Source organism: Streptomyces eurythermus (assembly GCF_014649115.1).
Taxonomy (GTDB): Bacteria; Actinomycetota; Actinomycetes; order Streptomycetales; family Streptomycetaceae; genus Streptomyces; species Streptomyces eurythermus.
Map to the genome: position 1 here is coordinate 56,407 of NZ_BMSK01000024.1, position 57,671 is coordinate 114,077.

General features: G+C 72.9%; 46 protein-coding genes and 2 pseudogenes (2 of these 48 only partly in view). 19 read left to right on the forward strand and 29 right to left on the reverse strand.

Features of this window, described 5'->3' with window-relative positions:
• Positions 1 to 937, forward strand: the 3' portion of a protein-coding gene (locus tag IE251_RS34550; RefSeq protein WP_189756895.1) for a DMT family protein. 71 nt of this gene lie to the left of the window's left edge; 937 of the gene's 1,008 nt are visible here — the last part of the coding sequence; its start codon lies off the left edge, out of view; the stop codon is at positions 935 to 937.
• A gap of 77 nt (positions 938 to 1,014) precedes the next feature.
• On the opposite strand, the gene IE251_RS34555 is transcribed toward IE251_RS34550, so the two are convergent.
• Both IE251_RS34555 and IE251_RS34560 read right to left on the reverse strand, forming a co-directional pair.
• Positions 1,015 to 1,869: an LURP-one-related family protein gene (locus IE251_RS34555; protein WP_189756896.1), complete on the reverse strand. Its 855-nt coding sequence runs from the start codon at positions 1,867 to 1,869 to the stop codon at positions 1,015 to 1,017.
• A 66-nt stretch (positions 1,870 to 1,935) separates the two neighbouring features.
• Positions 1,936 to 3,984 (reverse strand): phosphocholine-specific phospholipase C, encoded by a 2,049-nt coding sequence (locus tag IE251_RS34560; protein WP_189756897.1) that lies wholly within the window; start codon positions 3,982 to 3,984, stop codon positions 1,936 to 1,938.
• A 169-nt stretch (positions 3,985 to 4,153) separates the two neighbouring features.
• Here IE251_RS34560 and IE251_RS34565 point away from each other — a divergent pair, with 169 nt between their 5' ends.
• Positions 4,154 to 5,440: an MFS transporter gene (locus tag IE251_RS34565; RefSeq protein WP_189756898.1), complete on the forward strand. Its 1,287-nt coding sequence runs from the start codon at positions 4,154 to 4,156 to the stop codon at positions 5,438 to 5,440.
• A 42-nt stretch (positions 5,441 to 5,482) separates the two neighbouring features.
• On the opposite strand, the gene IE251_RS34570 is transcribed toward IE251_RS34565, so the two are convergent.
• From IE251_RS34570 to IE251_RS34600, 7 genes are all read right to left on the reverse strand, one after another.
• On the reverse strand, positions 5,483 to 7,657 hold the full coding sequence (locus IE251_RS34570; protein WP_189756899.1) for a discoidin domain-containing protein: 2,175 nt from the start codon (positions 7,655 to 7,657) through the stop codon (positions 5,483 to 5,485).
• A gap of 55 nt (positions 7,658 to 7,712) precedes the next feature.
• Entirely contained in the window at positions 7,713 to 9,317 is a 1,605-nt protein-coding gene (locus IE251_RS34575; protein WP_189756900.1) for a glycoside hydrolase family 13 protein, read from the reverse strand.
• A gap of 34 nt (positions 9,318 to 9,351) precedes the next feature.
• Positions 9,352 to 10,233, reverse strand: coding sequence for a carbohydrate ABC transporter permease (locus IE251_RS34580; RefSeq protein ID WP_189756901.1), 882 nt, complete (start codon positions 10,231 to 10,233; stop codon positions 9,352 to 9,354).
• Positions 10,230 to 11,180: a carbohydrate ABC transporter permease gene (locus IE251_RS34585; protein WP_189756902.1), complete on the reverse strand. Its 951-nt coding sequence runs from the start codon at positions 11,178 to 11,180 to the stop codon at positions 10,230 to 10,232. Before IE251_RS34585 ends, IE251_RS34580 begins: the two co-directional genes overlap by 4 nt.
• Positions 11,181 to 11,185: 5 nt before the next feature.
• Positions 11,186 to 12,538, reverse strand: coding sequence for an ABC transporter substrate-binding protein (locus tag IE251_RS34590; protein WP_189756903.1), 1,353 nt, complete (start codon positions 12,536 to 12,538; stop codon positions 11,186 to 11,188).
• A gap of 129 nt (positions 12,539 to 12,667) precedes the next feature.
• A complete protein-coding gene (locus IE251_RS34595) occupies positions 12,668 to 13,666 on the reverse strand; it encodes a LacI family DNA-binding transcriptional regulator (RefSeq protein ID WP_189756904.1) in 999 nt (332 codons plus the stop codon).
• Positions 13,667 to 13,729: 63 nt separating this feature from the next.
• Positions 13,730 to 14,401 carry an MmyB family transcriptional regulator gene (locus IE251_RS34600; RefSeq protein ID WP_189756905.1) on the reverse strand — a complete coding sequence of 224 codons (672 nt, stop codon included), beginning with the start codon at positions 14,399 to 14,401 and terminating at the stop codon, positions 13,730 to 13,732.
• Positions 14,402 to 14,644: 243 nt separating this feature from the next.
• Here IE251_RS34600 and IE251_RS34605 point away from each other — a divergent pair, with 243 nt between their 5' ends.
• Positions 14,645 to 15,301 (forward strand): helix-turn-helix domain-containing protein, encoded by a 657-nt coding sequence (locus IE251_RS34605; RefSeq protein WP_181798509.1) that lies wholly within the window; start codon positions 14,645 to 14,647, stop codon positions 15,299 to 15,301.
• A 216-nt stretch (positions 15,302 to 15,517) separates the two neighbouring features.
• Positions 15,518 to 15,745: a hypothetical protein gene (locus IE251_RS34610; RefSeq protein WP_189756906.1), complete on the forward strand. Its 228-nt coding sequence runs from the start codon at positions 15,518 to 15,520 to the stop codon at positions 15,743 to 15,745.
• A 105-nt stretch (positions 15,746 to 15,850) separates the two neighbouring features.
• Here the strand turns inward: IE251_RS34610 and IE251_RS34615 are convergent, their stop codons facing one another.
• The 5 genes and pseudogenes from IE251_RS34615 to IE251_RS34630 form a co-directional block, all read right to left on the reverse strand.
• Positions 15,851 to 16,549 carry a 4'-phosphopantetheinyl transferase family protein gene (locus tag IE251_RS34615; protein ID WP_189756907.1) on the reverse strand — a complete coding sequence of 233 codons (699 nt, stop codon included), beginning with the start codon at positions 16,547 to 16,549 and terminating at the stop codon, positions 15,851 to 15,853.
• Positions 16,497 to 17,402, reverse strand: coding sequence for a metallophosphoesterase family protein (locus tag IE251_RS34620; protein ID WP_189756908.1), 906 nt, complete (start codon positions 17,400 to 17,402; stop codon positions 16,497 to 16,499). Before IE251_RS34620 ends, IE251_RS34615 begins: the two co-directional genes overlap by 53 nt.
• Positions 17,403 to 17,943: 541 nt before the next feature.
• Positions 17,944 to 18,147 (reverse strand): annotated as a pseudogene (locus tag IE251_RS41380) (hypothetical protein); the annotation flags it as partial.
• Between the two features lie 628 nt (positions 18,148 to 18,775).
• Entirely contained in the window at positions 18,776 to 21,034 is a 2,259-nt protein-coding gene (locus IE251_RS34625) for an NACHT domain-containing protein (RefSeq protein WP_189756909.1), read from the reverse strand.
• Positions 21,035 to 21,082: 48 nt separating this feature from the next.
• Positions 21,083 to 21,418, reverse strand: coding sequence for a hypothetical protein (locus IE251_RS34630; protein WP_189756910.1), 336 nt, complete (start codon positions 21,416 to 21,418; stop codon positions 21,083 to 21,085).
• A 175-nt stretch (positions 21,419 to 21,593) separates the two neighbouring features.
• On the opposite strand from IE251_RS34630, the gene IE251_RS34635 reads away from it, so the two are divergent.
• Together IE251_RS34635 and IE251_RS34640 are read left to right on the forward strand one after the other, a co-directional pair.
• Positions 21,594 to 23,111, forward strand: a complete 1,518-nt coding sequence (locus IE251_RS34635; RefSeq protein WP_189756911.1) for an MFS transporter — start codon at positions 21,594 to 21,596, stop codon at positions 23,109 to 23,111.
• A gap of 176 nt (positions 23,112 to 23,287) precedes the next feature.
• A complete protein-coding gene (locus IE251_RS34640) occupies positions 23,288 to 24,409 on the forward strand; it encodes an ATP-grasp domain-containing protein (protein ID WP_189756912.1) in 1,122 nt (373 codons plus the stop codon).
• A gap of 265 nt (positions 24,410 to 24,674) precedes the next feature.
• On the opposite strand, the gene IE251_RS34645 is transcribed toward IE251_RS34640, so the two are convergent.
• From IE251_RS34645 to IE251_RS34665, 5 genes are all read right to left on the reverse strand, one after another.
• Positions 24,675 to 25,880, reverse strand: a complete 1,206-nt coding sequence (locus IE251_RS34645) for an HTTM domain-containing protein (protein WP_189756913.1) — start codon at positions 25,878 to 25,880, stop codon at positions 24,675 to 24,677.
• Positions 25,877 to 26,584 (reverse strand): DUF5819 family protein, encoded by a 708-nt coding sequence (locus IE251_RS34650; protein ID WP_229897055.1) that lies wholly within the window; start codon positions 26,582 to 26,584, stop codon positions 25,877 to 25,879. The genes IE251_RS34645 and IE251_RS34650 overlap by 4 nt, the downstream gene beginning before the upstream one ends.
• 94 nt (positions 26,585 to 26,678) lie before the next feature.
• Positions 26,679 to 27,290: a LuxR C-terminal-related transcriptional regulator gene (locus IE251_RS34655; RefSeq protein WP_189756914.1), complete on the reverse strand. Its 612-nt coding sequence runs from the start codon at positions 27,288 to 27,290 to the stop codon at positions 26,679 to 26,681.
• A gap of 220 nt (positions 27,291 to 27,510) precedes the next feature.
• Positions 27,511 to 28,302, reverse strand: a complete 792-nt coding sequence (locus IE251_RS34660; protein WP_189756915.1) for a hypothetical protein — start codon at positions 28,300 to 28,302, stop codon at positions 27,511 to 27,513.
• Positions 28,303 to 28,392: 90 nt separating this feature from the next.
• Entirely contained in the window at positions 28,393 to 29,730 is a 1,338-nt protein-coding gene (locus tag IE251_RS34665) for a 6-phospho-beta-glucosidase (RefSeq protein ID WP_189756916.1), read from the reverse strand.
• A 191-nt stretch (positions 29,731 to 29,921) separates the two neighbouring features.
• Here IE251_RS34665 and IE251_RS34670 point away from each other — a divergent pair, with 191 nt between their 5' ends.
• Positions 29,922 to 30,998 (forward strand): TerC family protein, encoded by a 1,077-nt coding sequence (locus tag IE251_RS34670; protein ID WP_189756917.1) that lies wholly within the window; start codon positions 29,922 to 29,924, stop codon positions 30,996 to 30,998.
• A 52-nt stretch (positions 30,999 to 31,050) separates the two neighbouring features.
• Here IE251_RS34670 and IE251_RS34675 read toward each other — a convergent pair whose 3' ends face one another.
• From IE251_RS34675 to IE251_RS34690, 5 genes and pseudogenes are all read right to left on the reverse strand, one after another.
• Positions 31,051 to 32,295, reverse strand: a complete 1,245-nt coding sequence (locus IE251_RS34675) for an MFS transporter (RefSeq protein WP_189756918.1) — start codon at positions 32,293 to 32,295, stop codon at positions 31,051 to 31,053.
• Between the two features lie 167 nt (positions 32,296 to 32,462).
• A pseudogene (locus tag IE251_RS34680) lies at positions 32,463 to 32,996 on the reverse strand (glycine-rich domain-containing protein); the annotation flags it as partial.
• Positions 32,997 to 33,051: 55 nt separating this feature from the next.
• Entirely contained in the window at positions 33,052 to 34,269 is a 1,218-nt protein-coding gene (locus tag IE251_RS34685) for a phenylacetate--CoA ligase family protein (protein ID WP_234470403.1), read from the reverse strand.
• A gap of 105 nt (positions 34,270 to 34,374) precedes the next feature.
• Positions 34,375 to 34,503, reverse strand: coding sequence for a hypothetical protein (locus IE251_RS41800; protein WP_267925291.1), 129 nt, complete (start codon positions 34,501 to 34,503; stop codon positions 34,375 to 34,377).
• A 191-nt stretch (positions 34,504 to 34,694) separates the two neighbouring features.
• Positions 34,695 to 35,639, reverse strand: a complete 945-nt coding sequence (locus IE251_RS34690; protein ID WP_229897056.1) for a helix-turn-helix domain-containing protein — start codon at positions 35,637 to 35,639, stop codon at positions 34,695 to 34,697.
• 146 nt (positions 35,640 to 35,785) lie between these two features.
• Between IE251_RS34690 and tkt the strand changes: the two genes are divergently transcribed.
• From tkt to IE251_RS34730, 8 genes are all read left to right on the forward strand, one after another.
• The gene (gene tkt / locus IE251_RS34695) at positions 35,786 to 37,861 is read left to right on the forward strand and encodes a transketolase (protein ID WP_189756920.1); all 2,076 of its coding nucleotides are present in this window, start codon (positions 35,786 to 35,788) and stop codon (positions 37,859 to 37,861) included.
• Positions 37,862 to 37,920: 59 nt separating this feature from the next.
• Positions 37,921 to 39,066 (forward strand): transaldolase, encoded by a 1,146-nt coding sequence (gene tal / locus IE251_RS34700; protein ID WP_189756921.1) that lies wholly within the window; start codon positions 37,921 to 37,923, stop codon positions 39,064 to 39,066.
• Positions 39,063 to 40,649: a glucose-6-phosphate dehydrogenase gene (gene zwf / locus IE251_RS34705; RefSeq protein WP_167513056.1), complete on the forward strand. Its 1,587-nt coding sequence runs from the start codon at positions 39,063 to 39,065 to the stop codon at positions 40,647 to 40,649. Before tal ends, zwf begins: the two co-directional genes overlap by 4 nt.
• Complete coding sequence (gene opcA, locus IE251_RS34710; protein ID WP_030788895.1) at positions 40,646 to 41,572, forward strand: glucose-6-phosphate dehydrogenase assembly protein OpcA; 927 nt, start codon at positions 40,646 to 40,648, stop codon at positions 41,570 to 41,572. The genes zwf and opcA overlap by 4 nt, the downstream gene beginning before the upstream one ends.
• Before the next feature lies 1 nt (position 41,573).
• On the forward strand, positions 41,574 to 43,226 hold the full coding sequence (gene pgi, locus IE251_RS34715; RefSeq protein ID WP_189756922.1) for a glucose-6-phosphate isomerase: 1,653 nt from the start codon (positions 41,574 to 41,576) through the stop codon (positions 43,224 to 43,226).
• Positions 43,227 to 43,228: 2 nt separating this feature from the next.
• Positions 43,229 to 44,107, forward strand: a complete 879-nt coding sequence (gene gnd / locus IE251_RS34720; RefSeq protein WP_189756923.1) for a phosphogluconate dehydrogenase (NAD(+)-dependent, decarboxylating) — start codon at positions 43,229 to 43,231, stop codon at positions 44,105 to 44,107.
• Between the two features lie 6 nt (positions 44,108 to 44,113).
• Positions 44,114 to 44,701: a histidine phosphatase family protein gene (locus IE251_RS34725; protein ID WP_189756924.1), complete on the forward strand. Its 588-nt coding sequence runs from the start codon at positions 44,114 to 44,116 to the stop codon at positions 44,699 to 44,701.
• A 64-nt stretch (positions 44,702 to 44,765) separates the two neighbouring features.
• The gene (locus IE251_RS34730; protein WP_189756925.1) at positions 44,766 to 46,229 is read left to right on the forward strand and encodes a membrane-associated oxidoreductase; all 1,464 of its coding nucleotides are present in this window, start codon (positions 44,766 to 44,768) and stop codon (positions 46,227 to 46,229) included.
• A gap of 15 nt (positions 46,230 to 46,244) precedes the next feature.
• Here the strand turns inward: IE251_RS34730 and IE251_RS34735 are convergent, their stop codons facing one another.
• The 4 genes from IE251_RS34735 to wecB are packed head-to-tail and all read right to left on the reverse strand — an operon-like array spanning position 46,245 to position 51,994.
• Positions 46,245 to 48,452, reverse strand: coding sequence for a glycosyltransferase (locus IE251_RS34735; RefSeq protein WP_189756926.1), 2,208 nt, complete (start codon positions 48,450 to 48,452; stop codon positions 46,245 to 46,247).
• A complete protein-coding gene (locus tag IE251_RS34740) occupies positions 48,449 to 50,266 on the reverse strand; it encodes a hypothetical protein (RefSeq protein WP_189756927.1) in 1,818 nt (605 codons plus the stop codon). Before IE251_RS34740 ends, IE251_RS34735 begins: the two co-directional genes overlap by 4 nt.
• Entirely contained in the window at positions 50,266 to 50,913 is a 648-nt protein-coding gene (locus tag IE251_RS34745; protein ID WP_189756928.1) for a class I SAM-dependent methyltransferase, read from the reverse strand. Before IE251_RS34745 ends, IE251_RS34740 begins: the two co-directional genes overlap by 1 nt.
• Positions 50,906 to 51,994: a non-hydrolyzing UDP-N-acetylglucosamine 2-epimerase gene (gene wecB / locus IE251_RS34750; protein WP_189756929.1), complete on the reverse strand. Its 1,089-nt coding sequence runs from the start codon at positions 51,992 to 51,994 to the stop codon at positions 50,906 to 50,908. The genes IE251_RS34745 and wecB overlap by 8 nt, the downstream gene beginning before the upstream one ends.
• A 143-nt stretch (positions 51,995 to 52,137) precedes the next feature.
• Between wecB and IE251_RS34755 the strand changes: the two genes are divergently transcribed.
• The 3 genes from IE251_RS34755 to IE251_RS34765 all read left to right on the forward strand — a co-directional run bounded on the left by IE251_RS34755 (position 52,138) and on the right by IE251_RS34765 (position 56,137).
• Positions 52,138 to 53,592 (forward strand): glycosyltransferase family 4 protein, encoded by a 1,455-nt coding sequence (locus IE251_RS34755; protein WP_189756930.1) that lies wholly within the window; start codon positions 52,138 to 52,140, stop codon positions 53,590 to 53,592.
• Positions 53,593 to 53,679: 87 nt separating this feature from the next.
• Positions 53,680 to 54,960, forward strand: a complete 1,281-nt coding sequence (locus IE251_RS34760) for a nucleotide sugar dehydrogenase (protein WP_189756945.1) — start codon at positions 53,680 to 53,682, stop codon at positions 54,958 to 54,960.
• Positions 54,961 to 55,009: 49 nt separating this feature from the next.
• Entirely contained in the window at positions 55,010 to 56,137 is a 1,128-nt protein-coding gene (locus IE251_RS34765) for a glycosyltransferase (protein ID WP_189756931.1), read from the forward strand.
• 788 nt (positions 56,138 to 56,925) lie between these two features.
• Here IE251_RS34765 and IE251_RS34770 read toward each other — a convergent pair.
• On the reverse strand, positions 56,926 to 57,513 hold the full coding sequence (locus IE251_RS34770; protein WP_189756932.1) for a TetR/AcrR family transcriptional regulator: 588 nt from the start codon (positions 57,511 to 57,513) through the stop codon (positions 56,926 to 56,928).
• 119 nt (positions 57,514 to 57,632) lie between these two features.
• Between IE251_RS34770 and IE251_RS34775 the strand changes: the two genes are divergently transcribed.
• On the forward strand, positions 57,633 to 57,671 hold the beginning of the coding sequence (locus tag IE251_RS34775; RefSeq protein ID WP_189756933.1) for an NAD(P)-dependent oxidoreductase. It continues 840 nt past the right edge of the window; only the first 39 of its 879 coding nucleotides appear in the window; the start codon lies at positions 57,633 to 57,635; its stop codon lies off the right edge, out of view.

Below are 57,671 nucleotides of genomic sequence, written 5' to 3' on the forward strand. Positions count from 1 at the left end.
CGCCCAGGAGCGCCTGGCCGCGCGTGGCACCGGCACCGGGCTGCTGCGGCTGCTGGGCACCGGCGCCTGGTGGTCGGCGGTCGGGCTGAACGCCGCCGCCGCGCTGCTGCACGTCGTCGCCCTGAAGTACGGCCCGCTGACTGTCGTACAGCCACTCGGCGCGCTCACCCTGGTCGCGGCCGTGCCGCTGGGCGCGCGGGCGGCCGGGCGGCGGGTCAGCGCGGTGGAGTGGCGCGGTACGGCGCTCACCCTGCTGGGGCTGGCCGCGCTGCTGGTCGCCGCGTCCGGTCCGGCGCCCTCGCGGGTGCTGTCGCTGCCGGCGGCGCTGGTGGTCGCGGGGGCGACGGCCGCCGCGATCGGACTGCTCTCCTGGCCCGGCGCGCGGCCGGGCCTGAGGCACGCGACCGCGTCCGGTTTCGCCTCCGGGGTGGCCTCCGCGCTCACCCAGACGGTGACCGTGGCGGCCACGGACCGCACGGGTCCGGTGCTGAGCACCGAGGTGATCGTGGGTGCGGTACTCGTCGCCGCGTTCGCCGTGGGCGGGCTGCTGCTGTCCCAGACCGCCTACCGCGGCGGGCTGGGCGCGCCGCTGGCCGTGGTCACCCTCGCCAATCCGGTCGCCGCCGCGGTGATCGGCCTCAGTCTGCTGGGGCAGGGGCTGCGCGGCGGGGCCGGCGGGGTGCTGCTGGCGGTGGCCGGCGCGGGGCTGGCCGGCTGGGGTGTGCTGCTGCTCACCCGGGCGGCCCCCGCCCCGGATCCCGGCGGGGCGACGGCGGACGAGGAACATCCGGTGGCGGCCGTACTGGCCCTGGAGCCGGGCACGGCCACCGCCGAACCGGCCCTCGTCCCGCGCCGGCCCGGGCCGGGCACGGGTGCCGAAGGGCCGACGCGCATGCCACGGCAGCCGGAGCAGCCGGGGCATCTCACGGCCCTGTGAGGCGTCATACGGCGGCGGCCGGTGCGCGGGGAGTCCCCCGGGCACCGGCCGCCGCCGTTTCGCGCGTCCGCCTCGGCTCAGCCCCAGCCGCGGGCGTCCTGCTTGAGCGCGGTGTCCACGGTCAGCGCGGTGGCCACCACCAGGCTCAGCAGGGGTTCGGGCAGCTGGTAGTGGATCTGCAGGACGTAGTTGTCCGCGGTCGTGAAGAGCGTCTTGGCCAGGCCCTCCCACGTCTTGGTGATGCGGGCGACCTCGTTGTCCGCGTGGTCGACGATCGCGAAGTTCCAGGCCCGCCAGTTCTCCGCCTTGATCGCGCCGACCTGCTGGCCGTTCGCCATCATCGCGAAGTTGATCTTGCCGATCATGTTCTTCTGGACGATCTCGCCCACCGGGGAGCCGTCCGGGCGGGTCACGATCACCCGGGACTTGAAGATCTTCGCGGGCCGGGTCAGCAGCAGCTGCGGCCGGCCGTGGGCGTCACGGATCTCCAGCTTGTGGGTCAGGAACTGGTCCAGGCTGGAGACGAAGCGCAGGATCTTGCGCAGGACGCCCTGTCCGACCTGGGTGACCGAGCCGAGCTCCCGGCCGCTCTGGTCCATGACCTTGTACTCGTTGGTCAGCTCGATGAGCTTGGCCTTCTGGTTCACGACCAGGACGGGCTCGGTGAACAGGGTGCCGCCGCCGGCGCCGCCGGCCGAGACACCGGCCTGCTTCTGCACCTGGCGCTGGACCTTGGGGTCGGCGGCGGCGGCCTGCTGCTGCGGGAAGGCGGCCTGCTGGGCCGGGGCCTGCTGCGGCGGAACCTGCCCGGCGGCCTGCTGGGCCGGGTTGGTGTGGTCGGTCCACTGCGTGCCGTCCCAGTAACGCAGCGTGTTCTGCGCTCCGTGCGGGTCCGGGTACCAGCCGGCAGGGGTGTTCGATTGCGTGGTCACCGGGGCACACTACCCTGATATGACCGGTACCTGACCAGTCCGCACGGAGCGGTGTTCATCGGTCGTTCACCCCGTGGCGATCGCCGGATCGCTGACGCCGGGCTGCCCGTTCTCCACATGGCCGGCGAAGCCGCGCAGGAAGGCCGGGTCGGCGTCCGAGGTCACGGTCAGGTCGTACCAGCGCTTGCTCGCCGCGAGGCTCACCGTCTGCCGCACGGTGGCGCCGGGCCGCACCGTCACCGTGAGCGGGCTGCCGCCGTAACCGTCGGTGACCTTCAGCCGCGCCGTGCCGGAGCCCTTGTTGGTGAAGGCCAGCTCGATGTCGTCGCCCGTGTGCCGGGCGGTGACCTCGGGGCCGGCCACCTTGTTACGGCCCTTGAAGACGCGCAGGAAGCCGTTGGGACCGTGCACCGTGAGGTCGTAGTCGCCGCCGGAGTACACCGAGTTCCAGGTGTCCGACAGCGTCTTGCCCGCCTCGGTGGTGTAGGTCCAGGGGCCGTCGGTGCGGCTGTCGGACGTCACCAGGAAGGCCGCGCCGGCGCCCGCCCCGGAGGCGAACGTGAGCGTGTACTTGCCGGCCGCCGTGTCCGCCGAGCCGTCCACCACCGGGGCGTACTTCAGCGGGCGGGTGGGCCGGCTGCCGGGTTCCTGCCGGGGCAGCGAGCCCTGGGCGGGGGGCTTCGGCACGTAGTCCGGGTGCCGGTCGCGGTCCGGCGGCCGGTAGCCGGCCGTGGAGGGCAGCGCCACCGGCGCGGTGTCCTGGCGGGAGAAGTCGAAGGCGCTCGTCAGGTCGCCGCATATGGCGCGGCGCCAGGGCGAGATGTTGGGCTCCTGGACGCCGAAGCGGCGCTCGATGAACCGGATGATCGAGGTGTGGTCGAAGGTCTCGGAGCAGACGTAACCGCCCTTGCTCCACGGGGAGACGACCAGCATCGGCACCCGCTGGCCGAGCCCGTAGGGGCCGGCGACATGGCCGCTGTCGCCCTTGAACACGTCGGGCGCGGGGTCGGCCGTGGACTTGCCCTGGGCGGTGGAGGCCGGCGGGTAGGGCGGGATGACGTGGTCGAAGAAGCCGTCGTTCTCGTCGTAGGTGAGGAACAGCGCGGTCCGGCCCCACACGTCGGGGTCGGCGGTGAGCGCGTCCAGCACCTGGGAGACGTACCAGGCGCCGTAGTTCGCGGGCCAGTTGGGGTGTTCGGTGAACGCCTCGGGAGCGACGATCCAGGAGACCTGGGGCAGCGTGCCCGCCTTGACGTCCGCCTTCAGCCGGTCGAAGAGGCCCTCCCCCTTGCGGGCGTCGGTGCCGGTGCGGGCCTTGTCGTAGAGCGGGCTGCCGGGCTGGGCGGTGCGGTACTGGTTGAAGTAGAGCAGCGAGTTGTCGCCGTAGTTGCCGCGGTAGGCGTCGTTGATCCAGCCCCATGAGCCGCTCGCGTCCAGGCCGTCGCCGACGTCCTGGTAGATCTTCCAGGAGACGCCGGCCCGCTCCAGGCGCTCGGGGTACGTCGTCCAGCCGTAGCCCTTCTCCTCGTTGCCGAGGACCGGGCCGCCGCCCTTGCCGTCGTTGCCGGTGTAACCCGTCCACATGTAGTAGCGGTTGGGGTCGGTGGAGCCGATGAACGAGCAGTGGTAGGCATCGCAGACGGTGAAGGCGTCCGCGAGCGCGTAGTGGAAGGGGATGTCGTCGCGCGTCAGGTACGCCATGGTCGTCGCGGACTTGGCGGGCACCCACTTGTCGTACTTGCCGCCGTTGAACGCGGTGTGGCCGTCGTTCCAGCCGTGCGGGAGGTCCTGGATGAAGGCCAGGCCCAGGTCGTCGGCGTCGGGATGGAAGGGCAGGACGTCCTTGGTGCCGTCGGACTGCTGCCAGACGGACCGGCCCTTCCGGGTGACCGCGCGGGGGTCGCCGAAGCCGCGTACTCCGCGCAGGGAGCCGAAGTAGTGATCGAAGGAACGGTTCTCCTGCATCAGGACGACGATGTGCTCCACGTCGTCCAGCGATCCGGTGCGGTAGCGGGCGGGCAGGGCCGCCGCGCGCTGGATGCTGCCGGCCAGCGCCGTGAACGCCGTGGAGGCGCCCGCGAGCTGGAGGAAGCGCCGCCGGTTGACTTCGGGCATGAGTGAGGGTCCTCTCATCCTGACGTACACGATTGCCGCCGGCTGACGGAATGTGCGCGGAGCGAGTGTTCCAAGAGCGTCAAACGTCAGGGAAGGGTGCGGTGGCACGGATGTGAACTCATCGCTACATGAGGTGTGCGGGACCCGCCCGCCGGGGAGAGACGCGATCATGACAGGCAAGCAGACGACGGCACCGGAGCGGACGACACGGTCCGCGCGACAGCTCGTTGCCGCTTCCGTGGGCAACGCCGTGGAGTGGTACGACTGGTACGCCTACACGTTCCTCGCCACCTATATCGCCGCCGCGGTCTTCCCCAAGGGCACCGGCAACTCCCTGGTCCCCCTGCTGTCGACGTTCGCCGTGTTCGCGGTCGGCTTCTTCATGCGGCCCGTGGGCGGGCTGCTGATGGGGGCGGTCGCGGACCGGCGCGGCCGGCGGGCCGCCCTCACCGTCACCATCCTGCTGATGGGCGGCAGCAGCCTGCTGGTGGGGCTGACCCCGACCTACGCCTCGGCGGGCGTCGCGGCCCCGGTGGTGCTGGTCGCCGCCCGGCTGCTCCAAGGGCTGTCGGTGGGCGGGGAGTTCGCTGCCTCCACCACCTTCCTCGTGGAGTCGGCCGGGCCGGGCCGGCGCGGGCTGTTCTCCAGCTTCCAGTACGTCTCGACGACCGCCGGCCAGCTGGTCGCGTCCGGCATCGCCACCCTGCTCGTGGACACGCTCGCCGAACCCTCGATGGACGGCTGGGGCTGGCGCGTGCCGTTCTGGCTCGGCGGGGCGTTCAGCCTGGTCGGCTTCTGGATCCGGCGCGGCGCCGCGGAGACCCGCAGCGCCGCGCAGCGACAGGCGCCGCGGCCCGGCCTGTTCGAGGCGCTGCGCCGCCATCCGCGCCAGTCCCTGCTCATCGCCGGCATCACCGCGGGCGGCACCATCGCCTACTACACCTGGACGTCGTACCTGCCGACGTACGCCGAACTCAACGCGGGCGTCGCGAAGTCGGACGCGCTGCTCGTGAGCACCATCTCGCTGGCCTTCTTCGCCCTGCTCCAGCCGCTCGGCGGGCTGCTGTCCGACCGGGTGGGGCGCCGGCCGCTGCTGCTGGGCTTCGGGGTGGGCTTCGCCGTGCTGTGCGTGCCGCTGCTGCACGCGCTGCGCGACTCCTTCGCCGTGCTGCTGCTGGTGAGCTGCGCGGGCATGGTGCTGCTGACCGGGTTCACGTCCGTCAGCGCGGCCGTCAACGCCGAGGTGTTCCCGCCCCGGGTGCGCGCGTCCGGGATCGGCTTCCCGTACTCCCTCACCGTGGCGCTGTTCGGCGGCACGGCCCCGTACGTCGGCACGCTGTTCAAGGACCTCGGCCACTCGGGGCTCTTCCCCTGGTACGTCGCCGTGCTCTGCCTGCTGTCCTCCCTGGTGTACCTGCGGCTGCCGGAGACGGCCCACCGGGAGCTGGAGCGCTGAGGAGGGAGCCGCGCCCGGGCGCGGCTCCCTCGGTGTCCGGGGTCAGGACGAATAGACCTCCACCTCACTGAACTGACCCGCCGGCCAGCCGGTGTTGGCGGTGACGGTCAGACGCAGCTGGCGCAGGTTCGTTCCCGCGGGCAGGGACACGGTCGCGGTGTTGCCGGTGGCGGGGTCGAAGCGGTAGCCCTGGGCGCCGGCCACCGTCGTCCAGGTCGTGCCGTCGGTGCTGCCGAGCACCGCGAGGGTCTGGGTGCGGGCGCCCCAGGCCGCCGACGGCGGCAGCTTCAGCACCAGGCGGCGCACGCCGTAGGACGCGCCGAGGTCGACCGTCCAGGACTGCGGGAAGGCGTTGTTGACCGACTCCCAGTACGAGTTCGCGTCGCCGTCGACCGCCTTGCCGGGCGTGTAGACGTCCTGGGAGCCGGTCGCGGTGGCCGGGCGGCCCTTGGCGAGGTTGCGGTTCGGGTCGGGTTCGGGGTTGCCCTGTCCGGGGCGCGGCCAGGTGGAGCAGTCCGACCAGGTGCTCGACCAGCCGGAGTTGCCGCCGCCGTCGGTGAGCGTGAAGGAGCCGGAGTTCGCCGGGAAGGGGCAGTTGTACACGCCGGCCGCGCCGACCTGGGTGGCGGTGACGTTCCTGAAGACGGCGGCGCCCTGCGCCTCGGCCTGGACGACGACCGTCCCGGTGTTCCGCACGGTCGCCCCGGTGACGTTGACGTTGCGCACCGGGTAGCCCTGCCCGCCGCCGGATACGAACTCGAAGGCGCTGTAGGGGCTGTCGGTGATCGTGGTGTCGGTGATGTTCACCGTGGCGTTGACGGCGCTGTCGTAGGAGTCGACGCGCAGCGCGCCCATCGGGTGGTTCCAGTTGGGGTTCATGGCGCCGGCGCGCACCAGCGTGTTGCCGTCGACCGTGATGGTGCCGACCAGCGGGTGGAAGGGGTCGAGGAACTTCTGGTTGGAGATCGCGATGCCGCTGCCGAGGGCGTTGGTGTCGGAGACCAGGTTGTCGCGTACGGCGATGTCGGTGCCGCCGTAGACGGCGATGCCGTTGGCGAGGTTGGGCTGCGAGACGGTGTTGTGCTCGAAGGACGAGTCGGTGTCCGGGGCGTACAGGGACCACATGGCCAGGGCGTCGTCGCCCTGGTTGCGCAGGAAGTTGTTCCGCACCCGGACGCCCTTGGCGTTGCCGTTGAGGTTGAGGCCGTCGGCGGTGGTGTCGAGGATGCGGTTGTTCTCCACCACCAGGTTGTCGTTGTTGCCGGTGAGCCACAGACCGACCTTCAGGTGCTGGAGCCACATGCCGGACACCGAACTCCCGGGTCCCAGCGAGCCGTTGACGAAGTTGTCCGGGCTGGAGTCGACGCGCTCGGTGACCTCGCCGATGACCGCGAAGTCCTTGACGCGCACGTTGCCGGCGGAGCTCTGCTGGTCGATGAAGCGGGAGGTGTGCACGACCGAGTACCAGTGGCCGGCGCCCTGGAGGGTGACGTTCTGTACGCCGTTCAGGGAGGAGGTGAGCCGGTAGTCGCCCGGCGGGATCCAGACCGTGCCGCCCTGGGCGGCGGAGATGGCGTCCCGGAACGCCTGGGTGGAGTCGCCGTTGCCGGTGGGGTCGGCGCCCTTGGCGACGACGGACACCGACCCGGCGGGCTGGGCGGCGGCCGCGCCCGCCTGCTCGAAGTCGGCAACGTCGACGGTCACTTGCACATTGGTCGCCTCGACGGCGACCTTGTCGCCGGCCTGGACGGTCCGGCCCAGCAGCATCCGGGTGTTGTCGAAGAAGTGGTGGGTCCTGGAGCCGGTGATCCAGCCGGTGTCGACGTAGGAGTACTTGGCGGTCACCGGCAGGGTCTTCGCGAGCCGGCTGCCGTTGACGTACACGGCGAGCGCGCCGGACTGGCCGTCGGGGACGCTGTAGGCGACGTTGAGCGCGTCGGCCGTGCGCGGCACGGTGAACTCCACGCGCTGCCCGGGCGCCAGTCGGACGGCCTGCCGGCCGGACGCCTCCGAGGCGAGCGTGCCCTGCGTGTGGTCGGGGCCGATCCGTGTGCCGTTGCCGCTCGCCGACTCGGCCTCCACGGAGGTGAAGGGGAGCGTGGCACCCGCCGCCGCGTGGGCGGCCGGGGCGAGGGTGACGAGCATGCCGGCGGCGAGGGCGACGACCGCCCCGATGGCCGGCATGCGCCGGAGGTGTCCGGCGGTGCTGCTGTGCATGTGCCGATCCCTTCGTTGTGGGGTGCGTGGGACAGCGCGGTGGTACGTGAGGGGCTCAGGCCCGCAGCCAGGCGGCCGTGTCCTTCGGCAGCCGGCCCGTGGGGTCCAGGGGGCCGCTGGTGAGCAGGAGCCGGGAGTGCGCGGGGAGCGGGGCGGGCGTGGCCGAGAGGTTGACCACGCACAGCGCGTCCGCGCGGGCGAAGGCGAGCACGCCGTCGGGGGCGGGCAGCCAGGTCAGGCGGCCGTCGCCGAACACGCGGCGCAGGGCGATGGCCGTGCGGTAGAGGGAGAGCATGGAGTGCGGATCCCGCCGCTGGCGGTCGACCGCGTACGACGGCCAGTCGGCCGGCTGCGGCAGCCACGGCTCGTCGCGGGAGCCGAATCCGGCGTACGGCAGGCCGGCGGCCCAGGGCAGCGGCACCCGGCAGCCGTCACGGCCGGGGTCGGTACCGCCCGAGCGGAAGTGCATCGGGTCCTGGATGCTCTCGAGCGGGATGTCGGCCTCCGGCAGGCCCAGTTCCTCGCCCTGGTAGAGGTAGACCGCGCCGGGCAGCGCCAGCGACAGCAGGGCGGCGGCCCGGGCGCGCCGGGTGCCGAGCGCGAGGTCCGCCGGGGTGCCGAAGGCCTTGGTGGCGAAGTCGAAGGCGGTGTCCGCACGGCCGTAGCGGGTGACGGTGCGGGTGACGTCGTGGTTGCACAGCACCCAGGTGGCCGGGGCGCCGACGGGGGCGTGCTCGGCGAGGGTGGTGTCGATCGCGGCGCGCAGCCGGCCGGCGTCCCAAGGGCACGTGAGGAAGGAGAAGTTGAAGGCGGTGTGGAGTTCGTCGGGGCGCAGGTAGCGGGCGAAGCGCTCGGGGTCGGGGAGCCAGACCTCGCCGACGAAGACGCCGTCGTACTCGTCGGCCACGCGCCGCCAGGAGCGGTAGATGTCGTGGAGCTCGTCGCGGTCGAGGAAGGGGTGGGGCTCGGGGTGCGCGGCGAGGTCGGGGAGGTCCGGGTCCTTGGCGAGCAGGGCCGCCGAGTCGATGCGGACGCCCGCGACGCCCCGCTCGAACCAGAAGCGCAGGACGTCCTCGTGTTCCTGGCGGACGGCCGGGTGGGCCCAGTTGAGGTCGGGTTGTTCGGGGGTGAACAGGTGCAGGTACCAGTCGCCGTCGGGCAGCCGGGTCCACACCGGTTCGGTGGAGCCGGCGAACTGCGAGGGCCAGTCGTTGGGCGGGAGTGCGCCGTGCGGTCCGCGTCCGGGCCGGAAGTGGAACAGCTCGCGTTCGGGGCTGCCGGGACCGGCGGCGAGCGCGGCCCGGAACCAGGGGTGCTGGTCGGATACGTGGTTGGGCACGATGTCGACGATCGTGCGGATGCCCAGCCCGGCGGCCTCGGCGATGAGCTTCTCCGCCTCGGCGAGGGTGCCGAAGGCCGGGTCGATGGTCCGGTAGTCGGCGACGTCGTAGCCGCCGTCCTTCAGGGGTGACAGGTACCACGGGGTGAACCACAGGGCGTCCACGCCGAGTTCGGCCAGATACGGCAGTCGGGCGCGGACGCCCGCGAGGTCGCCGGTGCCGTCGCCGTCGCCGTCCGCGAAGCTGCGGACGTAGACCTGGTAGATGACGGCGTCACGCCACCAGTCGGGGTCCTTGCGGGCAGGGGTGGGCTGTCCCACGGAGCTTGGCCTTTCTGTGGACGGGGCGGCGGCGTCAGCCCTTGGTGCTGCCCGCGCCGATCCCGGCGATGATGTGCCGCTGGAAGACGAGGAAGAGCGCCACCATCGGGATGCTGGCGATCACCATCGCGGCGATGAGCACGGTGAGCCGGACGTTCTGCGACAGCTGCACCAGGGCCACGCTGATCGGCTGCTTGCCGGTGTCGGAGAAGACCATCAGCGGCCACAGGAAGTCCTGCCAGACGGCGACCAGCGCGAAGATCGACACCACGCCGAGCACCGGCCGGGACATGGGCAGCACGACGGACCACAGGACGCGGAGCTTTCCGGCGCCGTCGATCTCGGCGGCCTCCAGCACCTCGCGCGGCAGCTGGTCGAAGAAGCGTTTGAGCAGGTAGAGGTTGAAGGCGTTGGCGACCGCCGGCAGCCAGATGGCGAGGGGGTCGTTGAGGAGGCTGGTGTGGATCAGCGGCAGGTCGGCGACGGTCAGGTACTTGGGGACGACCAGCGCCTGCGCCGGGACCATGAGGGTGGCGAGGATGCCGCCGAGGACCACCTTGCCGAACGCCGGTCGCAGCTTGGACAGGGAGTAGGCGGCGGCGGTGCAGAACACCAGCTGGCAGGCCCAGGCCCCGGCCGCCTGGACGAGGGTGTTCCCCAGGTGCCGCGGCAGCTCCATCAGCTCCCAGGCGTCGGTGTAGCCGCCGGGGTGCCAGTGCTCGGGCAGCAGGGTGGGCGGGGTGCGGGCCACCTCGTCGGGCGACTTCAGCGCGCCGGTCGCCATCCAGTACACGGGGAAGAGGAAGGCGAGCGCGAAGAGGACGACGACGGAGGTGAACACCGTCCAGTAGAGGGCCTTTCCGCGGGGGCGGGCGAGGGCCGCCGGGGAGATCAGGGTGCGGGTGCCCTGGGTCATGTGTCCCCCTCGGTGCGGGTGAGCCGCAGATACAGGGCGGAGAAGGCGCCGAGCAGGACCAGGAGCATGACGCTGAGGGCGCAGGCACCGCCGAAGTCGTTGTAGAGGAAGGCGTATTTGTAGATGAGGTAGAGCACGGTGACGGTGGAGTTCTCCGGTCCGCCGCCGGTGATGACGAACGGCTCGGTGAACACCTGCATGGTGGCGATGATCTGGAGGAGCATCAGCATCAGGATCACGAACCGGGTCTGCGGGATCGTGACGTGCCGCACGCGCTGGAGGAGGTTCGCGCCGTCCAGTTCGGCCGCCTCGTACAGCTCGCCGGGGATGGACCGGAGCGCGGCGAGGTAGACGAGGACGGTGCCGCCCATGTTGGCCCAGGTCGCGACGAGCACCAGGGAGACCAGCGCGGTGTCGGTGCCGTTCGTCCAGTTCGAGGTGGGCAGGTGCAGCAGGCGCAGTGCCTCGTTGGCGAGGCCGGCTCCCGGGTCGTAGAACCACTTCCACAGCAGGGCGCTGACCACCGGCGGGATCATCACCGGCAGATAGACCACGACGTGGAAGAAGGACTTGGCGTGCCGCAGTTCGTTCAGGACGAGCGCGAGCACGAAGGGGACCGCGAAGCCGATGAGCAGCGCCAGCAGGGTGAAGGTGAGGGTGTTGCGCCAGGCGTCGGCGAACTCGGGGTCGTCGAGGACGCGGGTGAAGTTGGCGGTGCCGGCCCACTCGGGCGGTGAGCCCGGGGTGTACCTCTGGAAGGAGATGACGACCGCGCGGATCGCCGGGTACCAGGAGAACAGGGCGAAGCAGAGCAGTCCGCCGAGGAGGAAGCCGTAGGCGCGGGCCTGGTCGGCCAGGCGGCGCCGGCGGCGCCCGGCCGGGGCGGGTGCCGGGAGCGGCGGGACGGGCGGGTGGGCGACGGGCCGTCGCTCGGCCGTCTTCGTCATGGCGGTCAGCCCCGGGCCAGAATGCTGTCGATCTTGCCGGACGCCTCCTCGAGGAGCTGGTCGATGTCGGCGTCCTCCTTGGTGAGGACGGCGGAGACGATGCCGTCGAGGACGGAGTAGATCTGCTGGGCGTGCGGCGGCTCCGTCTTCAGCCGGAGTTTGCCGTTGCCGTCGAGAAACGCCCGGTAGTTCTCCACCGGGACGTTCGCGTTGGCCTGTTTCACCCGTTGGTCGGTGGCGTCGGCGGCGCCGGTGAACAGGCGCGGTTCGGGCAGGCCGACGGGGGCGTCGTGCTTCCTGGCGCGGGCGTAGTCGCCGAGGAAGCCCTTGCCCGGGGTGAGGAACATGTGGTCGAGCCACTTCAGGCCGGCGCGGATCTGGGCGGGCGTGGCCTTCTCGCGGAACATGTAGCCGTCGCCGCCGATGAGGGTGGCGTGGCCGCCCGGCATGGGGGCCAGGGCGAGGTCCTGGTAGTCGCCGCCCTTCTCCTTGACCAGGATCGGGATGTTGTCGGGGGCGGCGAGGTACATGCCGAGCTTGCCCGAACCCATCATCTGCTGCACGTCGTTGATGACGAGGAGCTGTCTGCTGCCCATCGAGTCGTCGGTCCACCGCATGTCGTGCAGGTTCCGCAGTACGGCGCGGCCCTCGGGGGTGTCGATGGTGGCCTTCTCGCCGTCGGCGCCGACGACGTCGCCGCCTTGCGCGTACAGCTCGGCGGTGAAGTGCCAGCCGCCCTGGTTCTGGGCGCTGTAGTCGGCGTAGCCGACCGTGCCGTCGCCCAGGGCGGCGATCTTCCGGGCGGCGGCGCGGACCTCGTCCCAGGTCGCCGGGGGCCGGTCGGGGTCCAGCCCGGCCTCGCGGAACAGGGCGCGGTTGTAGATCAGCCCCATGGAGTAGCCGGTGCGCGGGATGCCGTAGACCTTCCCGTCGACGGTGTAGATGTCCCGCAGCTGCTTCTGGATGCTGTCGTAGCTCTTCAGTTCCTTCAGGTACGGGGTGAGGTCGGCGGCCTGGCCCAGGTCCACGACGTGCCGGACGTCGGTGAAGTACGTGTAGAAGACGTCCTCCATCTGGCCGCCGGCGAGTTTGGCGTCGAAGGTCTTCGGATCCTGGCAGGGGAAGGCGTCGTGGGCGACGACGTCGATGTCCGGGTGGGCCTGTTCGAAGGCGGCGGTGTCCGCCTCGAAGAAGGCGCGGTCGGCCTTGGCGCTCCTGGGCGGCTCGCAGTTGACGGTGATGCGGGTCTTGCCGCTCGCCGCGCCGTCGGCGCCGGACCCGCAGGCGGTGGCGGCGAAAGCGAGGGAGGAACAGACGCCGATCGCGACGACGGTACGGCGGAACCCGGTGTGTCTCATCGGTGGACCCCTCATGACACTCGTGGCAGGAGCGGTGGGCGCCGCACACTCAAGCACCGCCGCCATCCGTCCGCAAGATGTCGCGCAGGATCTGTAATTATTCGACAGCCAGCCGGATCTTTCGGAGGCTCAGTCGCGCGGTGCTTGCGCGGTGGAGCCCCGCACCACCAGCTCCGGCTCGAACAGCAGCTCCTCCGCGGGTACGGCGGTGCCGCCGATCCGCGCGTTCAGCAGCTCCACGGCCGCGCGCCCCATGGCCTCGATGGGCTGGCGGACGGTGGTCAGCGGGGGTTCGGTGCAGTTCATGAACGCCGAGTCGTCGTAGCCCACGACGGAGACCCGGCCCGGGACGTCGTACCCCTTGCGGCGGGCCGCCCGGACGGCGCCGAGGGCCAGCGGGTCGGAGGCGCAGATGATGCCGGTGACGCCCCGGTCGATCAGCCGGGAGGCGGCGGCGTGCCCGCCCTCGAGGGAGAAGATGGCCCGCGCGACGAACTCCTCCGGCAGGTCGCCGGCGATCGCCCGGGCGGCGGCGAGCTTGCGGGCCGAGGGGACGTGGTCGGCGGGGCCGAGGAGCAGGCCGATGCGCTCGTGACCGAGGGAGGCCAGGTGCCGCCAGGCCTGCTCGACGGCCACGGCGTCGTCGCAGGACACGCCCGGGAAGCCGAGGTGTTCGATGGCCGCGTTGACCAGCACGACCGGGATGTTGCGCGCGGCGAGCAGCCGGTAGTGGTCGTGCGGCGCGTCGGCCTGGGCGTACAGGCCGCCGGCGAACACGACGCCGGAGACCTGCTGCTGGAGCAGCAGTTCGACGTAGTCCGCCTCCGAGACCCCGCCCTTGGTCTGGGTGCACAGCACCGGGGTCAGCCCGAGCTGGGCCAGGGCGCCGCCGATGACCTCGGCGAACGCCGGGAAGATCGGGTTCTGCAGCTCGGGCAGGACCAGGCCGACGAGCCGGGCGCGTTCGCCGCGCAGCTGGGTGGGGCGCTCGTAGCCGAGCACGTCGAGAGCCGTCAGCACGGCCTGCCGGGTGGCCTCGGAGACCCCGGGTTTGCCGTTGAGCACCCGGCTGACGGTGGCCTCGCTGACCCCGACCTTCTTGGCCACTTCCGCAAGTCGTCGCGTCATGAGCGCAAGGCTAGCGCAAGTGTTGCAAGCGGCTTGCGTAAATGCGGCAGGGGGCGGGTGAGGTCACCCCTCGGGTGCCGGGACCGCTGTGAGGTGGGACGTGGCGCCTCGGGGGCGGCGGGGGCGGCGTACGGCCGAGGCGGGGCGGCGGGGCTCGCGCAGCACCATCGTCAGGCGCCGGTAGCCCAGCTCCCGCAGCGGTTGCGGTGCCTCCTCCACGATGCGGCACTCGGTGCGCCCGTGGCGCGGGTCCGGGTGGTGCAGGAGGCGTACGGCGCCGTCGAGCCGGGTCGCGGCCTCGCCGACGGCGCTGATCCAGTGCGGCAGGCCGTGCCGGTAGGCGGCCTCCATGATCGGGTCCTGGGCGATCTCCCGGCGCACGGCCTGGAGTTCGTGGTCGTGGCCGTAGAACTCCAGCGCGGTGCGCAGTTGGGCCAGCATCGGCAGGCACCAGGCCGCTTCGTGCTCGCCGAGGATCCCGCCCGCGTCCGGGTGGAACAGCACGAACCGCAGGAAGTTCACCCCCGGCATGGCCGTCGGATGCGGGCCGACGCCGCGGAACAGCGCCTCGAACGCCCGGTTCGCCATGACCACGTTCCACTGGTGGTCGACGACCATGGACGGGCACGACATGTACTCCAGCAGCGCCCCGTAGTCCTGGAGGTACGCCTGGGTGTCGCAAGTGTCGGGGACGGGCCGCGGTGCCGGCCGCTGCCCTCCTGCCTGATGTGCCATCGGGAGGTCACCCCTCTTGCCTCTGCGGCCTTTCACGCGGCGATGCGATCCTGCTGCCCAGGCAAGAGTCGTGTCAACTATCGTGGCATTTCGTGCCGGTTGACGGCTGAAATTCGCCACAGTTGTGGCGACACCTGGATGTGGGTTCCGGACACGGGCTACTCTCCGGGAAGTTCACGGCGATCGCTCGTGAGAAGCACGGACGCACCTGAAGCCCTCTTTAGAGACGTAGGAGTTCTGTCGGTGACGGATGGCTACGAGGATCCGGGCGCCTCGGCGACCGCCCAGCTGCCGGCCGTCGTCGCCCGCGTCACCGCGCTCGCCGACCGCCTCGGCGTACCGCACGCCGAGGTCTTCGACGTCGGGCGGCTCTCCATCGCCTGCGGGGTGCCCGAGCCGGTGGTCAGGGCCCTGCTCAGCGGACGGCCGGCGGGTGAACCGGACGTCCAGGCCCGGTTCCTGCAGCGCCTGGACCTGCTGCGCCGCACCCGGCTGAAACCGGGCGGACGCCGCTACACCCAGCAGGAGATCGCCGACGGCGCGGGCATGTCCCGGCAGCAGGCCGGCGCCCTCATCAACGGCGACCGGCGGCCCACCATGGAGCACTGCGACGCGTTGCAGCGCTTCTTCCGGGTGCACGCCGGCTTCCTCACCGCGGAGGATCCCGAGGCACTGGCGGGCGCGTTACAGCGCGTCGAGCAGGAGCTGCTGCAGAAGCTCGCGGACCGGGAGCGGGCCGATGTCGAGGCCGCGGAGGATCCGCTGGAGCGGTTGCTGCAGGACCACGGGGTGCGCGGAATCGCCTGGCGGGCCGCTCAGTTGCCCACCGACCAGCACCGGGACAAGGTCGCGGAGTGGCTGGACATGCTCCTGGAGAGCGTGAAGCGGCCCGAGTCCTGAATGCGGGCGGTAGATCCGGGCGCCCGCCGGTGACGGGCCGTACGGCACACCCGGATGCGGCCGTTTCCTCCTCGCGCCTGCGCTGAGCGGGCGAACACGGGCCGAGCCGGACCGGATTGTCAGTGGCGGGCGGCAAGCTGGGGATGTGCGCCGCGGGACGCGGTGCACGGCGCCGCAGGGCGCGTGACCGTGACGCCTACCCGGGGAGAGCCGACGATGCCCACCGCCGTACTGACCGATCGTGAGCGCACCGCCGTCCAGGCGTATCTGCGGCTGCTCCACACGGTGCGCGCCGCCCTCGACGCGCCGCCGGAGGCCGGCCGGCCCGCCGTCGTGCCGCCCGCGGTCCTCGCCGAGGCCGAACAGGCGCTGGCCCACGCCGGACTGACGGGCAACGAGGCGGAGTTCTTCCGCCTGCTGCGCGACTGGTACCCGCCCGCCTGACGGGGCCCGGTGGCGGGGCACGGGGGCGGATGGGGCGGGTGGGCTACGCGGTTCACCGGCCGTCAGGGGCACGGTGGCGGGTGCGGTACGCGGTCTGCCGGTCCGTCAGGCACTCGGTGCCGGGGAGGCGTGCGGTACGACGACGGACGTCGCCGCCACTCCGTCCCTGACGATCCACCGCCCCTCGAAGGCCTGGAGGCGCCGGCCGCCGACCAGCGGCCCGGGCACCAGGAGCTCGGCGCGCAGGGTGCCGTACGACGCGCCGCCGGTGTCCGGGTGCAGGGTGATGTCGGCCTCGGAGAAGTCGAGCCACTTGCGGGTGAGCGGGAACCACGCCTTGTAGACGGACTCCTTGGCGCTGAACAGGAGCCGGTCCCAGTGCACGGTGGGCCGGCGCAGGGCCAGCTCGCCGAGCCGCGCGGACTCGGCGGGCAGGAACACGGCGTCGCCGACGCCCTCCGGGAGCGGCCCGTGCGGCTCGGCGTCGATGCCGAGGGAGGCGAGGTCGGCGGCGCGGACCAGCGCGGCGGCGCAGTAGCCGTCGCAGTGGGTCATGCTGCCGACCAGCCCGTCCGGCCACAGCGGGGCGCCCCGCTCGCCGCTGAGCACGGCCTGCGGCGGCACGCCGAGCTTCTCCATGGCGCGCCGGGCACAGCCGCGCACGGCGGCGAACTCGCGGCGCCGCTTGGCCACCGCGCGCACGACGAGCGCCTCCTCCGCCGGGTAGAGCGGGGTCTCCCACAGCGGGTCGTCAGTGTGCGCCTCCACGGCCACGACCGACTCCGGGAGCAGCTCCTCGATCACCTGCTTCGACCTCCATCGGCAGGATGCGGCGCAGCCTTCCCGGCGGTTCCGAGCGCTTGCGCCATTCGCGGGGGTAACCCACGGAGACCTCCATGAAGCGGACTCCGTCGTGCCAGGTGGTGCGGGGGATGTGCAGATGGCCGTAGACCATGGTGGCGACCCGGAACCGGCGGTGCCAGTCGGCGGTCAGCCCGGTGCCGCACCACATGGCGAACTCGGGGTGCCAGAGGATCTCGGTGGGGTGCCGGTCCAGCGGGTAGTGGTTGGCCAGCACGGTCGGGAGGTCCTCGGGCAGCTCGGCCAGCCGGCGCTCGGTCTCGGCGACCCGGGCCCGGCACCACGCCTCACGGGTCGGGTAGGGGTCGGGGTGCAGCAGGTACTCGTCGTTGCAGACGATGCCCGTGCTCTCCGCGTAGGCCAGGCCCTCCGCCTTGGTGGCGCAGCCGGCCGGCAGGAACGAGTAGTCGTACAGCAGGAACAGCGGGGCGACGACGGCCGGGCCGCCGGCGCCGCGCCAGACGGGGTAGGGGTCCTCCGGGGTGACGACGCCCAGTTCCCGGCAGACCTCGACCAGGTGTTCGTAGCGGGCGACGCCGCGCAGGGTGACCTCGTCCCTGGGATGGGTCCACAGCTCGTGGTTGCCGGGCACCCACAGCACCTTGCGGAAGCGGCTCGCGAGCGTGCCGAGGGCCCAGCGGATGTCGGCCACGGTCTCGGCGACGTCGCCGGCCACGATCAGCCAGTCCTCGTCGCTCTCGGGCCGCATGCCCTCCACGAGGGCGCGGTTGTCCGGATAGCCGATGTGCAGGTCGCTGATGGCGAGCAGCTGTCCGGTGCCGGCCGTCGACTCCACCCCGCACACCCCTTCCGATCATCCGATGGCACCACAAGAACACACCGACCCTGCCCGGGACAAGAGTCTTCTGGCCGGGTGTCAGCTTCACGGGCCGGACGGCGACTTGGCGGATCATGGTCGCTTTCCGGTCACCGTGGAGGAGGTTCCCGGACCGGATCGCGTCCCGGGTCCGGGTCGTGCCGGATCACCGTTCCACGGTATCCCGACCGTCCGGCCGGGCGCGCGTTCAGATCCGGCACCGGGCTCGAGGGTGCCGGGCAGCGGATCTCGTCCGTCGCCGTGCGGGCTCCGGGCGGTTCCTCCGGGCGCGGTCGTGAAGGTGCCCGGGCCGGGGGCGATCGGGATCTTCGGGGATGTCGGTTCGGACGTCGGCGGCCTCGTCGACGTCCTGCTGTTGCCTGAGCGGGCAGAGCGCCGGCCCGGCGAAGGCACGGTCACCGGTTTCGGGGTCTGGTGGGCCGACGGCCGTCGGCAGGTCCGTCTGGAGCCGTCCGGTCCGCGATATCCGCGGGAGACTTCGCGGACCCCGCGGCGCGCGTCAGGCCCGGCCGGCCTTCCGGTGTCGGCCGCCCTGTCGGCGCCTGCGAGCCTGTCGGGCGGACGGACGTGCCCCACTGCTGATCGGCCCGATCACCGCGACGTGTGAGACACGAGTGCGGGCACAGGCCGTTCGGGTGAGGTGGGCGCAGACACGGGCGAGGTTGATCGCGGCGCCCGTGAGCTGGTGCCGCGGGCTCGTCCTGCCAGGCCGCGGGTGCACGGTGCTGAGCCGGGCCGCCTGCTCCAGCACCGCGTACAGCCGCCGGCTACGCCCGCCGCGCCGCCTGCCGGAGGACTTTCGGTCAGCGGTGCGCCGCGGACCCGTGCTCGCCGGCCATCCGCAACCCGGCAGCCGCCCGAACTGCCGGTGGCGTGCGTCGGCTCTCCCGCGCCGCCGGCGGACCTTGCGCGGCGGCACCGGCTCGTGCGCGGCCCCCGCGGGTGCCGGCGCGGATGCGGCGGCACCTCCTGCCGGGCCGTCGGCTGCCGACAGCCGTCGGCCCCGGGCAGCCCGGCTCGGTCGGCGTGGCAGCGTCGCCGGCCGGTGGCGCCGGTCCCTGGGGCACGCCGCGCCCGATGTCCCGCACCGCACCGGTGTGCCCACCGCCGACCGACTCCTTCGGCAGCGGCGCGGCGACATTGCTGACCGCGTCCACGGCGGCACCGAACCCCGAGGGCGCCGGCTTGCGCCATGGCGACTTTCGACCTGAACCTGCCGGCACGCCGAGGCTGCCGGTGGCGCGTGCCGCGAGAACATCCGGCAGATTCGACGCCGGCCGACATCATGGGTCTTTCCGCGAGCCGGCCGGTGATGCCGTGCACCTGCTCGGTCAGGGAAGGTGACCGGGCTGTGGCCGGGCAAGGTGCCGTTGCAGGTCGATGTGCCGGAACTGATACACCGGCCCCACTTGCCGTAGCAAGCCGCGATGCTCATGGGCGTCGTGCAGGAATGCCATCAGGTGCCACGGGACCTTGTACCGCACGGCCAGGTAGATCCGGGCCGTCACGAAGTATGCCCATGCTGTCTGGCGCAGCCCGAGCGCGACCCCGAACCCCAGCCCCGCTCCCGTGACGACCGCAGGCACGATCACCGTCCCGAGCAAGGACCCGAACAGGGACCAGCCGGACGGCACATCCGTGTAGTCGTCCGTGAAAACGAGTCCGACGACGCTCACGTTCACGAGCCAGCCCAAGGGCCAGCCCACAAGGCCGAACACGGCTCCGAAGGTGAGTCCGGCCGTACCTGCGACCGTCCAGAACGTACGGCGGTCACTGATGAGCAACGCGACAGGCCCTGTGAGGGAGGCCGGGTCGGGTTCCTCTCCCCCCAGCCCGCCCACGAGCCAGCCGAGAAGTCCGAACCCGAGCCCGACGGTGAGCCCGGCCACGAGCCCGTCCATGAGCCCGGTGAGGCCGAGCGCGAACCCGAAGGTGATCCCGGTGACGAGCCCGGTCACCAGTCCGGCTGCGAGCCCGCGCCGACTCGACCAGCGGAACCGGGTGCTGGGGGCCGCGGCAGTCGATTGGCGCCCGGCCTTGCGCCCAGCCGTCAACCCGGCCGCGAGCCCCGTCACGGGCCCCGCCACGAGCCCCGTCACGGGCCCGGCCGCAACCCCGACGGTGAACCCGCCGACGAGCCCGACCACAAGGCCGACCATGAGCCTGACCAGGAGGATCCTGATGCGTGCCGGGACGGCCAGAGGGAGTTCCCACCAGGCCAGATCCGGGGTGCCTCCGCGCTGGTGGTGCAGGAACCGTGCGAGGAGGAGGAAGGTCCGGTGCGCCTGCGCCGCCGTCCAGCGGGGCGGGCGGGGGCGATCGGCCGTGTAGGCGGCGGGGATGAAGGCGTTGAAGAGGTGGGCGTCCAAGGTGGCGCGATCAGGAAAGGCCGTGGTGTCGCACAGCCGGTCCGGGTCCGCGGCGGTGGAGTCCTGGGCCGTGCCGGGCCGGGGATTGTGGGCGGTGCGGGCCAGGAACAGCCCCAGTGGGGTGCTCAGCGCCTGACCGACAGGGGAGGAGCTGCCCAGGTCCGCGGCCACGGCGTCCCATCGGCCGGCGGCAGGAGAGTGGGTCCCGCCGGCGTCCCGGCGCAGATAGGCGGCTGCCGCAGCGGGGGCGAGGGGGAGGAGCTGGATGGCGGCGGCGCCGTTGAGGAGGACTGCCGTGCCCGGCCGGGTGAGCGCGTCACGGTAGGGGGTGGTGCGGCTGGCCAGCACCAGGGGCTGTTGAGCGGACAGCGCGCGATTGAGGGCGTCCAGGGCGATCGCGTGCCACTCGGAGGGCAGTTCGTCGAAACCGTCGAGCAGGGGCAGGATACGACCGGTGTCCAGGAGCGCCTGAGCCAGGTCGTCGGCCCCGGCTGCGGCGGTGGCCGCTGTCGTGGCGATCACCTGGGCCGGAGCGGGACTGCTCAGACCGGGATACGAGCGGCGGAGCAGTTCGGCCATCCAGGAGTTCAGAGGCCGGCCGGGGTTCCATGAAGCCAGGGAGAACAGCACAGGCACCGGGGAGGTGGGGGTGCGACGCCGGATGAGGTCCTGTAGGAGTCGGATCAGCAGCACGCTCTTGCCCGCTCCGGGTTCGCCCAGGATCACCAGACGTCGCGTGGGCACCCGATCGGTGAACACCTCGCCGATCTCACCGTCCGCGCCGGCCAGTCCGGCGGCGTCCTGCGGCCACAAGGCGGGGTCGCCCGGCGGTCCGCCGGGCCACGCGCGGGCAAGGCTCGTCAGCAGCGGCCAGGCTTCGCCCAGGCCGGTATCGGCGGGCCGCCAGGCAACCGGCAGGGGGTAGGGATCGTTGATCCGGCGAACGGCGACCTCGTCGTCCCACTGGGCCTTGACCGCCACCGCCAACTGCTCGGCAACGGTGTCCAGATCCACGGAGGCGGCCTCGGCCCGATCGGCGCGGAAGGCCGCCCAGGCGATGTAGGCAGGCGCCAGGCCCAGCAGCACCGTCACCGCGGTCGCGGCCGTACCCAGGTGGAAATGCCAGGCCAGCGCCAGAGCCCCCAGCGCCCCCGACACCACGAGCAGCAGATACCGGATCCCCACAAGCACCGGCGCCCGGCCGGGCCCACCACGTCCCATACCGGGCATCTTTCCGCAGCCACCCCCACGCAGACCAGGGCACGTTCATCAACAGCGTCCCGACGGCAACCCGGTGGCCACCTTCAGGACCGGTCGGCGCGCTGCTGTGACCGGTGCCGTGACCGGTGACGTGACCGGTGACGTTCGCCGGCGGAAAGACCGGGTTCCGGTGATCGCCCAGCTGGTTCGGACCGTCAGCACGACCGGACCCTTTTCGGTCAGGTCGACGTCCGGGACGGTGCGGTCGCGGGCCTCGTGGCCACCGGCATGACGGTGGGCCTGTTCGCTGTCACCGGCGTCCACGGCATCCTCGTCCCGGACCTGTTCTTCGCCCGGGGCGCCGACCACGAAGGCTCGCCCCGGCGCATCACGCTCGGGCGACACCTCGGCTTCGCGATCCGCTCCCGCTCGCGTTCGGCACCAAGGCCGCCAGGCGTGGCGGCCGACGCCGGTGTGGCCGGATACCGACGGTCCCGTTGAGCGAAAGTTCGACAGTACGTAATTATGCGAACTGTCGTAGTGAGCCGGGCCCCCCTGCCCATGACCCGAAGGGTCGACTATGCCCCCCTCCCCCCGGACGCACCCGCGGCCGACCGGACCCGGCCGGACCCGGCCGGGCTGGAGCCTGGCGCTGCTGGCGCTGGCCCAGCTGATCTTCTCCCTCGACCTGAACATCGTGTTCGTCGCCCTGCCCGACATCGGCGCCGACCTGGACTTCCCCGGCCAGACCCAGCAACTGGTCGTCAGCGCCTACGTGGTCTTCGCCGGCGGCTTCCTGCTGCTCGGCGGCCGGGCCGCCGATCTGCTCGGCCGGCGCCGGATCTTCGTGCTCGCGCTCTCCGTGTACGCCGTCTCCTCGCTGGCCGGCGGACTGGCGGGCAGCCCGGAGGTCATCGTCGCCGCGCGGGCGGTGCAGGGCATCGGCGGCGCGCTGCTGCTGCCGTCCACGCTGTCGCTGATCAACACCCTGTTCGAGGAGGGCCCCAGGCGGAACCGGGCGCTCGCCGTGTGGGGCGGGGCCGGGGCCAGCGGCCTGACCGTCGGCGCTCTGCTGGGCGGCCTGCTCACCGAGGCCTTCGGCTGGCCCGCCGTGTTCTTCGTCAACGTGCCGCTGGCCGGGCTCGTCGCCCTGGCCGCCGTGTTCGTCATCCCGCGCGACCCGGCGGGCGGCGCGGGCCGCCGGTTCGACCTGCCCGGCGCCCTGACCGTCACCGCCGGCGCCACCCTGCTCGTCTTCGCGCTGGTGGAGGGCCCGGAGTGGGGCTGGGCCGCGCCGGCGGTCATCGGCGCGGCCGTCGCCGCCGTGGTGTGCCTCGCCGCGTTCGCCGCGATCGAGTCCCGCAGCGCCGACCCGCTGATGCCGTTCCGGCTGTTCCGCAACCGCAGCCTGAGCGTGGCCATCACGGTGACGTTCCTGTACATGGCCACGTTCGGCACCCTGCCCTACTTCCTGACCGTGCTGCTGCAGTCGGTGCACGGCTTCAGCGCCCTGGAGACCGGGCTCGCCTTCCTCGTGCCCTCCGTCGCCATCGCCGCCGGCACCCAGCTCGGCGAACGCATGACCACCCGGCTGGGCGCGCGCACCACGCTGGTCACGGGCTTCCTGGTCGGCGCGGCGGGCACCGCGGCCCTCTCCCTCGGCTTCGACGCGGACGCCGGCTACGGCATCGCCGTACCCGGGCTGATCGTCTCCGGGGTGGGCCAGGGCATCGTGTGGACGTCCATGTGGATCGCCGCCGCCACCAAGGTCGCGCCCGGCGAACAGGGCATCGCCAACGGCATGGCCTCCACCACCCTCAACCTGGGCAACGCCATCGGTCTGGCCGTGCTCACCGCGCTCGCCGACGCCGGCACCGACGGCAAGACCGGTCGGGCGCTGCGGGCCGCCACCGCGGACGGGGAGTTCCTGGTCGTCCTGCTCACCGCGGCCGGCATGGTCCTCGGCCTGCTGATCGCGCTGTGGCTGCCGCGCGCCCGGGCGGCCGGCGCGCCCGTCACCGGCTCGCCGGAGCCCTCGGCGGGGGCCGGGGCGCCCGCCGCCGTCACCGAGGAGGCGGCGGCGCCGGGGAGCCACTGACACGCGCGGTGCGGCCCGCACCGGCAGGGTGCGCGAGTGGGCTCCGGTTGGCCGTATGATCGCCCCGACACCGGCGCCCCGACTCCCTTTCCCCCAGGGCCGTTTGGTGACCCTTCCTCGCACCTGCCCGGGCACGGGCCGCTCCGCCCTGCCCGCACACCCGAAAGGCGGCCTGCATGCTCTCTCGCGTACGCGTCTGGCTCAACCGCACGTACGCGGAGAACGTGTTCTTCATGGATCAGCTGCGGAGAAATCCCGGTGACCGGGCGGTCGAGATCCACGCCACGCACGGTGACCCGGACTCACCGGTGCTGGCCGCCGCCGACACCGCCGAGCTGGAGCCGGAGGGCCTGTCCCCGGCCGCGTACGTCGAATACGCGCTCGACCAGTGCGCCCGGCGCGGCATCGACGTGTTCGTGCCCCGGCTGAACCAGGCCGCGATCGTGGCGCACCGGGCCGAGTTCGCGGCGGCCGGTACGGCGCTGCTCGCGCCGACGCCCGAGGCGGTCGCCGTGTTCGAGAACAAGGCGATCGGGTACGAGGCGGTGCGCTCGGTGGGCGTCCCGGTGCCGCCGTGGTGGCGGGTCCGGACGGCTGACCAACTCCTCGCCGCCGTGAAAGAGTTGGAGGAGGCCGGGCACCAGGCGTGCGTCAAGCCGGCCGCCGGGGCGGGCGGGGCCGGCTTCCGGGTTGTCACCCGGTCCCCCCTGTCCCTGTCCCAGCTGAGCGGCTTCCCCGGCCCTTCCGCGCAGCTGGACGCGGTCCTCGACGCGTTGCGGCGGTCCGGGGAGCCGGTGGACTGGCTGGTGATGCCCCGCCTGGCGGAGCCGGAGGTGTCCGTCGACTGCCTGACCGGGACGGACAACCGGGTACGGCTCGCCATCGGCCGCACCAAGAACGGCCGCCGCCGGGGCTTCACCCTGGACGAGCGGTGGCTGGCCCCGGCCCGGCTGATCGCGGAGGGCTTCGGGCTGCACCATCTGTCCAACATCCAGTTCCGGATGCTCGGCGACCGTCCGGTGCTGCTGGACGTCAACACCAGGCCCGCCGGCGGGCTGCACCAGCTGTCGCTCTGTGGGGTGAACGCGCCCTGGGCGGCGGTGCGGCTCGCGCTGGGCGACGACCCCGGGGTGATCGAGCCGCCGTTCCTCGGCCAGGACTACACGGTGCTGGCGGGACCGCGTCCGCTGCTGCCCGCCGGGCTGACCCGGCAGCGGCCGGAGCCCGCCGAGACGACGCTCCCGGCGGTGCCGGCGCCCGCGCACACGGCCCCGGCGGGCGAGGTGCTGCCGCTCTAGGCGGCCGACTGTCCTTCGAGACGGCCGGGACTTTCCGGCCGACCGGCGCGCCGTCGGGGCTTCCCGGCCGGTCGGTACGCCCCGCGGGGTTTCTCGGCCGGCCGGTGCGCCGTCCGGGCTTCGCGGCCGACGGGTGCGTCGTCGGGGTTTCTCCGCCGGCCGGTGCTTCGTCCCGGCTTCCCGGCCGACGGGCGCGTCGTCGGGCTTCTCCGCCGGCCGGTGCTTCGTCCCGGCTTCCCGGCCGACGGGCGCGTCATCGGGCTTCTCAGCCGGCCGGTGCGCGGATCGGGCGGAGCAGGGCGGCTCGCGTCCGGCGGGCCGTGCGTGTCACGCGGTCGCCCAGTCGGCGCAGTACGGAGGCCGGCAGGAAGACCGCGTCCGCCACGATCATCGCCAGCGAGAAGAACGGCAGGCCGAGCAGCGTCCCGATTCCCGCGTGCATCCCCATCATGACCATCACCATCGCGGTGCGGGTGCGACGGTTGAACAGCAGGAAGGGGAAGGCGACTTCGGCGATGACCGTGCCGTAGGTCAGCAGCAGGACGACCAGGCTGTTGCTCGCGACGGCCCGGGACAGCGCGGGCCACGGCGTGACGTTGCCGATGTGCAGCGCGTAGTACAGCGCCGTGCCCTCCTGCCAGAGGGATCCCTGGATCTTGTACCAGCCGGAGGACGAGTAGATCAGGCAGATCTGGACCGCGATGACGAGCATCGCCCCGGCGTGCACCACGTTGCCGGCCATGGTCAGGACGGTGCGCGGCTCACCGGGTGCGCGGCGCCGCACCAGCCACCCCACCAGGTGCGCCGCGAGGAAGGCCCAGAGCAGCCACGCCCAGCCCGCGCCGAGCCGTCCCAGCCCGGTGACCAGGGCGAGTACGGCGGCGCAGCACACCCACAGGACGATCCCGGTCGCGTCGGTGCCGTGGTCCCGGCCTTTCGCGGCACGGCGGGCGTCCAGCGACCAGACCGCGCCGCAGCGGGTGAACACCAGGTAGACCGCCATGATGTGGAGGAGGTTGTCGCCGCCGTTGCCCACGAAGGGGTTGCGGTTCTGGACCGCCATCACGGCGATCATGAAGAGCAGGGAGGCGGTACGGGTCCGCCAGCCGAGGAGCAGCATCACCGACGCGGCGACCGCCGCCGCGTAGACGGCCTCGAACCACGGCCGGCCGTCGTACCACAGCAGGACGGTGAAGGCGTGGGTCGTGGCGTTCCACTGCCGGGCCATGTCCCAGCTCCACGCGCCGTCCGGGCCGTACAACTCGGCGCGGTCCACCCATTCGCGCAGCAGCAGGGCGAGCCAGGTCAGCGCGAGGCCGATCCGGAGGACGGCGGCCTGGTACGGCGCGAAGGGCTCGGCGGCGATCCGCGCCAGACCTCGCCGCACGGCCGTGGCGAAGCCGCGCGACAGCGGGGCCGGACCGGGCGGTCCGAAGGGACGGCCGGGCGGCGCCGAGGGGTATGCGGTCATCCGGCGTCCTCCGCCCTCACGGTCCACCACGGCTGGACGAGGTAGCTCGTCCTGGTGTCGACGTACTGGTAGCTCCACGGGGGCGCCGGCACCGGTGTGACGGCCGAACGCAGCTGGACGCGGCGTACGGTGCCGCCGTCGGCCCGCGGGCCGAGTCGCGGGACGGCGATGCGCACCAGGTACTGCCGCATGAGGCTTCCGTACAGGCCGGTGGGGCGGCCCTGGCTGTCGAGCGACTCGATGAAGTTGTTCCAGGCGACGCGCAGTTCGTTCTGGTACGCCTGTCCGGGCAGCGGATGGTGCGCGATCCGGGTCTCGTCCCGCGCGGTCAGGTCCAGCCACCGGGTGGTGGAGAGGGTTCCGTCGGGCATCTCGACCTGTGCGCGGGCGTGCACATGGGTGTTCGCCGTCGACGGGTTGGGGGCGAAGAGCTTCCACTGCTGGGCGAATTCCGGGCCGAGGTACCGGCTGATGCCGGCGGCGTGCCGCTGGGAGAGGGGGTTCGGGGGCGCGATGGCGAGGAAGACCACCGCCAGGTGCACGGCGGCCCCGACGACGACGGCCACCGCCGTGAGCGCGATGATCCACCGTGAGACCGGCGAGAGACCGGACAGTCCTCCCGGGCCGCCGGCGCGGCCACCCGGCGAGCGGTCCCCCGGGTCCGGCCGCTCCTTCGGCAGCACCTTGGCATCAGGAGGTCGCATGGCATTTCCAGGAGGGGTGCGGGTGTCGGTCGCATACGGTTTCCCGGCACCGGCCGGGCGGCAAGGGGCAGAACGACCCCTTTCTTCCTCGTCCTCATTCACCGGTCAGGCCGTATCGCAACGCCAGCCGGGTCAGATCCGCCCGGCGATGAAATCCGCTCTTGCTGCGCAGCCGGTCCAGATGCGAGTGCACCGTATTCTCGGTGATGTTCAGCGTGACCGCGATTTCCCGGTCCGTGGCGCCGTCGGCGAGCAGCTGTAGAATTTGCCGCTCCCGGTCGGTGAGACGCGGCGGCGGCGCGGGCAGGACCCGGCCGTCGAGGTCGGCGGAGAAATAACTGCTCCCGGAGGCCACGGCACGGATGGCCGTCAGCAATTCCGTTTCCCCGATTCTGTGGCCCAGATAACCGCGGGCCCCGGCCTCGATGCACAGCACGGCGTCGGACTGTTTCTCGGAGAACGCCAGCACGACGACCGCGTGTCCCCTGCGGTGCAGCCGGGAGACGACGCTGGACGTCTCCCAGGTGGGCAGCTGGACGTTCAGCAGGACGACCTCGCCGTCGTTGCCCTGATCGCGGTAGTCGCCCACCTTCTGGACCGAGGCCACGATCCGCAGATCCGGTTCGGGGTCGATCACATGCGTCAGGCCGTGGGCGATCAGCGGGCAGTCGCAGATGACGCTGATGGGGGTCTCGGGTGCGTCCATACGGGCTCCAGGGCGTAGCGGACCGCCACGCGGCGGGCGACGGGGTCAACGGCCGGCCGTCATGCCGTCGGATCCCAGAGTGGCCACAGTCCCGTGCCACGGCACGCCCAGTGGGCCAGGCGGGCGCACGAGGCCCGTTCGGTCGCCCGGACAGAGGACGGCCCCGGCGTCTCCGTACGGACGCCGGGGCCGGTGACCGGGAACGCGGACGCGTCGCCCGTCAGCCCTGCTGCTGTTGCTGCTGACCGTCCCCACCGCCCTGTTGCTGCTGACCGCCTCCATCGCCCTGTTGCTGTTGCTGCTGCTGTTGCTGTTGCTGCTGCTGCTGTTGCTGCTGCTGCTGTTGCTGCTGTTGCTGCTGTTGCTGCTGCTGTTGCTGCTGTTGCTGCTGCTGCTGTTGCTGCTGCTGTTGCTGCTGCTGTTGCTGCTGTTGCTGCTGCTGCTGCTGCTGTTGTTGCTGCTGCTGCTGTTGCTGCTGCTGTTGCTGCTGCTGTTGTTGCTGTTGCTGCTGACCGCCCCTGCCCCCCTGCTGCTGTTGCTGACCGCCCCTGCCGCCCTGCTGTTGCTGCTGCTGGCCGCCCCGGCCGCCCGGCTCGGCGAGCTTCGCGCAGGTCACCCTGGCGAACTTGGACGTCACCGTGTAGGTGTCGTTCGGAAGACCGGTGAATTCGAAGAAGCCGCCGGGTGTCGTGGTGAACGTGCCCACCGACGCTCCCGCGGAATTTCTCGCGGTGACCGTCTCACCGTCCGGGAATCCCCTTCCCGATATCGCGATCCGGCCGCCGGCGAACTGCGATGCGGTGCACGTTATGTCGTCCCGTGCTGGAGCGGCATCGGTCGAGGAGGCGGCAATGGAAATCCCTCCGGCGAGCACCATGCCCACTACGGCGGTCGCCGCGATCTGCTTCTTCATCAGTTTTTCCCATCCTTGAGTGAAAAGCCGAGCAGAGACCACCATGGCCGCTGTCACCCGCCGGCACACCCCCTGATTACTCTCCTCCAGCAGCGTCACCCGGCTCGGGCGGAGTTTTCAAGGGGTAGAAATACCGGCTCACTCACGGGGCAGAACCGCCGACCGCCGCGGAAAACATCCGCCGGCTCGCTACTTCAGATACCCCAGCCCGGGGTGCGCGGCGGCGTACTCCTCCACCAGCCGGCGGGCGATGTTCACGGAGTCCACCAGCGGGTGCAGGGCGAACGCCTTGACCGCGGTGGCCCGGGAGCCCGACTCCGCCGCGGACAGCACCTGCCGCTCGACGTCCTTCACCGCGCACACCAGACCGGTGGCGTGACCGGGCAGCGGATCCGCGGCCAGGGGGTGCGCGCCGCCCGCGTCCACCAGGCACGGGACCTCGACGACGGCGTCCGCGTCGAGGACGCGGAGGGTCGAGCGGTTGCGGACGTTGAGGATCAGTGTGGCCCGTTCGTCCCGGGCGATGGCCCGCATCAGGGCGAGCGCGACCTTCTCGTAACCGCCGGACAGGTCCTCCTCCTCGCGTTCGCCGGCGCCGGCGCTCTCCCGGTTCTCCGCCATGTAGGTCGCCTCCCGCTCGGCGCGGGTACGGTCCCAGGCGCGCAGGGCGGAGACGCCCGGGTCGGCCGCCTCGGCGTAGAACCGGGCCTGCTGGTCGCGCAGGAAGGCGCCGCGGGTCCGCTCGGCCCGCCGGTAGGCGCGGACGGTCTCCCGGTTGAAGTAGTAGTAGTGCAGGTACTCGTTGGGGATCGCGCCGAGCGAGCGGAGCCAGTCGGCGCCGAACAGCCGGCCTTCCTCGAAGGAGCCGAGCAGCGCGGGATCGCCGAGCAGCCGGGGCAGTTCGTCGCGTCCGGCGACGCGCAGGGCGCGCACCCAGCCGAGGTGGTTGAGGCCGACGTAGTCGACGAAGGCGTGCTTCGGGTCGGCGCCGAGGACCCGGGCGATGCGGCGGCCGAGGCCCACCGGCGAGTCGCAGATGCCGATGACCCGGTCACCGAGGTGGCGGGCCATGGCCTCGGTGACCAGGCCGGCCGGGTTGGTGAAGTTGATGACCCAGGCGTCCGGGGCGAGCCGGGCCACCCGCCGGGCGATGTCCACGGCCACGGGGACCGTGCGCAGTCCGTACGCGATCCCGCCCGCGCCGACGGTCTCCTGGCCCAGCACCCCCGCCGCGAGCGCGATCCGCTCGTCCTCCGCCCGGCCCTGGAGACCGCCGACGCGGATCGCGGAGAAGACGAAGCCGGCGCCTCGCAGGGCCTCGTCGAGGTCGGTGGTGGCGGACACCACGGGCGCGTCGGGAACCCCCTCGGCCTGCTCCGCCAGCACCCGGGACACCGCCCGCAGCCGGCGGTCGTCCAGATCGTGCAGCACCACCTCGGTGACCCGCCCCTCGCCGTGGTCGGCCAGCAGCGCGCCGTACACCAGCGGCACCCGGAACCCGCCACCGCCCAGAATCGTCAGCTTCACGCCCGCACCCTTCTCCGCTCCGGCACCCTGCTTCCCTGCCGCACCCTTGTAGCAGACCGGCAGCCGGGCGGGCCGCCGGCCGGCGGGTGCCGAGAGGACAGCCGCCGCCGCGTCCCGCAGACTCGGATGGGACGAATGAGACGAATGAGACCAAGGGGACGACTGGTCTGTCCTACCGGAGGGGTCGAACCGTGCACAGTGTGCCGCTGTGGCTCTGGACGGTCTTCGCCGCGATCGTGGTGGTGTCGCTGGCGGTGGATCTGCTCGCGCACCGGCACGCCCATGTCATCGGGTTCCGGGAGGCCGCCGCCTGGAGCGGGGTCTGGGTGGGACTGGCGGTCGCGTTCGGCGTCGCCGTCTTCCTCGTGGTCGGGACGACCGCCGGGGTGGAGTACACGACCGCGTGGCTGCTGGAGAAGAGCCTGTCGGTCGACAACCTCTTCGTCTTCGCGCTGATCTTCGGCTATTTCCGAGTGCCGCGGTCCAGTCAGCACCGGGTGCTGTTCCTCGGCGTCCTCGGCGCCCTGGTCTTCCGCGGCGTCTTCCTCGCCGCGGGCGTGGCCGTGGTGAGCCGCTTCACGGCCGTCCTGTTCGTCTTCGCGGTCGTCCTCTTCTACAGCGCCTACAAGATCCTCAAGGAGGAGGACGACAGTTTCGATCCCGGCAGGAGCATCGCCGTACGGCTGCTGCGCAAGGTCGTCCCCGTCCGGGAGGAGTACGCCGGCACGCGCTTCTTCGTGCGGGAGGCCGGCAGACGCGTCGCCACCCCGCTGCTGGCCGTGGTCGTCGCGATCGAGGCCGCCGACATCGTCTTCGCCGTCGACAGCGTGCCCGCCGTGCTGGCGGTGAGCAATGACGCGTTCATCGTCTACACGAGCAACGCCTTCGCCATCCTCGGTCTGCGCGCGCTGTACTTCATGCTCGCCGGCCTGCTCGACCGCTTCCACTACCTGAGCAAGGGCCTGGCTCTCGTCCTCGCCTTCATCGGCGTCAAGCTCGTCCTCCAGGCCGCGCACAAGACGATCAGCGGCCGCGTGCCCGAGATTCCCTCGCTGGTCAGCCTCGCCGTCATCGCCGCCGTCCTCGCCGTGTCCGTCGGCCTCAGCCTGCTGCGCCCGCCACCGCCCGGTGCCGCGCCGCCGCCGGCGCGTGCGGACGCCCCCGGAGAGCCGGCGCCGGCCGCCGACGGCGGCGCCCAGGCCCCCACCGGCGGACCCGAGCCGCCCGCCGGTCCACCCCGGGCGCCCGAACGGCCCCCCGGCTCCTGACACACGGCCGGGCCGTGTCGCCCCCGATGTCCCACGGCTCGCGGGCGCGGTGTCACAGTGATGAGCCGCGCAGCGCCACCGCGGGGATCACCGCCAGGGCGAGGACTCCGGCCGCCACCGCCAGGGTCGGGTAACCGCTGCCCGTCACGACCAGGCCCGACACCATGCCGCCCGTCGCGCCCGCCACGGACATGCCCACGTCCGCCAGGCCCTGCACGGTGGCCCGGGTCTCGGCGGGGGCGGCGTGCGTGAGCAGGGCGGTGCCGCCGATCAGAGCCAGGTTCCAGCCGATGCCGAGCAGGACGAGGGCGCAGGCCGACAGGGCGACGGAGGCCGGCGGGGCGAGGCCCGCGAGCAGGCCGCCGCACAGCAGGACGCCACCGGACGCGGCCGCCAGGGGCCCGCCGCCCACCCGGTCCGCGAGCAGTCCGCTGACCGGTGACGGCAGGAGCATCGCGCCCACGTGCAGGGCGATGACCAGACCCGCGGTCTGTGTGCCGTGGCCGTGCCCGGTCAGGTGCACCGGCGTCATGGTCATCACGGAGATCATCACGAGCTGGGCGGTGACCATCACGGTGGCGCCGGTGACGACCCCGGAGGCGCCGCGCACCGGCCCGTGCGGCCCGGCACCGGACGCCGGCTCCCCGCCGGAACTCTTCGCGGCCGGTCCCGGGCGCGCCGGCGGGGGGCGCAGCCACACCAGCAGCACCACGGCCGCCGCGGTGTAGGCGGCCGTCGCCAGCAGGAACGGTCCGGCGAGCCGGGGGATGCCCCAGGCGTGGGCGAGCGCGCCGGTGGGGCCGACGAGGTTCGGGCCCGCGACCGCGCCCAGGGTCATGGCGACCAGTACGGTGCCGGTGGCCCGGCCGCCCCGGCCGGGCGGGGCCAGTTCGGCGCCGGCGTAGCGCGCGAGCAGCCCCGTGGCCGTACCCGCCCCGTACACGAAGAGCGCGGCCAGCAGCAGGGCGGGCCGGTGGGCCGCGGCCCCCGCGACCACTCCCGCGCTGCCGGCGGCGGCCACGCCGTTGCCGAGCGCCAGCCCGACGCGACGCCCCCGGTGCTGGCAGACCCGCCCCAGGGCCGCGGCGCCGAGGGCCGCACCGATGGTGAACAGCGCGACCGGCAGCCCCGACAAGCTCGTGGAATCGAACAGGTCCCGGGCGAGCAGGGCGCCGACCGTGATGCCCGCCGCCATGCCGGCACCGCCGAGCACTTGGGAGACGACGAGCACCGCCAGCGCGCGGCCCGGCGCCCTGGAGGCGCCCGGCGTCGCGGGCGCCGGGACCGTCCGGGTCATGCGCCCGACCGCACCGGGACCGCCGCGCCGTCCCGCCCCGGCGCCCCATCGGCCACCCCGGACGCCACCCCGGACGCCGTCACGACGTCCTGCCCCCGTGTCCCGGCCGAATCCCCGGAACCCGCCACACCACCCCGCTCCCCTGACCCGGCTGACCCCCCTGAGGCCGCCGCGTCCTCGGCCAGGGACGCGATCTCGGCCAGGGACAGGCCGAGTTCGTCGCGCAGGAACCGTACGATCGTCCAGTGCGGCACGGCGTCCTCGTCGAAGGGGCCGAACGCGGCCGTGTAGAGGGGGATCCAGCGCAGTGCCTCCTCGGCGGCCGTGGCCCGCCCGGGTGCCTCCTGGTAGTCGTCGTAGGAGATGCTCCGGTGGTGGATGAAGCGACCGCCGGGCAGCCGCTGTTCGCACAGTTCCCGGTACTCGCGGGTCTGCAGGACGAGGTAGTGCCAGATCTCGTCGATGTCCTGCTCGACGGGGAGGAACAGGCCGCCGAGCCGGTCGGGGTGACGGGAGACCAGGTACAGGTAGCGCAGGCACTCGCGGACCTGGTGCCGTACGACGGTTTCGGCGGGGCCGCCGGGCTTGGCCAGGAAGTGCCGGACCACCTCGTCGTGCAGGGCGGGGCCGAGCAACTCCTCGGCGGTGGGGGCCGGTTCGGTGGCGGTGCCCGAAGGGGCGGGCGCTGCGGACGTGGGCATGGGAATCCTGTCGGGATCGTGGCCGGGCCGGGGAAGGGGTCGCCGGGAGGGCGGGTCAGGACGGGTCGGGCGCGGTCAGCCAGGAGTACTTGCCGGAGCGTCCGATCGGGATGCGGGCGTGGTGCTCCACCTGGCAGGAGCGCCCGGTCAGGGCGGCGACGCCGGCGGCGAGCCGGGAGGTCTCGTCGGGGGTGAGCGGTGCGTCGTCGAAGGTGGTGTACGCCAGCCGGCAGGTGTCGTGGCCGGTCAGCCGCAGGTGGTGGAGGAAGACGCGGCCGCTGACGCCGGCGATGAGGCTGTCGAGGTCGGCCTGGGCCACGGGTCCTTGCGGGGTGGGCAGGAGTTCCTTCTCCCGGCCGCAGAAGGAGACGATCCGCTCCGGGTCGGTGCTGCCGTCGCGGGTGCGCACGCAGTCGCCGGAGCGGTAGCGGACCAGCGGCATGTACGGGTTGCGGACGCTGGTGACGATGAGGCTGTGGATGCCGCTGCCCGGCGCCACCGGGATCAGCTCGACGCTCATGTCCGTGAGGTACGGCCGGTAGCGGCCCTCGGCGTCGCTGTAGAAGAGGTAGCCGAGTTCGGTGCTGCCGAAGAGGTCGACCACGGGGCGGTCGAAGTGGGACCGCAGGTAGGCGCGGACGTTGAGCGGGGTGTACTCGTAGGCGTGGACGATGCCCGCCGGGCGGGGGAAGCCGTCCCACAGGTCCCAGGCGGAGACTTTGCGGATCAGGTGGGCCAGGTGGTAGCCGGAGCAGTCCAGGAGGTACGCGCCGTCGGGGTGGGCGCCGGCCACCTCCCGGATCTCGCCGAGCATGCGCTCGACGTCCTCGCGCTCCCAGTCGGCCGGGTCCAGGCGGCGGTTGAGGTACAGCGTGCGGTCGTCGAGCCAGCGTTCGCCGGGGGTGGCGCCGGGCTTGCGGGCGTTGACGCGGGCCACGTGCTCGGTGGCCAGCACGGTGGTCAGCGAGACCCGCCGGGCCCCGGCGTGCCAGGAGGCGCCGAGCTGGGGGTGTTCGCGCCACAGGCGGTAGTAGGAGCGGAGCAGGAAGTAGGGCGGCCGGATGAGCTGCATACGGGCGTGGTTGGTGCCCGTGGACAGGACGAACTCGGCCTCTCCCGTCTCCAGCGCGCGGGCCAGTCGCGGGGTCATCCAGTTGTCGGGGAAGCCGCGGGCGATCTCCGGCTTCTCCAGGATCGGGAAGTGGCCCCGCTCCAGGGAGGCGCGGTAGATCGGGATGTCGCGCACCTTGTCCAGGACGTCGGCACTCGGCATGCGGTTCACAGGGGGCTCTCCGGGCGGTGTCGGCGGTGGCAACGGAGGGCTGCCGGCGCGGTGTCGGCGCCGGCAGCCCGGGGTGTCAGCACAACGGCCCGGAGGTCAGCGGGAGATACAGCCGCTCTTCGCCGTGGCGCTGATGCAGCCGTCCTTCGCCGCCTCGGCGGAGTTGAGGGCGACCCACCGCCGCCACACGGATTCCTCGGTCATGCGCTTGATGAGCTGGTCCATGGGAAACCTCCGGAAAGTAGGAGACGTAACGTTTCTGCACACACAGACGACCCAGGGCGTTGACGCTCACCCATCGCCACCGAAGGTAAAGAGATGGTCAATCAGTAGTCAATAGAAAGTAGAGCGGTTGGCCGGAAACACACGTTGCCACCTCGGGCCCCCGCTCCCGCACACCGGTCGGCGCGCCCGGCTTACCGCATCTCCGCCCGGAAGGCCACCGGCGTCTGGCCGGTGTGCAGATGGAAGAACTTGGAGAAGTTGGCCGCGTCGGGAAAGCCCACGGCCGCCCCGACACGGCCGATCGGCATGTCCGTGTGCGCGAGGAGGCGCTTGGCCTCCAGGATCACACGCTTGTCGATGAAGCCCTTGGGGGTCTCGCCGGTGGCCGCGCGGACGGCGCGGACCAGGGTGCGGCGGGAGTAGCCGAGGGCGTCGGCGTAGGCGCTGACACTGTGGTTGGCGGCGAAGCCCCGCTCGACGGCGTCCCGGAAGCGGATGAAGGTGCTGTCGGCGTGCTGCGGGGACGTTTCCGCGGAGCTGGCGGCGAGATGGGCCAGCCGCAGCAGGCACGCGGTCAGGGTGTGCCGCAGGACGGCCGTGTGCAGGCTGAGCGGGAGCGTGGCGGTGTCCTCGTACTCGCGGCGGAGCTGGTCGAGGGCGGCCTGGAGCGCGGTGAGCTGCGCCGGGCCGGGGTGCAGCAGCGGCGGCAGGTCGTAGCGGTACAGGCCCGTGGCCTCGACGGTGGAGCGGGGCAGAAAGCCGGGCTGCATGGTCAGCACGGTTCCGCGGTACTCGCTCTCCCGGGAGAAGCGGTGGACCTGTCCGGGGCGGATCCACAGCAGGTCGCCGGCGCCGGCCTCGTACTCGGCGAAGTCGATCATGTGCCGTACGGGGCCGCCGGTGAAGAGCATGACCACGTGGAAGTCGATGCGGTGGACGCGGTGCAGGGGGGCGTCGGCGTGCCAGGTGCGGTCGGTGCCCATGGGGCCGATCTGCATGCCGACGCCGCCGACGGCCAGCTCGGCCGGGAAGGGGAAGGTTCTGATCCCGTCGCCAGCAGAGGTGTCGTCGCCGCCGGCGGTGCCGTCGCCGTCCCCGGCTCCGCCGCCGCCATCCTGCCCCATCATGACCGCCATGCCCTTTTCGTACCGTTCCCGTCGTTCGATCACTGTCCCAGATTCACCACAGGCTGACACACCCCGACCTTTCCTCGAAAAAGTCAGACTTTTAAGTTTGAACACGTCAGGCCAGCCATCCCGCACTCACCGAGGACTTCTTGAAGATGACGACGCAGACCTCCGACGACTTCGAGTGGACCGACCTCGACCGGCGTGCCGTGGACACCGCCCGTCTCCTGGCGGCCGACGCCGTGCAGAAGGTGGGCAACGGGCACCCCGGCACCGCGATGAGCCTGGCACCTGCCGCGTACACGATCTTTCAGAAGGTGATGCGTCACGACCCGGCGGACCCCGAGTGGACCGGCCGTGACCGCTTCGTCCTCTCCCCCGGCCACACCTCGCTGACCCTCTACACCCAGCTGTTCCTCGCCGGGTACGAGCTGGAGCTGGACGACCTGAAGGCGTTCCGCACGCACGGCTCGAAGACGCCGGGCCACCCCGAGTACGGCCACACCGCCGGGGTGGAGACCACCACCGGCCCGCTCGGCCAGGGCGTGGCCAACGCCGTCGGCATGGCGATGGCCGCCCGTTACGAGCGCGGCCTCTTCGACCCGGACGCCCCGGCCGGCACCTCCCCCTTCGACCACACCATCTGGGCGATCGTCTCCGACGGCGACCTCCAGGAGGGCGTCTCCGCCGAGGCGTCCTCGCTGGCCGGCCACCAGAAGCTCGGCAACCTGGTCTTCCTCTACGACGACAACCACATCTCCATCGAGGGCGACACCGCGACCGCCTTCTCCGAGGACGTGCTGAAGCGGTACGAGGCCTACGGCTGGCACACCCAGCGGATCGAGCCCACCGCCGAGGGCGACATCGACGCCCCCGCCCTGTACCGGGCGCTGAAGGCCGCGCGGGCCGAGACCGGCCGGCCCTCGATCATCGCGATGCGCACGATCATCGCCTGGCCCGCGCCGAACGCGCGGAACACCGAGGCATCCCACGGCTCCGCCCTCGGTGAGGAGGAGATCGCCGCCACCAAGCGCCTGCTCGGCTTCGACCCGGAGCAGACCTTCGAGGTGTCCGACGAGGTCCTGACGCACACCCGCCGGGCCCTGGACCGCGGTGCCGAGGCGCACGCGGCCTGGGACAAGCGGATCGCCGAGTGGCGCGCCGCCCAGCCGGAGCGGGCCGAGCTGTTCGACCGGGTGAGCAAGGGCGAGCTGCCCGCGGGCTGGGAGGACGCCCTGCCCGTCTTCGAGGAGGGCAAGTCGGTCGCCACCCGCGCCGCCTCCGGCAAGGTGCTCCAGGCGCTCGGCCCCGTCGTCCCCGAGCTGTGGGGCGGCTCCGCCGACCTGGCCGGCTCGAACAACACCACCATCGACAAGACCAGCTCCTTCCTGCCCGCGGGCAACCCGCTGCCCGAGGCCGACCCGTACGGCCGTACCGTGCACTTCGGCATCCGCGAGTTCTCCATGGCCGCGGAGATGAACGGCATCGCCCTGCACGGCAACACCCGGATCTACGGCGGCACCTTCCTCGTCTTCTCCGACTACATGCGCAACGCCGTGCGGATGTCGGCGCTGATGCAGCTCCCGGTGACGTACGTGTGGACGCACGACTCCATCGGCCTCGGCGAGGACGGCCCCACCCACCAGCCGGTCGAGCACCTGGCCTCGCTGCGCGCCATCCCCGGGCTGAACGTCGTCCGCCCGGCCGACGCCAACGAGACCGCGATCGTCTGGGCCGAGATCCTGAAGAGGCACGCCACGCACCCGGCCCCGCACGGGCTCGCGCTGACCCGCCAGGGCGTGCCGGTGTACGCGCCGAACGAGGACGCGGCCAAGGGCGGCTACGTACTGCGCGAGTCCTCGACGGAGGTCCCGGAGGTGATCATCATCGCGACGGGCTCCGAGGTGCACCTCGCCGTGGCCGCGCGGGAGCTGCTGGAGGCCGCCGGGACCGGCACCCGCGTGGTGTCGATGCCGTCCGTGGAGTGGTTCGAGGAGCAGCCGCGCGAGTACCGCGAGCGGGTGCTGCCGCCCACCGTGAAGGCCCGGGTCGCCGTCGAGGCCGGGATCGGCCTGACCTGGTACCGCTATGTGGGCGACGCCGGACGCGTCGTCTCGCTGGAGCACTTCGGTGCCTCCGCGGACGCCAAGACCCTGTTCACCGAGTTCGGCTTCACCCCTGAGAACGTCGCCGCGAAGGCCCGCGAGTCGCTCGCCGCCGCGCGCGCCTGACACCGACCACCACCGAAACCGGCGCACACCGCGCCCGATACCGACGCAGAAGTAGAAAGATGAGCACAGTGACCGAAGCAATCGCGACCCCGGGAGCCCTCAAGCGCCTCGCCGACGAGGGCGTGTCCATCTGGCTGGACGACCTGTCGCGCAAGCGGATCACCTCGGGCAGCCTCGCCGAGCTGGTGGCGAGCGGGAGCGCCGTCGGTGTCACCACGAACCCCTCGATCTTCCAGGCCGCCATCGGCTCCGGGGAGGGCTACGAGGAGCAGCTCGCCGACCTCGCCGTGCGCGGGGTCACGGTGGACGAGGCCGTGCGGATGATGACCACCGCCGACGTGCGCGCCGCCGCCGACATCCTGCGGGACGTGTACGACGCCACCGACGGCCGGGACGGCCGGGTCTCCATCGAGGTCGATCCGCGCCTGGCCCACCACACCGAGGCCACCGTCGCCGAGGCCAAGCAGCTGGCCTGGCTGGTCGACCGGCCCAACGTGATGATCAAGATCCCGGCGACCAAGGCCGGCCTGCCCGCGATCACCGAGGTGATCGGCCTCGGCATCAGCGTCAACGTGACCCTGATCTTCTCCCTGGAGCGCTACCGCGAGGTCATGGACGCCTACCTGGCCGGCCTGGAGAAGGCCCGCGAGCGCGGCGTCGACCTGTCCGGCATCCACTCGGTGGCGTCCTTCTTCGTCTCCCGCGTGGACAGCGAGATCGACAAGCGGCTGACCGCCCTCGGCACCGACGAGGCCCTGGCCCTCAAGGGCCGCGCGGCCCTCGCCAACGCCCGGCTGGCCTACGAGGCGTACGAGGAGGTCTTCGCCTCCGGCCGCTGGCAGGCCCTCGAGGAGGCGGGCGCCAACAAGCAGCGCCCGCTGTGGGCCTCCACCGGTGTGAAGGACCCCGCGTACAAGGACACCCTGTACGTGGACGAGCTGGTCGCGCCCGGCACGGTCAACACCATGCCCGAGGCCACCCTGAACGCCGTCGCCGACCACGGCGAGATCACCGGCGACACGGTGACCGGCGGCTACGCGCAGGCGCGCGCCGACCTGGCCGCCGCGGAGCGGCTCGGCATCTCCTACGACGAGGTCGTCCAGCAGCTGGAGGACGAGGGCGTCGCGAAGTTCGAGGCGGCCTGGCAGGAGCTGCTGGACGCCGTCGCCACGTCCCTGAAGAGCAAGGGAGCTGACGCCCGATGACCGACAACGCCCCCGCCGCCCAGGCATCCGAAGAGGTGCGCGTGCCGGTGATCCCGGCCGCCGACTGGGCGAATCCGCTGCGGGACGCCCGCGACCGCCGGCTGCCCCGTATCGCCGGGCCGTCGGGCCTGGTCATCTTCGGGGTGACCGGCGACCTGTCCCGCAAGAAGCTGATGCCGGCCGTCTACGACCTGGCCAACCGCGGACTGCTGCCGCCGGGCTTCTCCCTCGTCGGGTTCGCCCGCCGGGAGTGGGAGGACCAGGACTTCGCGCAGGTCGTCCACGACTCGGTGCGCGAGCACGCCCGTACCCCGTTCCGCGAGGAGGTGTGGCAGCAGCTCGCCGAGGGCATGCGGTTCATCCCCGGCGACTTCGACGACGACACCGCCTTCAAGCAGCTGAAGGACGCCGTCGAGGAGCTGGACGCCTCCCGGGGCACCGGCGGCAACTTCGCCTTCTACCTGTCGGTGCCGCCGAAGTTCTTCCCGAAGGTCGTGCAGCAGCTGAAGAAGCACGGGCTGGCGAACCCGCCCGAGGGCTCCTGGCGCCGGGCGGTCATCGAGAAGCCGTTCGGCCACGACCTGGCCAGCGCGCGCGAGCTGAACGCGATCGTGCACGAGGTGTTCGAGCCGGACCAGGTGTTCCGGATCGACCACTACCTCGGCAAGGAGACCGTCCAGAACATCCTGGCGCTGCGCTTCGCCAACCAGATGTACGAGCCGATCTGGAACCGGTCCTACGTCGACCACGTGCAGATCACCATGGCCGAGGACATCGGCATCGGCGGCCGGGCCGGCTACTACGACGGCATCGGCGCCGCCCGCGACGTCATCCAGAACCACCTGCTCCAGCTGATGGCGCTCACCGCCATGGAGGAGCCGATCGCGTTCGACGCCGAGGCGCTGCTCACCGAGAAGCTGAAGGTGCTGAAGTCGGTGCGGCTGCCGGAGGACCTGGGCCGGCACACCGTGCGCGGTCAGTACGCGGCCGGCTGGCAGGGCGGCGAGAAGGTCGTCGGCTACCTCCAGGAGGACGGCATCGACCCGAAGTCGAAGACCGACACCTTCGCCGCGATCAAGCTGGGCATCGACAACCGCCGCTGGGCGGGCGTCCCCTTCTACCTGCGCACCGGCAAGCGGCTGGGCCGCCGGGTCACCGAGATCGCGGTGGTCTTCAAGCGGGCCCCGCACTCCCCGTTCGACTCCACCGCCACCGAGGAGCTGGGCCAGAACGCCATCGTCATCCGGGTCCAGCCCGACGAGGGCATGACCGTCCGGTTCGGGTCGAAGGTGCCGGGCACCTCGATGGAGATCCGGGACGTGTCGATGGACTTCGCCTACGGCGAGTCGTTCACCGAGTCGAGCCCGGAGGCGTACGAGCGGCTCATCCTGGACGTGCTGCTCGGCGACGCCAACCTCTTCCCGCGTCACCAGGAAGTGGAGGAGTCCTGGAAGATCCTCGACCCGATCGAGGAGTACTGGGCGGCGCACGGCAGGCCCGCGCAGTACGCGTCGGGCAGCTGGGGACCGAGGGAAGCCGACGAGATGCTCGCACGAGACGGACGGAGCTGGCGCAGGCCATGAAGATCGACCTGACCGACACCACGGCAAGCAAGATCAACAAGGCGTTGGTGCGGGGCCGCCGCGCCATCGGTACGCCCGCCGTGGGCATGGTCCTGACGATGGTCATCGTCACGGACGAGGAGAACGCCTACGACTCGATCAAGGCCGCCGAGGACGCCTCGCGCGAACACCCCTCGCGGACCCTGGTCGTCATCAAGCGGCACGCCCGCACCCTGCGCGACCGCACCCACTCCCGGCTGGACGCCGAGGTACGGGTCGGCTCCGAGGCCGGCACCGGCGAGACGGTGGTGCTGCGCACCTACGGCGAGGTGTCCGACCACGCCGACTCGGTGGTGCTGCCGCTGCTGCTGCCGGACGCCCCGGTCGTCGTGTGGTGGCCGGTGGACGCCCCCGAGGCCCCGGCCAAGGACCCGCTGGGCGCGCTCGCCCAGCGCCGGATCACCGACCTGTACGCCGTCGAACGGCCGCTGGAGGTCCTGAACACCCGCGCCCGCTGCTACGCGCCCGGCGACACCGACCTGGCCTGGACCCGGCTGACCCTGTGGCGGTCCATGCTGGCCGCCGCCCTGGACCAGGCCCGGGTGCCGGTGACCTCGGCGGCCGTGGAGGCGGAGGCCGACAACCCCAGCGCCGAGCTGCTCGCCCGCTGGCTGGAGGCCCGCCTGAAGGTGTCCGTGGACCGCGTGCACAGCGCCGGCCCGTTCGTGACGGCCGTCCGGCTCGGCACCGCGAACGGCGACATCGTCGTGGACCGGCCCGAGGGCCCGCTGGCCACGCTGACCCTGCCCGGCCAGCCGCCGCGCACCCTCGCCCTGAAGGTCCGCGCCACCTCCGAACTCATCGCCGAGGAGCTGCGCCGCCTCGACGCCGACGAGATGTACGCCATCGCCCTCCAGGGCGAGGCCCCCAAGGAGAACGCCTGAGATGGCAGAGTTCCCGAAGCTCACCCACCGCCCGGAGTGGACGGCCCTCGCCGACCACCGCGCCCAGGGCCGCCCGCATCTGCGGGAGCTGTTCGCGGCGGACCCCGGCCGCGCCGAGCGGTACGTCGTACGGGTCGGTGACCTGTACATCGACTACAGCAAGCACCTGATCACCGACGAGACCCTGGCCCTGCTCCAGGAACTCGCCACCGCCACCGGCGTGTTCGCGCTGCGCGACGCCATGTTCCGCGGCGAGAAGATCAACGTCACGGAGAACCGGGCGGTGCTGCACACCGCGCTGCGCGCCCCGCGGGACGCCGTGATCGAGGTCGACGGCGAGAACGTCGTGCCGAAGGTGCACGCGGTGCTGGACAAGATGGCCGGCTTCGCCGACCGGGTCCGCTCCGGCGAGTGGACCGGACACACCGGCCGGCCGATCCGCAACGTCGTCAACATCGGCATCGGCGGCTCCGACCTCGGCCCCGCGATGGCCTACGAGGCGCTGCGCCCCTACACCGCGCGCGAGTTGACCTTCCGGTTCGTGTCGAACGTGGACGGCGCCGACCTGCACGAGGCGGTCCGCGACCTGGACCCGGCGGAGACGCTGTTCATCGTCGCGTCCAAGACGTTCACGACGATCGAGACGATCACGAACGCCACCTCGGCGCGCACCTGGCTGCTGGACGCCTTCGACGGCGACGAGAAGGCCGTGGCGAAGCACTTCGTGGCGCTGTCGACGAACGCCGGGAAGGTCGCCGACTTCGGCATCGACACGGACAACATGTTCGAGTTCTGGGACTGGGTCGGCGGCCGGTACTCCTACGACTCCGCGATCGGCCTGTCCCTGATGATCGCGATCGGCCCGGACCGGTTCCGGGAGATGCTCGACGGCTTCCACCTGATGGACGAGCACTTCCGCACCGCGCCCGCCGAGGCCAACGCCCCGCTGCTGCTGGGCCTGCTGGGCATCTGGTACGGCAACTTCCACGACGCCCAGTCGCACGCGGTGCTGCCGTACTCGCACTACCTGTCCAAGTTCACCGCCTACCTCCAGCAGCTGGACATGGAGTCCAACGGCAAGTCGGTGCAGCGCGACGGCAAGCCGGTGGACTGGCAGACCGGGCCGGTGGTCTGGGGCACGCCCGGCACCAACGGGCAGCACGCCTACTACCAGTTGATCCACCAGGGCACCAAGCTGATCCCGGCGGACTTCATCGGCTTCGCCGAGCCGGTCGCCGAACTCAGTGCGGAACTCAAGGCCCAGCACGACCTGTTGATGGCCAACTTCTTCGCCCAGACCCAGGCGCTGGCCTTCGGCAAGACCGCCGAGGAGGTCCGCGCGGAGGGCGTCGCCGAGGAACAGGTGGCGCACCGCACCTTCCGCGGCGACCACCCCACCACCACCATCCTGGCCACCGAGCTGACCCCGTCCGTGCTCGGCCAGCTCATCGCGCTCTACGAGCACAAGGTGTTCGTCCAGGGCGCGGTGTGGAACATCGACTCCTTCGACCAGTGGGGCGTGGAGCTCGGCAAGGTCCTCGCCAAGCGCGTCGAACCCGCCCTCACCGAGGGCGCCGACGTCCCCGGTCTCGACCCGTCCAGCACGGCCCTCGTCGCCGCCTACCGCACCCTCAAGAACGCATCGGAGAACTGATCATGCAGCTCGGTCTCATCGGCCTCGGCAAGATGGGCGGCAACATGCGCGAGCGGATCCGCCGCGCCGGCCACACCGTCATCGGCTACGACCGCAACCCGGAGGTCTCCGACGTCAAGAGCCTCGCCGAACTGGTCGAGAAGCTCGACGCGCCCCGCCATGTGTGGGTGATGGTCCCGGCCGGCACCGCCACCCAGACCGTCGTCGACGAACTCGGCGACCTGCTCTCCCCCGGTGACACCGTCATCGACGGCGGCAACTCCCGCTGGACGGACGACGAGAAGCACGCCGCCGCGCTCGGCATCAAGGGCATCGGCTTCGTCGACGCCGGTGTCTCCGGCGGCGTGTGGGGCCTGAAGAACGGCTACGCGCTCATGGTCGGCGGCGAGAAGGAGCACGTGGACCGGCTGCGGCCGATCTTCGACGCGCTCAAGCCGGAGGGCCCGTACGGCTATGTGCACGCGGGCCGGGTCGGCGCCGGGCACTTCTCCAAGATGGTCCACAACGGCATCGAGTACGCCATGATGCAGGCCTACGCCGAGGGCTGGGAGCTGCTGGAGAAGGTGCACTCCGTGGAGAACGTCCGCGAGGTGTTCCGCTCCTGGCAGGAGGGCACGGTCATCCGGTCCTGGCTGCTGGACCTCGCGGTCAACGCCCTCGACGAGGACGAGCACCTCCAGGGCCTGCGCGGCTACGCGGAGGACTCCGGCGAGGGCCGCTGGACGGTGGAGGCGGCCATCGACAACGCCGTGCCGCTGCCCGCGATCACCGCGTCCCTCTTCGCGCGGTTCGCCTCGCGCCAGGACGACTCCCCGCAGATGAAGATGATCGCCGCGCTGCGCAACCAGTTCGGCGGCCACGCGGTCGAGAAGAAGGGCTGACCCGCCGTGGGGGACCTGCTGCTGGTCCGCCACGGTGAGACGGAGTGGAGCAGGTCGGGACAGCACACCAGCTGGACCGACCTGCCGCTGACCGGACAGGGCGAGGAACAGGCCAAGTCCCTCGCCCCGCTCCTCACCGGACGGACCTACGCCCGCGCGCTGTCCAGCCCGCTGAGCCGCGCGCTGCGCACCGCCGAACTGGCCGGCATACCCGGGGTCGAGCCCGACCCCGACCTGCACGAGTGGGACTACGGCGGCTACGAGGGCATCACCACCGTCGAGATCCACCGCACCCGCCCGGACTGGGACCTGTGGACCGACGGCGTCCCGCCCGGCCCCGAGGGGCACCCGGGCGAGTCCCCGGCGCGGATCGGCGCCCGCGCCGACCGGGTCCTGGCCCGTGTGGCGCCGGCGCTGGCCGAGGGGGACGTGGTCCTCGTCGCCCACGCCCACTTCCTGCGCGTCCTCACCGCCCGCCGCCTGGGCCTGCCGCCCGCCGACGGCCGGCTGTTCCAGCTGGCCACGGCCACGGTCAGCCGCCTGTCCACGGAACACGGCCACCCGGTGATCGCGGAGTGGAACGTCCGTCCGTAGCGTGACGGCCGCCGTCGGGGACGGAGATTGACAGCCGGTCCGGTGCCGGGTCACAGTCCGGCTGGTGGAGATCGACAATCTGACGGCGGCCGAGGAGCGGGTGTGGCGGGCGTTCCCGCGCGGGGAGTTCGTGGACTTCCGGGAGACCGCCGACGAGGATCCCGCCGACGCGGCCGGTTGGGGGCCCGAACGGACCGTGCGCGCCGGGGTGTTGCGGGCACTGCTGCTCGACGGGGAGCGCCGGGACGGGGAGATACCGTCGCTGAGCGTGGCGGGCGCCCGGATCACCGGGCGGCTCGATCTGCAGTACGCGACGATCGACCACCCGGTGCGGCTGCGCCACTGCCACTTCGAGGAGGCCCCGCGCTGCTACGCCGCCCGGCTGCGGGAGCTGAACCTCAGCGAGTCCGTGCTGCCCGGCCTGGTCGCCCACGCCGTGCACGTGGACGGGGTGGTGCGGCTGACCCGCGCCCGCTGCCGCGGCACGGTCCGCCTCGGCGGCGCCCGGATCACCGGCAGCCTGTACCTGGAGGGCGCCGAGGTGACCGCGCCCGGCGCCGAGGAGCCGGTGCTCCAGCTCAACCAGGCGGTGCTCGGCGCCGACCTGTGGGCGCCGGGACTGCGCACCCAGGGTCAGATACGCCTCAACGGCGCGAGTGTCGCCGGGTCGTTGAACCTCAACGAGGCCCGGCTCGGCAACCCCGGGCATGCCGCGCTCGACGCGGAGACGCTCACCGTCGAAGGGGACATGCTGGTCCGGGGCGCCGAGGTGCACGGCTGGACGGGCCTGCGCGGCGCCCGGATCGCGGGCCGGCTCGACCTGTCGTACACCCGGCTCGCGCATCCCGACGGTACGGCGCTGCGGGCCGGCAGCTCCACCATCGGGGAGCTGTGGCTGCGCAAGGCCCCGCCCATGGAGGGCGCCCTGAATCTGCGCCGCGCCCAGCTCGACGTCCTGCTGCTGGAACCGGAGTCGGTGCCGGAGACCGTACTGCTCGGCGACCTGACGTACACCTCGCTCGTCCCGCACGAGCCGGCCGAGCGGCGGCTGCCGATGCTCCGGCGTGAGCGCGACGGGTATGTCCCGCACACCTACGAGCAGTTGACGGCCGCCTACCGGCGGGTCGGCGACGATCACGCGGCCCGGCTGGTGCAGCTCGCCAAGCAGCGCCGGCACCGGCACACGCTGCCCTGGTACGGGCGGCTGTGGGGCCTGGTCCAGGACGTCACCGTCGGCTACGGCTTCCGTCCGCTGCGCGCCGCCGGCTGGCTGCTGTCGCTGCTCGCGCTCGGCTCGCTCGCCTTCGCGCTGCACCCTCCGCGTCCGCTGAAGGCGGGCGAGGCGCCGCCGTTCCACCCGGTGTTCTACACGCTCGACCTGCTGCTGCCGGTGATCTCCTTCGGTCAGGACTCCGCGTTCGCGCCGCGCGGCGGGTACCAGGTGCTGGCCTACGTCCTGGTGCTCACCGGGTGGATCCTGGCGACGACCGTGATCGCCGGTGTCACCCGCACGGTCAGCCGCCAGTGAGGGTCGTCCGCGCGGTCAGCCGCCCGTGATCCGGCCGGTGACCAGCAGGTCCGTCCAGGCCGCCGCCACCCGGTCCAGCGCGTAGGCGCGGCGCACCTGGGAGCGGGCCGTCTCGCCGGCCGCCCGCCAGGTCTCCCCGTCGGCGCCGAGCCCGGCGATCGCCTCGGCCATCGCCCGCGGACCGGCGTGGATCCACCGCCGGTCGTAGATCTCGTCGGCGCCGGGCCACGGCAGCAGCGCGGGCACGGCGCCGGAGGCCATGCCCTCGGCCGGGGCGAGGTGGAAGGACTCGTCGTCGCTGGTGGACAGCACATGCCCGACGCGGCGCAGCCAGGTGGGCACATCGGCGCCGAAGTCGTCGAAGACGACGGCCCCTTCGAGCAGCGGGGAGGTCTGGACGCGGCGCAGGATCGCCTCGTAGTGCGCGCGTTCCTCCGGCTTGTTCCAGATCCACCAGTACTCCCACGGCGGCTTGGACTTGACCGACAGCCGCCAGCGCCGGTCCTCGGCCCGCAGCAGTTCCAGCACGTCCAGGCCGAGGTCGAGGCGTTTGCGGCTGGGCGCGATGCCGATCATGCCGAGCCGGAACCGGGCGCCGGGCGCCTTGGGCCGGTCGAGCTGCTCGGCGTCCACCCAGTTGGGCACGGTGACGACCTTCTCCGCGGGCCAGCCGGTCAGTTCCAGGGTGCGGCGGGCGTAGTAGGGGCTGACGCAGACGACCCGGTCGACGGCGTCGATGTCGACCTGGTGCGGCCATTCGGCGTCGAGTTCGAAGCGGTGCAGGCGGATCACCAGCCGGCTGCCGCGCCGTTTGTGGCGGCTGTACCAGACGGCCGCCGGGCCGCACCACTCGACCACCACCACATCGGCCCAGTCGGCGAGGTCGCGGCTGGCGGCCTGGTCGTGCCGGGCCAGCGCGGGCCAGGCGTCCACGCGGACGTCGAGTCCGGGCAGGGCGCGGAAGTGGTCCAGCAGCCGGGTGAGGAACTTCAGGTCGTGGCCGGCGACGCCGACCCGCAGCGGGCGGGAGCGGTGGGCGACGGCGGGGGGCGCGGGCGGGAAGACCCGGTCGAGGTGGGCGCGCCAGCGTCCGGCGGCGGCCGTCAGGGTGTACCGGCTCGCGGCGGCACGGCAGCGGCCGGCCGCGAGCCGGCGGGCCTCGGGGTCGCGGGCGGCGCGGGCCACGGCCTCGGCGGCGTCCTCGGGCTCGGCCCGGCCGGGGACGTAGAGGGGGTAGTCGGGGCCCAGCAGGGTCTCGTGCGCGGGCGTGCGGTTGAGCACGACGGGCAGGCCGAGGGCACCGAACTCCAGTACCTTCGTGGACAGTTCGAGGCTGGCGTCGAGCCGGGGGTCGCGCCAGCCGAGGCCGAGGTCGCAGCCGGCGGCGATGCGCATGGCCTCCTCGCGGGGCCGGCCGCCGTGGTGCCGGACGCCGGGGGCCGAGCCGTGCAGGGCCCGGTACATGGCCTCGTGGAACTCGGGGTGGCCGGGGTCCTCGTGGATCTTGTCGCCGACGGTGTGGAGTTCGGCCCGGATGCCCCGCTCGGCCAGCAGGGCGGGCAGCCGGGTCATGGGCAGGGTGTTCCACAGCGGGGCGAACTTGCCGGTGTAGACGAGCCGCAGCGGATCGTGGGGCCGCTCGTGGTCCGGCACCGGGAAGCCGGGTTCCGGCACGGCGGGCGGGCAGAGCACGCTGCGGCCGCAGGCCTGGGGCACCCAGGTCTCCAGGAAGCAGCGCAGTTCCTCGGTCTGGCACAGGAGCAGCCGGGAGGCGGCGGCGATGCGGCCGAGTTCGGTGCGGGCCCGCTCGGTCATCGCGGCGGCGGACTGCGGGATGTCGGTGAGGTAGGCCCAGATCCGCCCGCCGAAGTGGCCGTCGGCGACGACCTGGCCGACGATGCGGCGTCCGCGCAGCACGATCAGGTCGCAGGGCTCGTCCCGGTCGAGCCGGGTGAGCAGCCGCGAGGCCTGCACCGGGGACAGCGGCCGGCCGGCCTGTCCGGGGACGAGGCGCTCCTCGGCGGGCCTGATCACGCTGACCCCGGGCAGGGCGGCCAGCGGATCGGTCAGCCGGCCGGTGTGCACCGGCGACTTGAGCACCAGCCGGGTCTCGCACCCGGCCAGGGACAGCGCCTGCACGGTCGACTGGGCCCAGACGGCGGAGCCGTCGATGAGGTTGAGGTCCACGTCGCCGTAGACCAGGGCCCGGATCACTCGGCTCATGACGGTTCCTTCCCGCGCACGGCGAACAGTCGGTGGCCCCGGCCGCACCAGCTCGCGGGCGGGGCGCCCGAGAGGTGCAGGGACCGGCGGACCAGCAGCGGCCGGCGCAGCTCGGGGACGAAGGTGTAGTCGGCGCCGCCCGCCGCGTGGCCGAGCGCGTCGGCGCCCGAGTACTCCTGGGCGCACATCAGGTCCAGCAGCAGGGTGTCCGGGCGGTCCCCGGTGAGGTCGGTCCAGTCGGCGACCCAGGCCGCGGTGGGCGGCCCGGTGCGCACTTCCACGCCCGCGGCGTCGAGTTCTTCCAGGCCGGCCGGGTCGGGCACGACCACCTCGGCGGGGCGGTGCTGCTGGCCCAGCACCTGGGCGACGAGCCGGGCCACCTCGTGCCGGTCGCGGGGGGCGGCGAGGACCGCGACCCGGCGTCCGGTCAGCGGGTCGGGCGCGCCGACCAGCCGGGCCAGCTCGGCCAGCCGGACCCGGGTGCTGTCCCACAGGAACGCCTCCCGCAGCCGCTCGCGGGCGTCCGCGCCCGCGTCCAGCCGGGACAGCCGTACCCCGGTGTCGGCGTCCAGCACGGCGTCCCAGGCCAGCTGGGCGAGGCCGGGCGCGGCGGACGCCGGGGCGTCCCGCCACAGCACGGCCGGCCGGCCCAGGGCGCGTGCCTCGGTGAGCAGCACGGCCAGTCGCCGGTCGAGGTCGGGGGCCGTGCCGGTGCCGGTGAGTGCCCAGGGGCCGTGTCCGGTGCAGGCGCTGAGCTGGACCACGACCGCGTCGGGGTCGGTGCGCCGGACGAGCGGGGGGCCGTCGTGCGGGAGCGGCCGGTTGACCACGGCGTCCGCCGCGAAGTCCTCGGCGGTCTCGTCGGTGAGCACTCCGGTGATCACCAGCCGGTCGCGGGGGGTGGCGGCGAACGCCCGGTGGACGAGGTGGAGGCGGTCGTCGGCGGCGGCCGGCGCGGTGCGGGCGGCGGCGGGCCGGGCGGCGGGCGCGGCCTTGCGCGCGGAGCGCGTCCGCCACAGCCCGTACAGCTCGCGGGGCAGTCCGGGCATCTCGCGCCGGGGCGCGCGGGCCGCCGACACCAGGGCCCGGCCCACCTTCAGGGAGGTGGAGCCCTCCAGCATGTGCACCCGGGCCTGGAGCACCTGGACCCGGTCGCGGGCCTGGCGCAGGGCGGAGGCCAGCTGCTCCTTCTCCCGTACGGTGGCGGCCAGCCGGTCGGCGAGCCCGTCCTCGCGGACGGCGTCCCGGGCGCGTTCGGCCTCCTCGGCCCGGCGTTCCAGGTCCTGGTGGCGGGCGCGCAGGGTGCGGGCGGCGAGGTCGGCGAGGACGTACTCGTCGGCCGTCCGCAGGGTGGTGGCGAAGCCGGCGGAGGGCACCGGGCGGCCGAACCAGTCGTGCGGGGGCAGGAGTTCGTCGGCCGCGAGGCGGGCGAACACCGCGCCGGCATGCAGGTGGACGTAGTCGAGCGGGGCGGCGCGCAGCACCTGGCAGCGCTGGGCCACCAGGTCGTCCAGCAGCCGGTGGTAGGGGGGTTCGGGTCCGGGGTGGCCGAACAGCAGCAGGCCGCGGGCGCCGGGCCGCAGGCGGCGCAGTGCGGCGAGCAGGGCCTCCTCGGTGCCGTGCACGGTGGGGTCGGGCCCGTACGACAGGAGCACCAGGTCGCCCTCGCGAAGGGCGCGCCGTCCGTCGTCGCGGCGCAGGGTGACGCCGTCGGGCAGGTGGAGGTAGGGGGCGAGGCCGAGGCCCCGGCCGGTGGCGTCGACGACCGTGGTGACGCCGTCCAGGTGCGGGTGGAGCAGATCGGTCAGGCGCATCAGCGGATCCTCGTGAAGACGTGGAAGCCGGTCTCGGTCTCGCGGAAGCCGTAGGGCCGGAACTCGGTGTGGCGCAGGCCGAGGGGTTCGAGGGCGGCGCGGTAGCCGTCGGTGGGCCGGTGCCGGATCCGGCCGTCGCGGGCGCGGGGTACGGGCGTGTCCGCGTCGGTGACGATCAGCCGGCCGGTGAGGCGCACCAGGGAGGCCAGGTTGCGCAGGGCCGCCGCCCACTCGGTGTCGTCCGGCAGGTGGAACAGCACGTCGACGCAGAGCACGATGTCGTACGGCCACGGGCTGCGCCACTCGTCGAGCCGGGCCCGGGCGTAGCGGGGGCCGTCGCCCGCGGCGCGGGCCCGGTCGATCGCCTCCTGGCTGGCGTCGATGGCGTCCACGCGGTGGCCGCAGCGGTCCAGGGCGCGGGCGAAGTACCCGGTGCCGCAGCCGGCGTCGAGCACGAACAGCGGGGCGGCCGGGGAGTGCAGGTCGCCGACGAGGGTGAGCAGGGTGCCGAGCCGGAGGGCGTAGAACAGTTCGTTGCCGGGCCGGTCCAGGTCCGGGTGGCCGCCGGCGGCCAGTTCGTCCCGGTCGCGGTGGCGGGCGTCCCAGTGGTCGAGGGGGGCGTCGGGGTCGAGGGCGGCGTCAGTCATGGTGCTCCAGCCACTGGGTGATCAGGCGGGCTATCCGGGGGCCGGCCTTGCCGTCCCACAGCGGCGGTCCCTCCGCGGGCGCGGCCGGGGCGCCGTCGAGTGCCTTGCACAGGGCGGGGACCAGTTCGCCGGAACCGACGAGGCGGTTGGTGCCGTGGGTGACGGTGACGGGGCGTTCGGTGGTGGTGCGCAGCGTCAGACAGGGCACGCCGAGCACGGTGGTCTCCTCCTGCACCCCACCGGAGTCGGTGATCACGGCGGCGGCGCCGCGCACCAGGCTCATGAACTCGACGTAGCCGAGGGGTTCGAGGAGGTGCACGCCGGGCGCGCCGTCCAGACCGGCGGCGCGCAGCGCGTCCCGGCCGCGCGGGTGCAGCGGGACGGCGAGGTCGAGGTGGCGGGCCGCCTCGGTGAGCGCGCCGGCGGCGGCGCGGGCGGCTGCGGGGTCGTCGACGTTGGCGGGGCGGTGCAGGGTGACGACGCCGTAGCGCTCGGGCAGGTGGTGCGCGGCGCGGGCGGCGGCCGGGTCGAACAGGTCCAGGTGGGTGAGCAGGGTGTCGATCATCGGGTTGCCGACGAAGTGCACCCGGGCCGGGTCGGCGCCCTCGCGGGCGAGGTGGCCGACGGCCTCCGGGCTGGTGGCGAACAGCAGCCCGGCGAGCTGGTCGACCAGGCGCCGGTTGACCTCCTCCGGCATCGCCATGTCGAAGCTGCGCAGCCCGGCCTCGACATGGGCGACCGGCACACCCAGCTTGGCGGCGGCCAGGGCGGCGGCCAGCGTGGAGTTGACGTCGCCGTAGACCACGACGAGGGCCGGGGCGCGGGCGGTCAGCTCGGCCTCCAGCGCCACCAGCAGGTCGGCGGTCTGCCCGGCGTGGCTGCCGGAGCCCACGCCGAGGTCGGTGTCCGGCCGGGGCAGTCCCAGTTGCCGGAAGAACACCTCCGACATCCGGGCGTCGTAGTGCTGTCCGGTGTGCACCAGGGTCTGGTCGCAGCCGGCCGACCGGAGCGCGGCGACGACCGGGGCCGCCTTCACGAAGTTGGGCCGGGTACCGACCACATGGAGTACTGGGCCGTTCATGACGCCGTTCATGTCCTCGCCTTCCGCGGGCGGTCGAACAAGGGGCAGCACACGGGGAGACGAGGGGAGTGTCGTGCCCTGGCCGGCGCCGGCGCGTGGTCGCGTCCGAGGCGCCGCGCGCCGCGTCGGCCTACCGTGGCGGCATGTCCCGTCGTGTCCCCCGCGCTGTCAGTCTGGCCGCATCCGTGGCCTGGGGCGAGTTGCGCCAGGACCCCGCGCGGGCCGCGCTGCTGGGGCTGCGGCTGCTGCCGGCGCGGCTGCGGCGCCGGGTGCGGCCGGTGGAGCGGTGGCTGGGCGGCCGGGCCCGGCCGGCCGGACCGGGCGCGCTGCCGTCCGCCGTTCGGGTGAGCGCGCCCGCCGGGCGGCCGGTGCGGCCGGTGCCCGGCCGGGTGCTGCATCTGGTGACCAACTCGCTGCCGTACGCCCACGCCGGCTACACCGTGCGCACCCAGAAGCTCGCCGAGGCGCAGCGGGCCGCCGGGCTCGATCCGCATGTGGTGACCCGGATCGGGTTCCCGGTGGCGCGGGGGGTGCTGGACGCCGGTGCGCTCCAGCTGGTGGGCGGGGTGCCGCAGCACCGGCTGCTGCCCTGGTGGCTGCCGTACGGGCAGGGCCCGGCGCTGGCCCGCAACGCCGAGCTGGCGGGGCGGCTGGTGGAGCGGCTGCGGCCGGCCGTGCTGCACGCGGCCACCGACCACGGCAACGGGCGGGTGGCCCTGGCCCTGCGCGAGGTGTACGGCCTGCCGGTGGTCTACGAGGTGCGGGGCTTCCTGGAGGAGACCTGGCTGAGCCAGGACCCGGCGCGCACCGCCGCGGACCCGGTCTACCGGGGGCGGCGGGAGCTGGAGACGGACTGCATGCGCCGGGCCGATCTGGTGCTGACGCTGGGGGCGGCGATGAAGGCCGAGATCGTGGCGCGCGGGGTGCCCGAGGAGCGGGTGCTGCTCGTGCCGAACGCCGTGGACGCGGTGTTCCTGGGGCCGCCGCCGGACGGGGCCGCGGTGCGGGCCCGGCTCGGGATCGCCCCGGACGCGTTCGTGGTGGGCACGGTCGGCAGCCTCACCCCGCACGAGGGGATCGGCACATTGCTCCATGCGGGTGTACTGCTGCGGCGGCGCGGGGTGCCGCTGCGGCTGCTGATCGTCGGGGACGGCCCGGAGCGGACACGGCTGGAGCGGCTGGCCGCCCGGCTGGGCCTGGCCGACGACGGCACCGCCGTGTTCACCGGCCGGGTGCCGCACGGCCAAGTCCGGGACTTCCACGCGGTGTTGGACGTGTTCGCGGTGCCGCGCACCGATGCCCGGGTGTGCCGTCTGGTGACCCCGCTCAAGCCGGTCGAGGCGATGGCGGGCGGGCTTCCCGTGCTCGCCAGCGATCTCCCCGCGCTGCGGGAACTTGTCGAACACGAGGTGAACGGACGGCTGATTCCCGCTGAATCGCCACAGGCTTGGGCGGATGAACTCGAAAGGGTGCTTTACAGTCATAAGCGACGGCTCGAATGGGGAGCCGCCGCCCGCGCGAGGGTCGCGCGGGAACGCACCTGGGACCGGGTCGCCGCGACGACCCGCGAGGCGTATCGCTCGCTGGGCTGTCTCTGAAGGCCCCGCGAACCCCCCCCCACCAGTGCAGCCGCGAAGGCCGGGTGAATCCCTATGCAGGTCGAACGGACCCCCTCGCTCGGGGACATGGAAGCGCCGCCGCCGTACGGAGAGGTGGAACTCGCCGTCATCGGGCTCGGCTACGTCGGACTGCCGCTGGCCCGCGAGGCGGCCTCGGTCGGCCTGCGCGTGGTGGGCCTGGACCGTGACCCGCGGGTCGTCGCCGGGCTCAACTCCGGCCGCTCGCACGTCGGTGACGTCTCCGACGACGAGGTGTGCCGGATGCGGGCGGCCGGTTTCACCGCCACCCGCGACGACGCCTGTCTGGCGGGCGCGCAGACCGTGGTGATCTGCGTGCCGACCCCGCTCGGCGAGGACGGCGGGCCCGATCTGGGCGCGGTCGTCTCGGCCACCCGCGCGGTGGCCGGCCGGCTGCGCCCCGGGCAGCTGGTGGTGCTGGAGTCGACCACGTACCCGGGCACCACCGAGGAGGTCGTACGGCCGCTGCTGGAGGAGTCCGGACTGCGGGCCGGCGAGGACTTCGCCCTCGCCTTCTCGCCCGAACGGATCGATCCCGGCAACACCCAGCACGGACTGCGCGACACCCCGAAGGTGGTCGGCGGCTGCACCCCGGCGTGCGCGCTGCGCGCGGTCGCCTTCTACGCCAAGTTCGTGAACATGGTGGTCCAGGCGAAGGGCACCCGCGAGGCCGAGATGGCCAAGCTGCTGGAGAACACCTACCGGCACGTGAACATCGCTCTGGTCAACGAACTGGCGATCATCAGCCGTGAGTTGCGCGTGGACGTGTGGGACGCGATCCGCTGCGCGGGCACCAAGCCCTTCGGCTTCCAGGCCTTCCGGCCGAGCCCCGGGGTGGGCGGGCACTGCATCCCGATCGACCCCAACTACCTGTCGTACAAGGTGCGTTCGTCACTGGGGTACGACTTCCGGTTCGTCGGGCTGGCCCAGGAGATCAACCGGCGGATGCCGGAGTACGTGGTGCGCCGCGCCCAGGACCTGCTCAACTCCGCCGGCCGCCCGCTGCACGGCTCCCGGGTGCTGCTGCTCGGCGTCACCTACAAGCCGGACGTGGCCGACCTGCGCGAGACCCCGGCGGAGCCGGTGGCCCGGCTGCTGCGGGAACGTCAGGCCGACGTCGCCTTCCACGACCCGCAGGTGCCGCTGTGGTCGGTGGACGGGGTGGAGGTGCCCCGCGTGGGCGATCTGACGGCCGCGCTGCGCGAGTACGACCTGACGATCCTGCTCCAGGACCACTCCGCCTACGATCTGCCGGCCCTCGCGGACACCGCGCGGCTGCTGTTCGACACCCGCGGGCGGATCAGCAGGCCCGGTGTCGAAGTGCTCTAGGGCCTGTCGTCGAACTCCGTGCGTTCTCGGGGAGTCGGAAGGCACTGCCATGCGGATACTCGTCGTCACCGTCGTCCACCATCCCGAGGACGCGCGCATACTGCACCGGCAGATCGCCGCGCTGCGCGAGCGCGGCCACGAGGTGGTGTACGCGGCGCCCTACGCGGCCCGCGGCGCCCGGCCCCGGCCGTACGTCGAGGGCGTGGACCTGCCCCGGGCGGCCGGCCGGGACCGGGGCGCCGCGCTGCGCTCGGCCCGGGCGCTGCTGGCCGAACGCGGCCCGGCGGCGGACGTGATACTGCTGCACGATCCGGAGCTGCTGCTCGCCCTGCCCGGCACCCTGCGCCGGCTGCGCCGGGCCGGGGCGGTGCCGGTCATCGTGTGGGACGTGCACGAGGACACGGCGGCGGCCCTGGCGATGAAGGGCTGGGTGCCCCGGCCGCTGCGTCCCCCGCTGCGCGCGGCGGTGCGGGCGGCCGAGCGGCTGGCCGAGCGCCGGGTGCGGCTGCTGCTCGCCGAGGACGCCTACCAGGACCGGTTCCGGCGCCACCACCCCGTCGTCCCCAACCTCGCCACCCCGCCGCCCGGCACTCCCCCGCCGCCGGGTGACGACCGGGTGGTCTACCTGGGCCAGCTGTCCCGGGCCCGTGGCGCGCTCGAACTGATCGCCCTGGCGCGGCTGCTGGCCCCGGCCGTGCGGGTCGAGGCGATCGGCACGGCGGATCCCGACGTGCGGGACGCACTCGCGGCCGCCGACCGGGAGGGGGTGCTGCGCTGGTACGGCTTCCTGCCCAACGACCGCGCGCTGGCCCGGCTGTCCGGCGCCCTGGCCGGCCTGTCCCTGCTGCACGACCAGCCCAACTACCGGCACTCGCGGCCCACCAAGGTCGTGGAGTACATGGCCCACGGCGTGCCCGTGGTCACCACCCCGACCCCGCTGGCGGCGGAGCTGGTCGAACGGCACGGCTGCGGGCTGGTGGTCCCCTACCGGGACCCGCCGGCGGCGGCGACCGCGATACGACGACTGGCCGCCGACCACGGCCTACGGCTGCGCGCCGCCCACCAGGGCCGGCAGGCCGCCGTGTCCGAACTCCACTGGCGCCCCCGTGCGGCCGACTTCGTGGACCTGCTGGAACTGTGGGTCAAGGAGGAGACGGCCGGCGCGGGCGGCTCCTGAGCACGACGCCGGGGGCGTGCGGCGGCGGGCCGGGGGGCGGGTCGGACGGCAGCCCTGGCCGGGGGCACAACGGCCACGCGTCGAGCAGCGCATCGAGCGGCAGGCCCAGCCAGGACCGTACGGCGGTACACCGAACACGGGCCGGATGAGGGCGTACGACGGCACCCCGAACACCGGGGCCGGCCGACGGGCGGGTGGCCGCGCGCCGAGCGGCGAATCCGGTCAGGGGCACAGCCCCGCGCTGGACAACAGGCTCGACCAAGGCGTGCGGCGGCACACCGAGCGGCAAGCCCGGCCAGGAGCGGCACGCCGAACAGCGGCCCGGTCGAGGACTTCCGGCCGCGTGTCGGACAGCAAGCCCGGTCGAGAGCGCAGCCCCGCACAGCAAGGCCGCCCCACAGGAACGTGCGGCGGCACCCCGAACACCGAGCCCGGCCGACGGGCGGGTGGCCGCGCGCCGAGCGGCGAACCCGGTCAGGGGCACAGCCCCGCGCTGGACAACAGGCTCGACCAAGGCGTGCGGCGGCACACCCAGCGGCAAGCCCGGCCAGGAGCGGCACGCCGAACAGCGGCCCGGTCGAGGACTTCCGGCCGCGTGTCGGACAGCAAGCCCGGTCGAGAGCGCAGACCTGCACAGCGAGCCGGCCCCGCCAGGAACGTGCGGCGACGCGCCGAACACCGAGCCCGGCACAACGTACGGCCGCGCGTCGAGCGATGAAGTCGGCCAGGAGGCGCAGCCCCGCACAGTCGGCCGCGGCACGGCCAGAGGCGTGTGGCGGCGCATCCGGTCAGGCGCGTGCGGCGTCCAGCAGGGGGCCGAGTTCTCGTACGGCGGTGGTGAGGGGGGCGGTGTCCTGTTCGGCGCGGGCCAGGAGGATCGCGCCCTCCAGGGTGCTGATCATCAAGGTGGCCAGCGACTCCGCGCGGCCGGCGGGCACGCCCAGGTCGGTCAGGGCCGCGGCGAGCGGCGCGCGCCAGGCCGTGAACGCGGCGGCCGCCGCCCGGCGGGTCGCGTCGGCCGAGGCCGCACGGTCGACCGTGGCGGCGGCGACCGGGCAGCCCGCCGCGAAGCCGTCCGCCGCGTACTCGTCGGTCCACTGCGCGGCCATCGCCGCGAAGAGTCCGCTCGGCGTCGGCTCGTCCAGCCCCGCCAGGAAGCGGGCGATCCGCTTGCCCGCGTACCTGCCGGCCCACTGGACCGCCTCGTTGACCAACTGTTCCTTGCCGCCCGGGAAGTAGTGCTGGAGGGAACCGCGCGGGGCGCCGGCGTGCGCGGCGACCTCGCGCATGCCGGTCGCGGCGACCCCCTGCCGCCGGATGAGCTGGGCCGCGCTGAAGACCATCCGCTCCCGCGGTCCGGGCCGCGCCTCGGTCATGCGTCGCCTCCGTTTCCTCCCCCCTCGGCTTCCTCCGTCCCCAGCCTATGACCGCCGTCATAACCGGCGCTACTATGACCAGTGTCATAAGCCGCGCGCGGCGCGAAGGGCGGCCGGTCATGAACGTCGGATTCATCGGTCTCGGAGTGATGGGCGGG

Coding starts and splice junctions, on each gene's coding strand:
- IE251_RS34560 (WP_189756897.1), bottom strand. CDS start 3,984: ATGCCCGAAGTCAACCGGCGGCGCTTCCTCCAGCTCGCGGGCGCCTCC.
- IE251_RS34565 (WP_189756898.1), top strand. CDS start 4,154: ATGACAGGCAAGCAGACGACGGCACCGGAGCGGACGACACGGTCCGCG.
- IE251_RS34570 (WP_189756899.1), bottom strand. CDS start 7,657: ATGCACAGCAGCACCGCCGGACACCTCCGGCGCATGCCGGCCATCGGG.
- IE251_RS34580 (WP_189756901.1), bottom strand. CDS start 10,233: ATGACCCAGGGCACCCGCACCCTGATCTCCCCGGCGGCCCTCGCCCGC.
- IE251_RS34585 (WP_189756902.1), bottom strand. CDS start 11,180: ATGACGAAGACGGCCGAGCGACGGCCCGTCGCCCACCCGCCCGTCCCG.
- IE251_RS34590 (WP_189756903.1), bottom strand. CDS start 12,538: ATGAGACACACCGGGTTCCGCCGTACCGTCGTCGCGATCGGCGTCTGT.
- IE251_RS34595 (WP_189756904.1), bottom strand. CDS start 13,666: ATGACGCGACGACTTGCGGAAGTGGCCAAGAAGGTCGGGGTCAGCGAG.
- IE251_RS34600 (WP_189756905.1), bottom strand. CDS start 14,401: ATGGCACATCAGGCAGGAGGGCAGCGGCCGGCACCGCGGCCCGTCCCC.
- IE251_RS34610 (WP_189756906.1), top strand. CDS start 15,518: ATGCCCACCGCCGTACTGACCGATCGTGAGCGCACCGCCGTCCAGGCG.
- IE251_RS34625 (WP_189756909.1), bottom strand. CDS start 21,034: ATGGGACGTGGTGGGCCCGGCCGGGCGCCGGTGCTTGTGGGGATCCGG.
- IE251_RS34635 (WP_189756911.1), top strand. CDS start 21,594: ATGCCCCCCTCCCCCCGGACGCACCCGCGGCCGACCGGACCCGGCCGG.
- IE251_RS34640 (WP_189756912.1), top strand. CDS start 23,288: ATGCTCTCTCGCGTACGCGTCTGGCTCAACCGCACGTACGCGGAGAAC.
- IE251_RS34645 (WP_189756913.1), bottom strand. CDS start 25,880: ATGACCGCATACCCCTCGGCGCCGCCCGGCCGTCCCTTCGGACCGCCC.
- IE251_RS34650 (WP_229897055.1), bottom strand. CDS start 26,584: ATGCGACCTCCTGATGCCAAGGTGCTGCCGAAGGAGCGGCCGGACCCG.
- IE251_RS34655 (WP_189756914.1), bottom strand. CDS start 27,290: ATGGACGCACCCGAGACCCCCATCAGCGTCATCTGCGACTGCCCGCTG.
- IE251_RS34675 (WP_189756918.1), bottom strand. CDS start 32,295: ATGACCCGGACGGTCCCGGCGCCCGCGACGCCGGGCGCCTCCAGGGCG.
- IE251_RS34685 (WP_234470403.1), bottom strand. CDS start 34,269: ATGCCGAGTGCCGACGTCCTGGACAAGGTGCGCGACATCCCGATCTAC.
- IE251_RS41800 (WP_267925291.1), bottom strand. CDS start 34,503: ATGGACCAGCTCATCAAGCGCATGACCGAGGAATCCGTGTGGCGGCGG.
- IE251_RS34690 (WP_229897056.1), bottom strand. CDS start 35,639: ATGGCGGTCATGATGGGGCAGGATGGCGGCGGCGGAGCCGGGGACGGC.
- tkt (WP_189756920.1), top strand. CDS start 35,786: ATGACGACGCAGACCTCCGACGACTTCGAGTGGACCGACCTCGACCGG.
- tal (WP_189756921.1), top strand. CDS start 37,921: ATGAGCACAGTGACCGAAGCAATCGCGACCCCGGGAGCCCTCAAGCGC.
- zwf (WP_167513056.1), top strand. CDS start 39,063: ATGACCGACAACGCCCCCGCCGCCCAGGCATCCGAAGAGGTGCGCGTG.
- opcA (WP_030788895.1), top strand. CDS start 40,646: ATGAAGATCGACCTGACCGACACCACGGCAAGCAAGATCAACAAGGCG.
- pgi (WP_189756922.1), top strand. CDS start 41,574: ATGGCAGAGTTCCCGAAGCTCACCCACCGCCCGGAGTGGACGGCCCTC.
- gnd (WP_189756923.1), top strand. CDS start 43,229: ATGCAGCTCGGTCTCATCGGCCTCGGCAAGATGGGCGGCAACATGCGC.
- IE251_RS34735 (WP_189756926.1), bottom strand. CDS start 48,452: ATGAGCCGAGTGATCCGGGCCCTGGTCTACGGCGACGTGGACCTCAAC.
- IE251_RS34740 (WP_189756927.1), bottom strand. CDS start 50,266: ATGCGCCTGACCGATCTGCTCCACCCGCACCTGGACGGCGTCACCACG.
- IE251_RS34745 (WP_189756928.1), bottom strand. CDS start 50,913: ATGACTGACGCCGCCCTCGACCCCGACGCCCCCCTCGACCACTGGGAC.
- wecB (WP_189756929.1), bottom strand. CDS start 51,994: ATGAACGGCCCAGTACTCCATGTGGTCGGTACCCGGCCCAACTTCGTG.
- IE251_RS34755 (WP_189756930.1), top strand. CDS start 52,138: ATGTCCCGTCGTGTCCCCCGCGCTGTCAGTCTGGCCGCATCCGTGGCC.
- IE251_RS34760 (WP_189756945.1), top strand. CDS start 53,680: ATGGAAGCGCCGCCGCCGTACGGAGAGGTGGAACTCGCCGTCATCGGG.
- IE251_RS34765 (WP_189756931.1), top strand. CDS start 55,010: ATGCGGATACTCGTCGTCACCGTCGTCCACCATCCCGAGGACGCGCGC.
- IE251_RS34770 (WP_189756932.1), bottom strand. CDS start 57,513: ATGACCGAGGCGCGGCCCGGACCGCGGGAGCGGATGGTCTTCAGCGCG.